This is a genomic window from Streptococcus sp. 27098_8_73, assembly GCF_041432495.1.
Lineage (GTDB): Bacteria > Bacillota > Bacilli > Lactobacillales > Streptococcaceae > Streptococcus.
Genome location: NZ_JAPVZT010000005.1, coordinates 115,343 through 167,397, shown reverse-complemented (window position 1 = coordinate 167,397; position 52,055 = coordinate 115,343). Strand labels below are relative to the sequence as shown.

Genomic DNA, 52,055 nt, shown 5'->3' with positions numbered 1-52,055 from the left:
AATGCAGTCGTGAACAAGGCCAATGTAGAGTTTGTAGGTAAGTGGGAATTCAAGGCGAATCCGACAAATGCTGAAACTTATACGCCTCAAGTAACGGAAGAAACTATCAAGGTTGGAGAAACACCAGACTTGACTGATAATGTGACGAACTTGCCAAGCCTTCCAGCTGGGACTAAGGTAGTCGATATCACGCCTGCGGGTCAAATAGATACCACAAAACCAGGTACTTATAGCGGTACAGTCCGTGTTGACTATCCAGATGGTTCTTCTACTGAAGTTTCTGTACCAGTTAATGTTTTGCCTGCACCGGTAACTGAAACCTATAAAGTGACTTACCGCTTCGAAAGTGCTACGGCAGACAATAACTTGCCAACAGAAGTATTGAGCTTACTTCCACAAAGTGGAACATATACTACAAGTTCTTCTGTAGCGATTGCTTTTGTTCCAGAAGCACCGATGCCTGTAGAAGTGGCTGCTGCAAATGGTACTTGGAAATTCCTGGGCTACGAAAAAGTGGAAGAGGAAACAAGCTTGACCTTCGTAGGTAAATGGGCCTTTGAAGCCAAGCAAGCTCCTAGTCCGCAGCCGCAACCGGAACCAGCACCGCAACCGGAACCAGCACCGCAGCCGAAACCAGAACCTCAACCAGAACCAGCGCCACAACCGCAACCGGTTCCGAAACCACAGCCACAGCCAAGTCCTGTTCCACCAGTGACTCCAGAAGTGAAGCCGGTTCAAGAGACTGATTCAGCAGCTAAAGCTCAAACAGATCAGCTAGTGAAACCTGAAAGCAAACCTGTTCCAAATGATAAGCCAGCTGCTCCAACTCCAGCAGGAGATAAGGCTAAACAAGCGACCTTACCAAATACAGGTAGCACTTCTCCAGTTTCAATAGTGGGAGCAACGACCAGTGCTATTCTTGCGAGCCTAGGATTTATGATTCTTGGTCGCAAGCGCAAAGATGATGAGGCTTAAAAGGGTAGCTCTTTGTATAAACTTTGGCTAGCACTTAATCAAATCATTAAGAGTCTTCTAAGTAGCATTTTACTTAGAAGGCTCTTGTTTTTCTGGGATTTATGGATTAAGCTAAGATTGATTCACAAAAATTAGGATTTTTTGGTATAATAGAGTCAATAACAGGATAAAAGTAGGGAAAATATGACAAAAATTAAAATTGTGACAGACTCTTCGATTACGATTGAGCCTGAACTAGCAAAAGATTTGAATATTACAATAGTTCCTTTGACAGTCATGATTGATGGTGTAGTCTACTCGGATTCCAATTTGAAGGAGGGAGAATTCCTTCGGTTGATGAAGTCTAGTAAAAATCTGCCCAAGACCAGCCAGCCACCAGTTGGAGTATTTGCAGAGGTTTTCGAAGATTTATCAGCGGAAGATGTCCAAATTATCTCGATTCACATGTCTCATGCTTTATCTGGCACTGTAGAGGCAGCTCGTCAGGGTGCTACCTTAGCCAAGGCTGATGTAACAGTTGTCGATAGTTCTTTCACGGACCAAGCCATGAAGTTCCAAGTCGTTGAGGCTGCTAAGATGGCAAAAGCTGGAGCGACTTTGGAGGAGATTTTACAAAAACTTGAGGAAGTCAAAGCCAAGACGGAGCTATATATCGGCGTATCAACCTTAGAAAACTTGGTCAAAGGTGGTCGTATCGGCCGTGTGACTGGTCTGATTAGCTCGCTTTTAAATATTCGTGTCGTCATGCAGATGACAAATCATACCTTGACTCCTATTGTCAAAGGACGGGGCGCTAAAACCTTTAAGAAATGGCTGGATGATTTAAAAGAGTCTCTGAAAGAGAAGGAAATTGAAGAAATCGGCATTTCCTATGCGGGTGGACCAGAATTTGCCAATCAAATGAAGGAAGAGCTGCAGGAGTTTGTTGAAAAACCAATCCCTGTCTTAGAAACAGGTTCCATCATCCAAACGCACACTGGAGAAAATGCATGGGCCGTTCTAGTTCGCTATAAATAGAGTAAATTATTTGTAAAATGTCTGCTTAAGACTTGACCTAGACGCTTTTTTTAGATATGATAATATCTGTTAGGGTTATTAACCCAGAAAAAAATTGGAGGATTTGTTAAATGGCTAACAAACAAGATTTGATCGCAAAAGTGGCAGAAGCTACAGAATTGACTAAAAAAGATTCAGCAGCAGCAGTTGACGCTGTATTTGCAGCAGTTACAGAATACCTTTCAAAAGGTGAAAAAGTTCAATTGATCGGTTTTGGTAACTTTGAAGTTCGTGAGCGTGCAGCACGTAAAGGTCGCAACCCACAAACTGGTAAAGAAATCACAATCGCAGCTTCTAAAGTTCCAGCTTTCAAAGCAGGTAAAGCTCTTAAAGACGCTGTAAAATAAGACAAAAATCAAAAGCCTATTGTATCAGCTTCCTAGCTTTTACAGTAGGCTTTTTCTTATGTTTTGGCATAACATCAATCATTTTTCCTAAGCTTCTAGAAGATACAGTATTTGTTTGTTAGAGAAGGCAGCAAAAATCAGGATGCTCCTCCTGCTAAACTTAAAATATGATATAATGTAGCTAAGAAATGGGGGTAACTATGTATTTAAAAAAAGTAATAACCTTTTTAACCATGCTTGCAGCTGTCATGGCTTTGACAGCTTGCTATTATCCAAGGAAAAGAGTTCCTAGGTCTGAAGCCTCTTCTGTCCAAAAGGTAAAAATACCAAAGAAATCAGAATCGACGAAGGCTACAGGCTCTAGTCAGCAAGAAAAATCAAAGAGCAGTCAGACCTCATCATCTAGTGCTCCAGCTTCTGAGAGTAAGGCGACAAGTTCGCCAGATGAAGTAACGGATGGCTTGCCTCAAGATGCACAGTCTGCCAATAAAGACAAGATCTATGCAACAGGTAATGCCAAGGTGTATTATCGTTCTTTTGAGGGAGGATTTAGTGCTCAAACGCCTGATTTCAAAGGCTATACAGAGGAGCAAGTCAAAAAGGTGCTTGGCGAGCCAGAGGCCGTCATAAAGGATCCAAACTATATTAAAGACACTTTTAAAGCTCAGGAGTTAGAAAATATAAAAGAGCTCTATCAAGGTCAGCGTGTGACAGAAGAGCAGGCAAAAGCTTTCTATGTAACAGCAGCGGATATTGCACAGGCAGCTAGCTTGAACCAAGACTATCAATTGGAGAGTGACTATATTTTATATAGCTATAAGCAACATAAAATTAATCTGATTTTCTCTAAAGGAGAGTTGTATTATATGACTCCTAATCCTGATTATCTTTATTTTAAATAATCTTGGAAAATTCTTGCGCTAGTTTACTAGGCTTGCTATAATAGCTAAAATGAAATGAGAAGGAGCAAGGATGAAAGCTTATATAAATGTCAATCTGGTGACCTGTGACAGCGCATTTCATGTTTATCGGGAAGGCTTGTTGGTCGTGGAAGATGAACGCATTGCCTACTGTGGTCCCCATGACAAGGCTTGGTTAGAACAATGCAGCGAGCTAGTGGATTATGAGGGTGCTTGGATCATGCCAGGGCTGGTCAACTGCCATACGCACTCAGCCATGACCTTGCTGCGTGGGATTCGTGATGACAGCAATCTGCACGAATGGCTAGAGGACTATATTTGGCCAGCAGAAAGTCAGTTCACGGCGAATCTAACGACCAAGGCTGTCCAACTGGCTCTGGCTGAAATGCTCCAGTCGGGAACAACGACTTTTAACGATATGTATAATCCTCAAGGAGTGGATATTGACCGTATCTATGAGACCGTGCGGCAGTCTGGTATGCGCTGCTATTTCTCACCAACCCTCTTTAGCTCAGCAGCTGAAACAGCAGCAGAGACTCTGGCACGTACTCGGGCCATTGTTGAGGAAATCCTCGCTTATGAAGATGAAGATTTTCAGGTCATGGTGGCGCCGCATTCGCCCTATGCCTGTGACGAAGATCTACTCAAGGGCAGTCTTGAGCTAGCTCGTGAGCTGGATTTGAAGCTTCATATCCATGTGGCAGAGACTCAGGAAGAAAATAAAATCATCCTGGAGCGCTATGGTAAACGGCCTTTGGCTTTCTTGAAAGAGCTTGGCTACTTGGAGCAGCCAGCCATTTTTGCTCACGGAGTTGAGCTCAATCCGTCAGAGATTGCTGATTTAGCGGCTTCACCAGTCAGCATCGCCCACAATCCTATCAGCAACCTCAAGCTGGCTTCTGGTGTAGCTCCGGTGACGGATTTATTAGCCGCTGGGGTGACCGTTGGCTTAGCGACGGACTCTGTCGCTTCTAATAATAATCTGGATATGTTTGAAGAAGGTCGGACAGCAGCCCTCCTTCAGAAAATGCGAGCAGGTGATGCAACCCAGTTTACGATCGAGCAGGCCTTGAAAGCTTTGACCATTGAAGGAGCAAAGGCGTTGGGCTTGGAGGACAAAATCGGCAGTCTGGAAGCGGGCAAGCAAGCCGATTTCATTGTCATTCAGCCTAAGGGACGACTTCATCTCTATCCTTTGGAAAATATGCTGTCGCACCTAGTATACGCAGTCAAAGGCAGCGATGTTCAGGATGTCTACATTGCAGGGCAGCAGGTGGTCCGAGATAGCAAAGTGCTGACCGTTGATCTAGAATCGTTCCGTTAAAAAGAAAAGCTGAGTTTGTCTCGGCTTTTATGTTGGTCAGGAGAGCTCTTGTCAATTTTTGCTGGCTAACATATTCTTTGTCAAAGAAAAACTCTGGGTCACCCCAGAGTTTGTGTTAGTTTTAAGCTTTCTTTGATTTAGAAATATAGAATAATTGTAGGACGATACCAAGGAGTGCCATACCAATAACGATATAGAAGGCCATTGAATAGTCTCCCTTGTTTGCTTGAGCAAGTCGAGCTCCTAACTGTGGTCCGGCAATAGCTGCAACACCATAGGCTGTGAACATCCAGCCATAGTTTGTGCCGACATTTGCCACGCCCCAATTTTCGGCAGTAATACCTGGGAAAGATCCAAGGAAGCCACCGAAGGACAGGGCGACAAGCATGACGCCTAAGATTGCAAGGATGCTTCCTTCTCCTTTAAAGAGAGCGGTCAGTGCTAAGCCACCAGCGACAGCGCCAAACATGGCGATTACAGTAGGGTAGCGGCCGATTTTGTCCGATACAGCTCCCCAGAAGATCCGTCCAAAAGTATTGGCAATAGAAACCAGCATAACGAATAGAGTTGCTTCTCCAACTAGTTTATATTGGTCAGAGATAGACGCTGCTGAACCGATAATCATCATACCACCAGTAGCACCTAAAATGTAGATGAGCCACAGCAACCAGAAGTTGCCTTCGCGTAGCATTTCTTTGTGAGTTTTGCCTGTCGGTGCAGAACTTCCTGCTACTGGAGCAGCTGCTGGAGCTTTTTCCATGACAAGAGAAGAGCAGCAGATAACGACAAGTAGGGCAATCCCCAGAACTTTAAATGTAGAATAAACGCCCATTGAAGCGATGAGAGTTTTGGCAAGTGGTCCGATGATTAGTGGTCCAAGTCCAAAGCCAGCTGCGGTTAAACCACCTGCGAGACCTTTTTTATCAGGGAACCATTTGGTAGCGACAGAAGTTGAAGCGCCATAGGCTGATCCGATACCGAGACCAAGGACAACCCCGTAGGTTAAGTAGAGTACAGGAAGAGAAGTTGCAAATCCTGTAGCAAACATACCAGCACCAAAGAGAATGCCTCCTAGAAAGACAAATTTCTTAGGGCCTAATGAATCGACTTTAGGTCCGAAAATAATCATGCCGATTGGCACCATTGCAAAAGAGATACTGAAGGCTAGAGAGGTTTGAGCTTGCACCCATCCTTGGCTAGCATTGGCTTCCAGTAGCGCTTTTTGAAAAACAGACCAGGCGTATCCAGCACCTAAAGAAAGGTTGGTTAAGATAGCTGCTGCTAAAATGAACCAGCGATTTGGTGTTTTTTTCATAATGATATCCTCATTTATATATTTTTTCTAAAAAGTGATAGAAAACCAGCCGTATCCAAATGTTCTTCGGCATCTTTTCTGCACAGCAGATAGAATAGCAGAAGTTTGGTTACAGAATTTCTTACGATAAAACCGATATATCAAAATTAAGCGCTTACATATTTGTTAACATCTCTATCATATCGTGCTTTGAGGCAAAAATCTACTTAATTAAAATGAATAGGTCTATTAGGCAGATTAATATTTTTCCTTATTTACAATCATTCTTAATAGAAAATCTATGTTTGTCATGATATAATGGAAATAAGCTAGAATGAATGTGGATGGAGTATAGAGAAGATGAATGAAGAATATGAAAAGAATTACCAGGAAGTAATTGAACATCTGAGGCTGAAAGGTGTTCGAATCACAGAGACGAGAAAGGCCGTGATTGCTTTTATCATCAGCAGTCATGACCATCCTAGTGCAGAGATGATTTACCAAGCGCTTTTGCCTGAATTTCCCAATATGAGCCTGGCGACTGTTTATAACAACTTAAAAGTGTTGATTGATGAAGGCTTTGTATCTGAGCTCAAGGTTCGTAACGACACGACGACTTATTATGATTTTATGGGGCATCAGCACCTCAATGTCATCTGTGAAAAATGTGGTCGGATTGCGGATATGGACTTGGATTTGCCAGACGTTCAGCAGGAAGCAGCAGAGCAGACTGGCTATCAAATCACTAAGAGTCAGATGGTCGTTTATGGCATTTGTCCCGAGTGCGCCCAGCAAGGACAAGTGGCTAGCTAGAAGTCTTGAGTGAGAATTGATTTTCTCAAAAGGTTTAGCAAGTGGAAAATTTCACAAATATCTCACTGAGACTAGATTTTTGAGAGAAAATTTTGTAAAATAGAATAGATAAACGGGGTAAACCCCGGAAAATAAAAGGAGAATCCATCTAATGGTAAAATTGGTTTTTGCTCGCCATGGTGAGTCTGAATGGAACAAAGCTAACCTTTTCACTGGTTGGGCTGATGTAGATCTTTCTGAAAAAGGTACACAACAAGCAATCGACGCTGGTAAATTGATCAAAGAAGCTGGTATCGAATTTGACCAAGCTTATACTTCAGTTTTGAAACGTGCGATCAAAACAACAAACTTGGCGCTTGAAGCTGCTGATCAACTCTGGGTTCCAGTTGAAAAATCATGGCGCTTGAACGAACGTCACTACGGTGGTTTGACTGGTAAAAACAAGGCTGAAGCAGCTGAGCAATTTGGTGATGAGCAAGTTCACATCTGGCGTCGTTCATACGATGTATTGCCTCCGGCAATGGACCGTGATGATGAGCACTCAGCTCACACTGACCGTCGTTACGCTTCACTTGACGACTCAGTAATCCCAGATGCTGAAAACTTGAAAGTGACTTTGGAACGTGCCCTTCCATTCTGGGAAGATAAAATCGCTCCAGCACTTAAAGATGGTAAAAATGTATTCGTAGGAGCTCACGGCAACTCTATCCGTGCCCTTGTAAAACACATCAAACAATTGTCAGATGACGAAATCATGGACGTGGAAATCCCTAACTTCCCACCATTGGTATTCGAATTCGACGAAAAATTGAACGTAGTTTCTGAATACTATCTTGGAAAATAATTGGTGATAAAGCTCTGCCTAGCAGGGCTTTTTATCATTATTGGAGAAAAATTCTTTTTCGATCCTTTTAGATTTCCATGCTTCATTGCTGGGGAAATGTGGTAAAATAAAAGATAGATTTTTACGAGGATGAGAGAAGAAATGTCTAAGAGAAAATTTGATAGCCATTCTATCACGGGCCGACTCTACCTTCTATTTGGTATAGTCGGGGTCTTATTTTTGGTGCTGATCGCTCGTCTGGGCTATATGCAGGTCGTCAATCAAGAATTTTATACAGATAAATTAGCTAAAGCAAGTAAAACGAAGATTAAATCGAGTTCGGTTCGTGGGCAGATCTATGACGCTTCAGGCAAGCCCTTGGTGGAAAATACAACCAAGCAAGTGGTGACCTTTACACGAGACAATAAACTGACAGCAGAAGAAATCCGTGAAACAGCACAAAAATTACTGCAGTATGTGTCCGTGTCTGACCTAAAGGTGACCGAACGTCAAGAGGTTGATTATTATTTGGCGGATAATAAAGTTTACCGAGAAGTGGTTGAAAAATTACCCAAGGAAGAAAAGTTTGATACGGATGGCAATCGTTTGCCTGAAGCCAAGATCTATGAGGCAGCGGCGGAGAGTATTGATCCAAGCCAGCTAGGCTATACAGATGAGGAAAAGAGGATTATCGCTCTATTTAGCCAGATGAATGCAGTGCCAAACTTTTCAACAGGGACGATTCAGACGGATGATTTGACGACGGAGCAGGTCGCTACGATTGCGTCCATCGGCAAAGAGCTTCCGGGTATTAGTATTTCAACTAGCTGGAATCGAAAAGTCTTGGAAACATCACTGGCTTCGATTGTTGGTCAAATTTCGACCGAAAAAACAGGTCTGCCAGCTGAGGAAGCAGACGACTATGTCAAGAAGGGCTATTCTCTGAATGACCGAGTGGGAATTTCTTATCTGGAAAAAGAGTATGAGTCTGTTTTGCAAGGAAAACGAGCGGAAAAAGAAATTCGGCTGGACAAAAATGGCAATATGGAGAGCGTCGAGACCATTTCCGAAGGCAGCAAAGGGAACAATTTGAAGCTGACTGTGGATCTGACTTTCCAGCAGGGAGTCGAGGATATTCTCAGAAATGCCTTTAATATGGAGTTAGCCAAAGGCAATGCTACCTATTCAGAAGGTGTCTATGCCGTGGCTATGGATCCCAATACGGGGTCAATCTTGGCCCTGGCTGGTGTCAAGCATGATCTGGAAACAGGCGAAATCTCGGCGGATGCGCTGGGTACCATTACAAATGTCTTTGTTCCTGGTTCTGTCGTCAAGGCGGCTACCTTAACCGCTGGTTGGCAGTACGGAGCCATTTCAGGAAATCAATCCTTGGTCGATCAGCCGATTCTTTTCGCGGGTTCTGCTCCCATCAATTCTTGGTTTACGGCCTATGGCTCACGCTCTATTACAGCGGTGGAGGCTCTGGAATATTCGTCTAATACCTATATGATTCAGGTAGCCCTAAATATGCTTGGGACTCCGTATAGCCCAAATATGGCCTTAGGAACCAACAATGTCGATGCTTCGATGAAAAAACTCCGTTCGACTTTTGCAGAATATGGTCTGGGGGCTGAAACAGGGATTGATTTACCGACAGAATCAACAGGCTACATTCCCAAAAACTTCACAGTCAGCAATTATATTACGGATGCTTTTGGTCAGTTTGATAACTACACACCACTTCAGTTGGCTCAATATGCGTCGACGGTAGCCAATAACGGCAAACGGGTAGCTCCGCATCTGGTTGAAGGCATTTACGCCAACAACGACCAAGGTGGACTGGGAGACTTGATTGAAAAGAAGGAAACAAAAGAATTAAATCAGGTCAATATTTCTGAGGAAAATATGGCTCTGATAAAACAAGGTTTCTATCAGGTGGTCAATGGATGGAGTGGCTTTACAACTGGACGGACGATTGCGCAGGGCGCTATGGTTTCGATCAGTGCCAAAACAGGTACTGCTGAAACCTTTGTCAACGGTGGTACATCTGCTATCAACACCAATGTTGTATCCTATGCACCAAGCGATAATCCTAAAATAGCTGTGGCCGTGGTATTTCCGCACAATACTGACCTTTCCTCAACGGTCAGCCACAGTATTACCCGTGATATTATCAACCTTTATAATCAACAGCACCCTATGAATTAGAAAGGAAAGGCAGTAGAATCAGATCAAGATTTTGCTGCTCAACGATTACTATTATGCTTTATCCAACTCCTATAGCTAAATTGATTGATAGCTTTTCCAAACTGCCGGGGATCGGCATCAAGACAGCTACTCGTCTGGCCTTTTATACCATCGGGATGAGTGACGATGATGTCAATGAATTTGCCAAAAATCTACTAGCTGCCAAGCGTGAGCTGACTTACTGCTCTATCTGTGGCAATCTGACGGACGATGATCCTTGTGCTATCTGTACGGATCAAACGCGCGATCAGACTGTGATTCTGATCGTTGAGGATAGCCGCGATGTGTCTGCTATGGAAAATATCCAAGAATACCACGGCCTTTATCATGTCCTTCACGGCCTCATCTCCCCCATGAACGGTGTAGGACCAGATGATATCAATCTCAAGAGTCTCCTGACTCGCTTGATGGACAGCCAAGTGATGGAAGTGATTGTGGCCACCAATGCAACGGCTGACGGAGAAGCAACTTCTATGTATATTTCTCGCGTGCTCAAGCCTGCGGGTATCAAGGTGACTCGATTGGCCCGTGGACTGGCTGTCGGCGCTGATATCGAATATGCAGACGAAGTGACCCTGCTCCGAGCGATTGAAAATCGGACAGAATTGTAAGATGAAAGAAAGATTTCCTGCTGAAAAACAGCTTTGGAAGTCTTTTTTCTATTCAAAAATGCGGTGAAATATGGTATACTGAAACAGTCTAAAAAGAAGATGGGGCAACCCAAAATGAACTTATAGCTAGAAATGTTAGGATAAGATAATGGTCAAACAAACCTTGATTTTACTATACGGTGGCCGCAGTGCTGAGCGAGAAGTTTCAGTCTTGTCGGCTGAGAGTGTCATGCGAGCTATCAACTATGACAAATTTTCTGTCAAGACTTATTTCATCACAAAAGCTGGCGATTTTATCAAAACGCAGGAATTTACAGAAAAGCCGTCTGCAGATGAAAAGCTCATGACCAATGCAACGGTTGATCTTTCACAGCAAGTCAAACCGAGTGATATTTATGAGGAAAATGCAGTTGTCTTTCCTGTCCTTCATGGACCGATGGGCGAGGATGGCTCTATTCAAGGCTTTCTTGAAGTGCTGCGCCTTCCTTATGTGGGCTGCAATATTTTGTCTTCCAGTGTTGCCATGGACAAAATCACCACCAAACGTATTCTGGAATCTGCTGGAATTCCGCAGGTGCCTTATGTAGCGGTGATTGAGGGTGAAAATCTGGAAGAAAAAATTGCCGAAATCGAAGAAAAATTGACTTATCCGATTTTTACCAAACCGTCTAATATGGGCTCTAGTGTCGGCATTTCCAAGTCTGAGAATCAAGAGGAGCTGCGGGCAGCATTGGATTTGGCTTTCAAGTACGACAACCGTGTTTTGGTTGAGCAGGGGGTCAATGCGCGTGAGATTGAGGTTGGTCTCTTAGGAAATTATGACGTTAAGAGCACCTTTCCGGGCGAAGTGGTCAAGGATGTGGCTTTCTACGACTATGAAGCCAAGTATATTGACAATAAGATTACCATGGATATTCCTGCAAAAATCTCGGACGAGGTAATTTCAATCATGCGTACGAATGCTGAGACAGCCTTTCGTGCCTTGGGCGGACAGGGATTGGCTCGCTGTGATTTCTTCTACACTGAAGAGGGGGACATTTTCCTCAATGAGCTCAATACCATGCCAGGCTTTACTCAATGGTCTATGTATCCCTTGCTTTGGGAAAATATGGGATTGCCTTATTCCGAGTTGATTGAGAAATTGGTAAATCTAGCTGAAGAGGCTTTTGCTAAGAGAGAAGCGCATCTTTTATAATTATGATATAATGGAGGGACTGAGATGACAGACTGAACTTTTAATATTTGGTCTGAGCTCACTCCCTTCTTTTTTGGGAAAAAGCGGAAAAATGAGTTAAAAATATGAAATTAGATTTATATGAATTAGCAGAAGTCTTAGCTGCGAAAAATGATGTCAGTCAGTTTGAAAATGTGACTTTTAGAAATGCTGAATTTGACAGCCGTTTGATTGAGACGGGGGATCTTTTTATCCCGCTCAAGGGCGCGCGTGACGGTCATGACTTTATCGCGACTGCCTTTGCTCAGGGAGCTGCAGCGACCTTGTCTGAGCATACAGTAGCAGACGGTCCTTATATCTTGGTCGATGATGTGCTCGCGGCCTTTCAAGGCTTGGCTCAATACTATCTGGAAAAGACAGGCGTAGATGTGCTCGCTGTGACGGGCTCCAATGGGAAGACCACAACTAAGGATATACTGGCTCAGCTACTGGCTACTGGCTACAAAACCTATAAAACTCAAGGCAACTATAATAATGAAATCGGTCTGCCCTACACGGTGCTCCACATGCCAGACGACACAGAAAAGCTAGTTTTGGAAATGGGACAGGATCATTTGGGAGATATCCATCTTCTGTCTGAAATTGCCAAGCCAAAGACTAGCATTGTAACCTTGATTGGCGAAGCTCACTTAGAATTTTTCGGAAGCCGTACGGAAATTGCTAAAGGAAAAATGCAAATTGCGGATGGCATGAAGAAAGGCGGTCTGCTCTTGGCTCCAGCTGATAAGATCGTTAATGATTTTCTGCCAGACCAGCAAAAAGTGGTTCGCTTTGGTCCCGATGCAGATATTTGTCTGACTCGTCTAGAAGAGCGCAAAGACAGCTTGACCTTTGAAGCGAATTTTCTGGAGCAGGCGATTGACCTACCTGTGACTGGCAAATACAATGCGACTAACGCTATGATAGCCTCTTACGTAGCCTTGCAGGAGGGTGTCAGTGAGTCGGCGATTCGTCAGGCCTTTGCCCAGCTGGAATTGACCCGCAATCGAACCGAGTGGAAGAAGGCGGCTAATGGAGCCGATATCCTGTCTGATGTCTACAATGCCAATCCAACAGCTATGCGCTTGATTCTTGAAACCTTCTCAGCGATTCCAGCTAGTCAGGGTGGCCGCAAGGCTGCAGTCTTGGCGGATATGAAAGAGCTGGGTGCTGACTCCAAGCTCATGCACGGAGCCATGATTACCAGTCTCAATCCAGAGATTATTACCGATCTTTTCCTCTATGGAGAGGATATGGAAGCCCTCTACGTCTATGCTCGGGAAATCTACCCACCAAATCGGGTACATTATTTTGTCAAAAATGCTGACAAGGATCAGTTTGAAGATTTGACCAAGACCGTTAAGACTTGGTTGCAATCATCCGACCAAATCTTGCTCAAGGGCAGTAATTCGATGAAGTTGGATAAACTAGTGGAGGCCTTGGAGCATGGGGACAAGTGATATAGCTTTAATTTTGCAACGACTGTTGGCTATAACGGATACAGGTTTGTCTTTTGCTGCCAGTGACTTTGATCGAGAACGCTATGCGGATATCAGAGACAATCTGAATCAGCTGCTCAGAGAGACCAGCCATCTGGAACCGGATGAGCTGTCTGACTTGCTCCGTCCGACAGATTTTTATGCGACTCCTTTGGTCGATGTCCGAGCTTTTATTGTTCAGCAGGGCAAGATTTGTCTAGTACGAGGACAGCAAGAGGATACATGGGCTCTGCCGGGTGGTTTCTGCGAAGTAGGCTTATCTCCCAAAGAGAATATAGTAAAAGAAATTCAGGAAGAAACTGGATTTCAAGCTAGCGTAGTACGCTTGCTGGCTGTCTTTGATAGCAATAAATTCCAGCCACAAAGTAAGCAGTATGTCAAACTTGTGTTTGAATGTCAGCTGAAAGAAGGAGATTTTCAGCCCAATTTAGAAATTGCCGAGATGAGTTTCTTTGCCCCACAGGATTTGCCTCTTTTATCCGAGAAAAGGATAACAAAAGAGCAGCTGCAGCTTCTCTGGGATATTTATCAGAATCAGCAAGAACAATATATAGACTAGATTGAAGTTGATGCTGACTGGATGCTTATATCCAGTAGACCAGATAATCTAGCTCAATCTGACTAGAGTTGTAATGGCCAGAAGTTATTACTCTAGAAAGTTGAAAAACTTTTTGAGAAAAATTAAGGACTTTGCTAGGAAGAGCAAGCCCAGTGTCCTTAAAAAATATTTATTAGGATGAAAATTTGAAAGATGAATTTACTAGATTTTTTTACTAGTCACAAAACAGAACCACCTGTGATGACACCTTTTGCTTACATTCTGCTCATGATGAGCCTAGTGTCCGTCATCTATGTTGCTAGTCGTTATTTTGAACAAAAGAAAGTGCAGACTTTTTTTAGAGTTGCCCAAATCGTGCAATTAGTCTCTTTGTATGGCTGGTACTTGGTTATTCAGGAGCCTTTGTCGGAGAGTCTCCCCTTGTATCATTGCCGAGTCGCTATGTTTGCTGTCTTGCTACTGCCAGATAAAGTAGCTTATAAGCAATATTTTGCCTTATTGGGAGTATTTGGACCGATTTGCGCTATTGTCTATCCGATTTTGGATCCCTATTCATTTCCGCATATAACCCTATTTTCGTTTTTCATCGGTCATTTGGCTTTGTTAGGCAATTCGATTATCTACCTGATGAAGCATTATGATAGACTTAATCTGTCCTATCGCCGTATCGTAGAAATTACCTTTGGCTTAGACTTCCTCATCTTGCTTGGAAATATTGCATTCGGGGGCAACTACGGTTTCTTAAAGGATCCGCCTCTGGTAGGAGATCATGGTATGCTTGGGAATTATATGATCGTGTCTGTGGTCTTAGCGACGGCCTTGCTTCTATTTTCTTACTTGTTCAAAGAAATGAAGGAAAGACAGGCAGAGCGATTGACCCAATAAAGATTGGAAGAGGAAATGATTTCTCTGGTAACTAGGAAAATTCTGCCTAGATTTTCAATCTGACTGCGAGTTTGAGCATACAGATTTTAGAAGTAGAAAGGAAACTGGATGCATCATTTTTTGACTACCAATCAAACTGAACCACCCTTTGTTTCAGCTTTGGCCTACTCTTTGATGATGGCATTGCTTTTGCTGTCCGTCTACGCATCGATAAAATACCATAAGAATTCTAGCTTTATCAAAAGCATGAAAATCCTTCAGTTGTGCCAACTGGCAATTCTTTATAGCTGGTATGTGGGTTTTCAGCTCCCTCTGGCAAATAGTCTGCCTTTGTACCATTGCCGTTTGGCCATGTTTGCGGTGGTCTTTCTGCCAGATAAATGGCCCAGCAAGCAGTATTTTGCTCTCCTAGGAGCCAGCGGGGCAGTCTTCGCCCTCGGCTATCCAGTCTTTGATCCTTATGATTTCCCGCATATTACCAGCTTCTCTTTCCTGATTGGTCACTATGCCCTCTTGGTTAATTCCCTAATTTATCTGATGAATCACTACGACAAGACCCAGCTCAAGAAATATATGATTGTCCTCTATACTTTTGTGCTCGATGCCTTTCTTGTCGCTGTCAATCAAGTGACGGGTGGGAATTACGGTTTGCTAAAAAGCCCGCCTTTTATCAGCCAGCACAATCTTTTAGTAAAATATTTAGCTGTGTCGATTATTTTGTCCGCAACTTTGCTTCTTTTTGATGAAATATTTAAGAAACGCTGGAAAAAGCAGCTAGAAATTGTTTAAAATGAAATTTTGTAGCTCCTGTCAAGTTTAGTTGGCAGGAGTTTTCTTAAATCTGATTTTAATCTTAATCATTGCAATTTTCTCTTTAGCAGTGTCATTGTCAGATTTTAAGATAAGTTAGCCAAATATAAAGAATAGGAGAGTGGGACAGAAATCGGTAATTCGTTAGAATTCGATTTCGTCGTCCCACCTCCGCACAGTTGAGTAGGGCTGTAAAAGCTGATGAAATCAGCGTAGTAGAGCCCACTCAACCACTGCGTCTTGCTCGACATTCCAAAGACAATTGAGAGGCTAGGACTTTTGTCCCAGCCTCTTTATCTTCTTCAGATAATTGAAAAAAAGCGCCAAATCCGCTATAATAGGTAGGTTGAAAGGATTAGAATATTCCAATGTAAAATAAAAAAATACTGACATTCACCATTATCCTAAAATGAAAGAAAGAGAAGAAGATGACTTTACAAGAAGAAATTAAGAAACGCCGCACCTTTGCCATTATTTCCCACCCAGACGCGGGGAAAACGACCATCACTGAGCAGCTGCTCTACTTTGGGGGCGAAATTCGTGAGGCTGGTACTGTAAAAGGTAAGAAAACAGGGAATTTTGCCAAGTCTGACTGGATGGATATCGAGAAACAACGTGGTATTTCGGTAACCTCATCTGTTATGCAATTTGACTACGATGGCAAACGAGTCAACATCCTTGACACACCAGGACACGAGGACTTCTCTGAAGATACCTATCGGACCTTGATGGCGGTGGATGCTGCGGTCATGGTCGTGGACTCTGCCAAGGGTATTGAGGCCCAAACCAAGAAATTGTTTGAGGTTGTGAAACACCGTGGAATCCCTGTCTTTACCTTTATGAACAAGCTGGACCGTGACGGTCGTGAGCCACTGGACCTCTTGCAAGAATTGGAAGAAGTCTTGGGTATCGCTAGCTACCCTATGAACTGGCCAATCGGGATGGGGAAAGCCTTTGAGGGCTTGTATGACCTCTATAATCAGCGTCTGGAACTCTATAAAGGAGATGAGCGTTTTGCCAGTCTAGAAGAAGGGGACAAACTTTTTGCCAGCAATCCTTTCTATGAGCAAGTTAAGGATGACATTGAGCTCCTGAAGGAAGCAGGAAATGAGTTCTCAGAGGAAGCTATTTTAGCTGGTGAGCTAACTCCAGTCTTCTTCGGTTCAGCCCTGACCAACTTTGGGGTACAGACCTTCCTCGAAACCTTCCTCAAGTTTGCGCCAGAGCCACATGGCCACAAGAAAACAGACGGAGAAATTGTGGATCCTTATGACAAGGATTTCTCAGGATTCGTCTTTAAAATCCAAGCCAACATGGATCCTCGTCACCGAGACCGTATCGCTTTTGTCCGTATCGTATCGGGTGAATTTGAGCGAGGCATGAGTGTCAACCTGCCTCGTACTGGTAAGACTGCCAAACTGTCGAATGTCACTCAGTTTATGGCTGAAAGTCGTGAGAATGTGACCAACGCCGTAGCAGGAGATATCATCGGAGTTTACGATACCGGTACTTATCAGGTTGGAGACACTTTGACGGTTGGAAAAAACAAGTTCGAATTTGAACCACTGCCAACCTTTACACCTGAAATTTTCATGAAAGTTTCTGCTAAGAACGTCATGAAACAAAAATCCTTCCACAAGGGAATCGAGCAATTGGTACAAGAGGGAGCCATTCAGCTTTATAAGAATTACCAAACAGGAGAGTATATGCTAGGCGCTGTCGGCCAACTCCAGTTTGAAGTCTTTAAGCACCGTATGGAAGGCGAGTACAATGCGGAAGTAGTCATGAGCCCAATGGGTAAAAAGACAGTTCGTTGGATCAAGCCGGAGGATTTAGATGAGCGCATGTCATCAAGCCGTAATATCTTAGCTAAAGACCGTTTCGACCAACCAGTCTTCCTCTTTGAAAATGACTTTGCTCTCCGCTGGTTTGCGGATAAATATCCAGATGTAGAGTTAGAAGAGAAGATGTGATTCAGTACTACCAATTGGAACTAAACTTCCTAATTGGTGGACGCTAGCCGCTATTTGGCGGACTAGCTAGCTGCCTTACACTTATGTTTAGAAAATAATATCGATTTGCTTGGTTATTGTCAGGACATAGGAGCTTTGGCTATGAGGCTAAGTGTGGGCATTATGTATGAGCTATTAGACAATCATTCTAGATCGCAGAAAGGAGTTCTATGTTTCTGGAAAGAAAACTGAAAGACCAATCTGTCTGGATCAACATTGACTCAGATGATGTTAAAAAGAATGGACAGATTTATCAGGATTATAATATCGATCTTGAAACCATTGAGTATGCGCTGGATAAAAACGAGCGGGCTCATATGGACTACAATCGTGAGAATGGGACAGTTCTTTTCATCTATAATGTGTTAAATTTAGCGACAGAGAAGGACTACTATGAGACTATTCCGATGACTTTCGTGGTACAGCAGGATCGTCTCATCACCATCAGCAATCAAGACAATGCCTATGTGGTCGATATCATGAAGGCCTATACGGAGAATCATGAGCCGGTGTCGGTCTATAAGTTTCTTTTTGCTAGTCTAGAGTTGATCTCCAATTCCTACTATCCGGTCATTGAGCAGATGGACAAGCGAAAGGATGAGCTTAACCGACTTTTGCGTCAGAAAACTACTAAAAAGCACTTGTTTGCTCTCTCCGATTTGGAAACTTCTATGGTCTATCTGGTGGCGGCATCCAAACAAAATAGTATACTTTTAGAGCACATCAAGAGCCATGCTGTTTATCGTGGCTTTGATGAACTAGAGACCGAGCAATTTGAAGATGCCATGATTGAGGCACGTCAGCTGGTTTCAATGACGGATTTGATTGCTCAGGTTCTTAGCCAGCTTTCGGGTTCCTACAATAACATCCTGAACAACAATTTAAATGATAATTTGACTGTCTTGACCATCATTTCGGTTCTTCTGGCAGTCCTAGCAGTCATCACTGGCTTCTTCGGTATGAATGTCCCCTTGCCTTTGTCAGATGATAAAAATGCTTGGCTTTATATTATCATCATTAGCTTTGTTCTCTGGACTCTTTTGACCAAGCTCCTCAACTGGGTGGTCAATAAAGAGCGATGAATAAAATACATTAAACGAATGAGGTTTTCGAGCCTCATTTTTTTGTGGTATTGGTTGGAGCGAGTTTCATATTTCACTTATGAAAAATAGAGAAGAAATTTGTCGTACACTAGGACAAAAGGATGAAAAACTACTTTCAAAGTAGTATAATAATCTTAGTATCATAATAGGAGGTTTCATATGCTTCATGTAGAAAAACTAGAAAAAAGTTTTGGGCAAAAGCAAGTGTTGTTCGGTATTGATTTTGAAGCCCAGCCGGGGCATATCCTTGGTTTGATTGGGAAAAACGGTGCTGGGAAAACAACGATTTTTCACAGTATTTTGCGCTTCCTAGACTATAGTGGAGAGATTCATTTCGAAGGGCAGGAAATCGAGCAGGAGACCTATAGCAGGATTGGCTACCTGCCTGAGGAAAGAAGTCTGATGCCTAAGCTGACGGTCTTTGAGCAAGTGCGCTATCTGGCAAATCTAAAGGGTGTGCCGACAGCTGTTGTCAAAGAAAAACTGCCCCAGTGGATGGAAAAGCTTCAGGTCAAGGGGAAATTAACCGACAAAATCAAGAGCTTGTCTAAGGGGAACCAGCAAAAGGTTCAGCTGATTATCACGCTCCTGCATGAGCCAGACTTGATTATTTTAGATGAGCCTTTCAGCGGTCTGGATCCTGTCAATACTGAAATCCTGAAAGAAGTCATTATTGAAGAGAAAAAGCGCGGAGCGACGATTATCTTCTCGGATCATGTCATGACAAATGTGGAAGAGCTGTGTGATGATGTCTTAATGATTCGTGACGGGCAAGTGGTTCTCAATGGGGATGTGCAGGCAGTCCGCAACCAATATGGCAAGACTCGTCTTTTCGTTTCAAGTGACTTGTCTCAGGCTGAATTAGAAGCTCTGCCCCATGTTGTCAAGGCGACGCAGACCAAGCAAGGTATCTGGAAATTGATTTTGGATGACGAAACAGCTGGTCTTGAATTGTTTGATCGATTGACTCAGGGAAGCTATGTGGCGACTTTTGACCAGCAGGCACCGACAATTGATGAAATTTTCAAATTAGAATCAGGGGTGGAAGTATGAAACAAATGTTAATCGTAATCAAAGAAACCTACCTGCGTCATGTCAAGTCTTGGAGTTTTGTCTTTATGGTCTTGTCTCCTTTTCTCTTTCTTGGGTTGAGTTTGGGAATTGGCTATCTGCAGGGAAGCTCTATGTCCTCCTCTAAAAAGGTGGCAGTGCTAACCCAGCTTGATTCTGTCAGAGAAGTATTAAGAGCTGAAGATCAGTTGAGCTTTCAGTACAAAGATGAAGCAGCAGCCAAGCAGGCTGTAAAAGATAAGAAAATCGCGGGCTATCTGACGGTTGAGGAAAAAGACGGACAGCTCTCTGCTACCTACTATGCAGAAACCAGCATGAACGCTGCAACGAAAATAGCTCTGTCCAATTCCCTCATCCAGGTCCAGCAGGCTTTAAACTTGGCTCAGGCTAATTTATCAGCTGAGCAGAGTCAGATTCTTGCGCGGACAGTCCAGTTTGAAGAAAAGATTGATGAAAACAAAGAAAGCAAGAAGATGGTTCAGACCTTTGCTGCAATAGGACTGGGCTTCCTGCTCTATATGATTCTGATTACTTATGCTAGCGTTACTGCCCAAGATGTGGCCAGTGAAAAAGGCACCAAAATCATGGAAGTTATCTTCTCCAGTATTAAGGCGACCGATTATTTCTATGCTCGTATGATTGGGATTTTTGCAGTGATTCTTAGCCATCTGGGCATTTATGTGCTTGGTGGACTAGCGGCCTTTCTCTTTGCGGACAGCATTCCTCTTGTATCCCAAGTCTTGAAGAGCAATCCAGCCATTCAGCAGTATATCGGAGAAGCTGTGTCTTTGAATACCCTAGCTTTTGTAGCAGTTAGTATCTTTATGTATGTTGTCTTGTCAGCCTTTCTTGGTTCAATGGTGGCACGAGCAGAAGATACAGGAAAAGTCCTTTCGCCCGTTATCATGCTGATTTTAGTCGGCTTTATGGGAGTTTCTTCGATAGGGGCTGCAGGAGACAATGTGATTTTGAAAGTTGGTTCTTATCTTCCGTTCATCTCGACCTTCTTCATGCCATTCCGATCTATCAATGGTTATGCGACCAGCTTGGAAGCTTGGATTTCTCTAGGAATTACAGTTGCTTTTGCGGTGATGATGACCGTTTTCATCGCGCGAATCTACTCCAGCCTTGTCCTGCAGACGGATGATTTGGGAGCTTGGAAGACCTTCAAACGTGCTTTAAAATATAAATAAATCACAACTTCACTGGAGTCATCTGGTGGAGTTTTCTTTTTGTATTTTAATTTAATATTTTGAATAATAGGGCTAGGTAAAAAGTGGAATTTATGGTAAAATAGTACAGATAAAACAAGGAGTGGAAAAATGGTAGAACCTAAATATAAGCGTATTTTGATTAAACTATCTGGAGAAGCTTTGGCTGGCGAAAAAGGTGTAGGGATCAACATCGCCACTGTTCAAAAAATGGCTGAAGAAATCAAGGAAGTCCATGAACTGGGCATTCAAATTGCCTTGGTTATCGGTGGTGGTAATCTTTGGCGAGGCGAGCCAGCAGCAGAAGCGGGTATGGATCGCGTTCAAGCGGACTATACTGGCATGTTGGGAACAGTCATGAATGCACTTGTAATGGCAGATTCCTTGCAGCAAGTGGGCGTTGACACCCGCGTTCAAACAGCAATTGCGATGCAGCAGGTGGCTGAGCCTTATATTCGTGGGCGTGCTCTTCGTCACCTAGAAAAAGGTCGGATTGTTATTTTCGGTGCTGGTATTGGTTCACCATATTTCTCAACAGATACGACTGCTGCTCTGCGGGCTGCGGAAATTGAGGCAGATGCTATCCTCATGGCTAAAAATGGTGTGGATGGGGTCTACAATGCCGATCCAAACAAGGATAAAACGGCTGTGAAGTTTGATGAATTGACCCACCGTGACGTTATTAACAAAGGCTTGCGCATCATGGACTCGACTGCTTCTACTCTTTCTATGGACAATGACATTGACCTAGTCGTCTTTAACATGAATGAACCTGGCAATATCAAACGAGTGGTCTTTGGCGAGCAAATTGGGACAACTGTCTCAAATAATTTATAAAAATCAGGAGAAAAGAAAATGGCAAATGCAATTGTAGAAAAAGCAAAAGAAAGAATGACCCACTCGCACCAAAGCTTGGCGCGTGAATTTGGTAGCATCCGTGCAGGCCGCGCTAATGCTAGCCTTTTGGATCGTATCCATGTGGAATACTATGGAGTAGAGACACCGCTTAACCAACTTTCTTCTATCACGATTCCAGAAGCGCGTGTTCTTTTGGTGACACCTTTTGACAAGTCTTCTATCAAGGATATCGAGCGTGCCATCAATGCCTCTGACTTAGGTATCACACCATCTAGCGACGGATCTGTCATTCGTTTGGTCATTCCAGCTCTGACAGAGGAAACTCGTCGTGAATTGGCTAAGGAAGTAAAAAAAGTCGGTGAAAATGCTAAGATTGCGATTCGTAACATCCGCCGCGACGCGATGGACGAAGCTAAGAAACAGGAAAAGGCTAAAGAAATCACTGAAGATGAATTGAAGGTTCTTGAAAAGGATATCCAAAAGGTCACTGATGATGCAGTGAAGCATATCGATGATATGACAGCGACTAAAGAAAAAGAACTTCTAGAAGTTTAATATTTTAGCAGAATCAAAACTCAGTTGGCCTTGGCTGACTGAGTTGTTTTAACATAAAAATCCTTGCGATTAGAAGAGGCAAGGTAGAAGTAGGACTATATGAACACAAATCTTGCTAGCTTCATCGTGGGGATTATCACGGATGAAAACGATCGTTTTTACTTTGTCCAGAAGGATGGACAAACTTATGCCCTTTCTAAAGAAGAGGGACCGCATGAGCTCGGTCAGTCTGTCAAGGGCTTTGCCTACAGCGATATGAAGCAGAAACTTCGCCTGACAACTCTTGAGGTCACAGCGACCCAAGAGCAGTTTGGCTGGGGAACAGTGACGGAGGTTCGCAAGGATCTGGGGGTCTTTGTCGATACGGGTCTGCCAGATAAGCAAATCGTGGTGTCACTGGATATTTTGCCAGAAATTAAGGAACTTTGGCCTAAGAAGGGCGACCGTCTCTATATTCGTCTGGATGTGGACAAGAAAGACCGCATCTGGGGACAGCTGGCCTATCAGGAGGATTTCCAGCGCTTGGCTCGTCCTGCCTACAATAATATGCAGAACCAAAATTGGCCGGCCATCGTTTATCGACTCAAGCTTTCTGGCACCTTTGTCTACTTGCCAGAGAATAATATGCTGGGCTTTATCCACCCGAGCGAGCGTTATGCAGAGCCACGTCTGGGGCAGGTCTTGGACGCACGGGTAATTGGCTTCCGTGAAGTAGACCGCACCCTTAACCTCTCCCTCAAGCCTCGCACCTTTGAAATGCTGGAAAACGATGCTCAGATGATCTTGACATATCTGGAGAGCAATGGCGGCTTCATGACTTTGAACGATAAATCTTCACCAGACGACATCAAGGCCACTTTTGGTATTTCCAAAGGCCAGTTTAAAAAAGCCCTGGGCGGTCTTATGAAAGCTGGTAAAATCAAGCAAGATCCGACTGGAACGGAGTTGATTTAAATGAGAAAATCTTTTTACAGTTGGCTGATGGCGGAGCGCAATCCTAAAAGTAATAAGCCCAAAGCAATTTTGGCGGACTTGGCTTTTCAGGACACGGCCTTTCCTAAGCACACGGATGATTTTGATGAGGTCAGTCGTTTTCTGGAGGAGCATGCAAATTTTTCCTTTAACTTGGGCGAGTTCGATGCTATTTGGGAAGAGTATCAGGCCCATTAAGTGGATAGTGGCTAGGGATAGTCATTTTCTGCTTGCTTTGATATAATAAAGATAATTCATTCAAAAAAATAAAATAGAGAGGTTCTTTGTTTGCAGGAACATTCAGTAGAATTGAAACTGGGCCATCCAGATGATGCCTTTCATCTTTTTGGTTCTAATGAACGCCATCTGCGCTTGATGGAGCAGGAATTGAAGGTCACCATTCATGCCCGAACCGAGATTGTGCAGATTTTGGGGACGGAGACTGCCTGTGAGGAGGCGCGCCAGGTTATTCAGGCTCTCTTGGTCTTGGTCAATCGTGGCATGACCATCGGTACACCCGATGTTGTGACAGCCATTACTATGGTCAAAAATGACGAGATTGATAAGTTTGTAGCTCTTTACGAAGAAGAGATTATCAAGGACAGCTATGGCAAGCCAATTCGGGTTAAGACATTGGGTCAGAAAATCTATGTGGACAGTGTTAAAAATCATGATATTGTCTTTGGGATTGGTCCAGCTGGGACAGGGAAGACCTTTCTGGCGGTGACCTTGGCCGTGACAGCTCTCAAACGTGGGCAGGTCAAACGCATCATCTTGACGCGACCAGCGGTAGAAGCTGGTGAGAGTTTGGGCTTTCTGCCTGGTGACCTTAAGGAAAAGGTGGATCCATATCTTCGTCCGGTCTATGATGCCTTGTATCAGATTTTGGGTAAGGACCAGACGACGCGCCTGATGGAGCGAGAAATCATTGAGATTGCACCCTTAGCCTATATGCGGGGGCGGACGCTGGATGATGCCTTTGTCATTCTGGATGAGGCTCAAAATACGACCATCATGCAGATGAAGATGTTTCTGACACGTCTGGGCTTCCAGTCTAAGATGATTGTCAACGGAGACATCAGTCAGATCGACCTGCCTCGCAATGTCAAATCTGGTCTCATCGACGCTCAGGAGAAGTTGAAAAACATTTCCCAGATTGATTTTGTGCATTTCTCAGCTAAGGATGTGGTTCGCCATCCAGTGGTAGCGCAGATTATCCGTGCCTATGAACCGCCAACTCCTACTCCTAAGAAAGAGGATCGTGAAATAGCTGAGGGCGAAAGTACTAGCTAGCCATAGATGATAAAAAAACGACTAACTTGATGAACATGTTAGTCGTTTTCTAGTGTCTGAAAATTATTTGGTTAAACCGTAGTCATAGTCATCATCTTGCATGGCTTCAACTTCACCAAGAAGGTAACCATTTCCGACTTGAGAGAAGAAGTCGTGGTTGGATGTTCCTGTTGAGATCCCGTTCATGACGATTGGGTTGACATCGTCTGCTGAATCTGGGAAGAGTGGATCTTGTCCTAGGTTCATGAGAGCCTTGTTGGCATTGTAACGAAGGAAGGTTTTGACTTCTTCGGTCCAACCAACACCGTCATAGAGGCTTTCCGTATAGCCTTCTTCGTTCTCGTAGAGGGTGTAGAGTAGGTCGTACATCCATTCTTTGAGTTTCTCTTGCTCTTCTTCAGGTAATTCATTGAAACCAAGTTGGAATTTGTAACCAATGTAAGTTCCGTGGACAGACTCGTCACGGATGATCAGTTTGATAATTTCAGCAACGTTGGCCAGTTTGTTGTTACCAAGATAGTAGAGGGGTGTAAAGAAACCAGAGTAGAAGAGGAAGGTTTCAAGGAAAACGCTGGCAACCTTCTTTTCTAGGGGGCTACCATTGAGGTAGATTTCATTGATAATTTCTGCTTTTCTTTGTAGGTATGGGTTTGTGTTGGTCCATTCAAAGATTTCTTCAATTTCAGCCTTGGTATTCAAGGTAGAAAAGATAGAAGAATAGGATTTTGCGTGGACGGATTCCATGAATTGGATATTGTTGAAGACGGCTTCTTCGTGGGCAGTACGGACGTCCTTGCGTAGGGCATCCACACCAGATTCAGATTGGAGGGTATCCAGCAATGTCAATCCTCCGAAGACCTTGCCGACCAAGTCTTTTTCCTTGTTGGACAATTTTCTCCAGTCATCCAGGTCATTAGACAAGGGAATCCGTGTATCGAGCCAGAATTGCTCCGTCAGCTTTTCCCAAGTTGATTTGTCGATGACATCTTCGATAGCATTCCAGTTTATGGCTTTATAGTATGTTTCCATGATAATCTCGCTTTAAACTTCTAATACTTGCTTATGTCGCGGATGGAATGATTTCCTTGGCGACATTGCGATAAGTGTTTTTTATACTTTATTTTGTTGAATTTAAATGGTGTAATTGTAAATTGTTACTTGCTAGATCACACAGCTTTCACATTGGTTAGCGCCTACTTCACCGCCATCATCAGTGAAGGTGCGGACGTAGTAGATGGACTTGATTCCCTTGTTGAAGGCGTAGTTACGCAGGATAGAAAGGTCGCGGGTTGTTTGCTTGCTTTCTTTTTTCCACTCGTAGAGGCCTTTAGGAATATCGCTGCGCATAAAGAGAGTCAGTGAAAGTCCTTGGTCCACGTGCTCAGTTGCGGCTGCATAGACATCAATAACCTTACGCATATCCATGTCATAGGCGCTGGTGTAGTAAGGAATAGTCTCAGTTGACAAGCCTGCCGCAGGATAGTAAATCTTACCGATTTTCTTTTCTTGACGTTCTTCGATCCGCTGAGTGATTGGATGGATTGAAGCAGAAACATCGTTGATGTAGCTGATAGAACCATTTGGTGCAACAGCTAGGCGGTTTTGGTGGTAGAGACCGTCCGCTTTTACCTTGTCACGAAGTTCTGTCCAGTCAGCAGCGGTTGGGATAAAGATATCTTTGAAAAGTTCTTTGACACGGTCAGACTTAGGTACAAATTCACCCGTCAGGTATTTGTCAAAGTAAGTGCCGTTGGCATAGTCAGATTTTTCAAAGTTGTGGAAGGTCACACCGCGCTCGCGAGCGATATTGTTAGACTCAACCAAGGTCCAGTAGTTCATGAGCATAAAGTAGATGCTGGTGAACTCCACAGCTTCCGCAGATCCATAATCAATCAGTTGTTGCGCCAAATAGCTGTGCAATCCCATAGCTCCCAGACCAAAGGTATGGGCTAAACTATTACCGTGGTCAATTGAAGGAACTGCTGTGATGTGTGAGCTGTCTGTAACAAAGGTCAAAGCACGTGTCATAGTCCGGATGGATTTTCCGAAGTCAGGCGAAGTCATCATGTTGACGACGTTAGTAGAACCCAAGTTACATGATACATCTGTCCCTAAGTGGAGATACTCTTGTGCATCATTCAAGAGGCTAGGCTCCTGAACTTGCAGGATCTCTGAGCAAAGGTTGCTCATGATGATTTTACCGTCAATTGGATTTGAACGATTAGCTGTATCGATGTTTACGACATAAGGATAGCCAGATTCTTGTTGGAGTTTAGAAATTTCTGTTTCCAAATCACGGGTCTTGATCTTAGTCTTGGTGATCTTAGGATTGGCAACTAGCTCATCGTATTTCTCTGTGATATCGATATAGGCAAATGGTACACCGTATTCACGTTCGATTGAGTAAGGGCTGAAGAGATACATATCTTCATTCTTGCGCGCCAATTCATAGAACTTATCTGGAATGACAACACCGAGTGAGAGGGTTTTAACCCGAACTTTTTCATCAGCATTTTCTTTTTTAGTAGAAAGGAAAGCGATGATATCTGGGTGGAAGACATTGAGGTAAACAACTCCAGCTCCCTGACGTTGGCCCAGCTGGTTAGAATAGGAGAAACTGTCCTCAAAGAGTTTCATAACAGGTACAACGCCAGATGCAGCTCCTTCATAACCTTTTATAGGTGCTCCAGCTTCCCGCAGATTGCTGAGGGAAATACCGACCCCACCTCCGATACGAGACAATTGCAGAGCAGAGTTAATGGAACGGCCGATTGAGTTCATGTCATCTGTTACTTGGATGAGGAAGCAGGAAACCAATTCGCCACGACGAGCCCGGCCAGCGTTGAGGAAGCTTGGTGTAGCCGGTTGATAGCGCTGGTGGATGATTTCATTTGCAATATCCTTGGCAATGGCTTCATCTCCGTTGGCAAAGTAGAGGGCATTAAAGAGCACCCGATCTTCCATGCTTTCCAGATAGTATTCACCATCATTTGTCTTCAGTGCATACTGGTTATAGAATTTATAGGCAGCCATGAAAGATTTGAACTTGAAATCTTGAGCATGGATAAAAGCAGACAACTCTTCAATATATTCAGGAGAATAGAGTTGGATAAATTCTTTTTCCAAGTAGTTTTCTTCGATTAAATATTGAATTTTTTCAGTAATAGAAGCAAACTTCATCGTGTTTGGTTCAACATTTTCTTTAAAGAAGGCTTCCAAGGCTTCTTTGTCTTTGTGAAGCATGATTTGCCCATTGACTGGACGGTTGATTTCGTTATTTAGACGGAAGTAAGTCACATCTTCTAAGTGTTTGAGTCCCATAATTTTCCTTTTTCTAAAATGTCTTTTGCTTTTACAAAATAAACGGCTCCTACGAATGATAGGAGCGGCAACAAAGCTCTAAATACTGGCGAGATTATGATAATTTTTTAAGTTTACCAGGCTGGAAACCAGAAAATGCTTCAGTTGGCGTTTGAATAACAGGCGCTGCATTGAAACCGAGGCTTTTAACATGGTCGATGTATTCTGGTTGCTCATCAAGGTTGATTTCACGATATTCCACATTGTTGGTATCAAGAAAACGCTTGGTCATCTTGCATTGAACACAATCGTTTTTAGAGTAAATAGTTACCATTAGATGATTCCTCTATACTTTCATTTTCTTAAATTTTAATCTGAAACTAGTATATCTAAAAGCGAATTCGATGTCAACAGTTTTGAACTAAATATTGTATGACATTTTCTTATAGCAACTATAGAGATACAATATATAGTGTATAAAACATCGAAACAAAGAGAAATAACCACAAGAAGTAACAGCGCTTACTGTACTTTAAGCGAAGCTAGACCAAGAAGAATTCATTATAAGGAAGAAAGCCTAGAGACTATTTTGGAAAGAGAGGGAGTTGATGATTGAATCTACTATTTTAAAACAGAATTCATTTTCAAAGTCTAACGAAATATTTTGTAAGCGGGCTATAAAATTCTTGAAAAAGATTTCAAAAAGTGATATAATACCAACTTGTAAGGGTTATCACTTTAACTCAAAAAGAATTATTTTAAAGGAGAGTCTAACTATGGCTTCTAAAGATTTCCACATTGTGGCAGAAACAGGTATTCACGCGCGTCCAGCAACATTGTTGGTACAAACAGCTAGCAAATTTGCTTCAGATATCACTCTTGAGTACAAAGGTAAATCAGTAAACCTTAAATCAATCATGGGTGTTATGAGTCTTGGTGTTGGCCAAGGTGCTGACGTTACAATCTCAGCTGAAGGTGCAGACGCGGATGATGCTATCGCTGCTATCTCAGAAACAATGGAAAAAGAAGGATTGGCATAAGAAAATGACAGAAATGCTTAAAGGAATTGCGGCATCTGATGGTGTTGCTGTTGCTAAGGCATATCTATTAGTTCAACCGGATTTGTCATTTGAGACTGTTTCAGTCGATGATACGAATGCAGAAGAGGCTCGTTTGGATGCAGCTCTTGAAGCTTCACAGAACGAGCTTTCTGTTATCCGTGAGAAAGCAGTAGATAGCCTTGGTGAAGAAGCAGCTCAAGTATTTGACGCTCACTTAATGGTACTCGCTGACCCTGAAATGGTTGGTCAAATCAAAGAAACGATCCGTACTAAGAAAGTAAATGCGGAAGCTGGTCTGAAAGAAGTTACAGACATGTTTATCGCTATTTTTGAAGGTATGGAAGACAATCCATACATGCAAGAACGTGCGGCAGATATTCGTGACGTAACGAAGCGTGTTTTGGCAAACCTTTTGGGCAAGAAATTACCAAATCCAGCTTCTATCAATGAAGAATCAGTTGTCATTGCACATGACTTGACTCCTTCTGATACAGCTCAATTAGACAAGAAATTTGTTAAGGCGTTTGTAACCAATATCGGTGGACGAACAAGCCACTCTGCGATTATGGCGCGTACGCTTGAAATCGCAGCGGTATTGGGAACTAATAATATCACTGAACTCGTTAAAGACGGCGATATCATCGCAGCTAATGGTATCACTGGTGAAGTAATCATTAACCCAACTGAAGAGCAAGCAGCAGAATTCAAAGCAGATGGTGAAGCTTATGCGAAGCAAAAAGCTGAATGGGCTCTCTTGAAAGATGCTCAAACAGTGACTGCCGATGGCAAACACTTTGAACTCGCTGCTAACATTGGTACACCAAAAGACGTTGAAGGTGTCAATGCAAATGGTGCTGAAGCCGTAGGTCTTTACCGTACAGAATTCCTTTACATGGATTCACAAGACTTCCCAACAGAAGATGAGCAGTACGAAGCATACAAGGCTGTACTTGAAGGAATGAATGGTAAACCAGTGGTTGTCCGTACCATGGACATCGGTGGAGATAAGGAACTTCCTTACTTCGATATGCCGCATGAAATGAACCCATTCCTTGGTTTCCGTGCATTGCGTATCTCTATCTCTGAAACTGGTGACGCTATGTTCCGTACACAAATCCGCGCCCTCTTGCGTGCTTCTGTACATGGACAATTGCGCATCATGTTTCCAATGGTTGCTCTTTTGACAGAATTCCGCAAGGCTAAAGCAGTTTACGAAGAAGAAAAAGCGAAATTGCAAGCGGAAGGAGTTGCTGTAGCGGATAATATCCAAGTAGGTATCATGATTGAAATTCCAGCGGCAGCAATGTTAGCGGATCAATTTGCCAAAGAAGTTGACTTTTTCTCTATCGGTACTAACGACTTGATCCAATACACAATGGCTGCTGACCGTATGAACGAACAAGTTTCATACCTCTACCAACCATACAACCCATCTATCCTTCGCTTGATCAACAACGTTATCAAGGCAGCTCACGCTGAAGGCAAGTGGGCAGGTATGTGTGGAGAAATGGCCGGTGACCAAACAGCTGTGCCACTCCTTGTCGGTATGGGCTTGGATGAGTTCTCTATGAGTGCCACTTCTGTCCTTCGGACTCGTAGCCTCATGAAGAAATTGGATACGAAGAAGATGGAAGAACTTGCACAACGCGCATTGACTGAATGTGCAACGATGGAAGAAGTTCTTGAACTTGAAAAAGAATATCTTGACTTCGATTAATCTGAAAATTAAGATCAGGAAATTTTCCTGGTCTTTTTTAGTTTTTTCAGCGTCATAGTAGACCTAGTGTAGAAAGTGAGACTCGATGAAAAATCGAGAAATATGGAGAGTTCATATAAACAAAAGAAAATGATTTGTGAAATTTGTGAAAAATTTCTTTAAATTTATAAAATTTAGTTGAAATTTTCAGAAAATTTGATAAAATGATACTTAATAACATTTTGGAGGGGACACGTGACACAATATAAGAACTATATAAATGGAGAGTGGAGAGCTTCTGAAAATGAAATCACCATCTCATCTCCTATCAATAATGAGATTTTAGGAACTGTGCCTGCCATGAGTCAGGCAGAGGTTGATGATGCGATGGCGAGCGCTCGTGCGGCTTTGCCAGCTTGGCGCGCTCTTTCAGCAGTCGAACGTGCAGCTTATCTGCATAAGGCCGCGGATATTTTGGAGCGCGATCAGGAAAAGATTGGCGAAATTCTTGCAAAAGAAGTTGCCAAGGGTATCAAAGCGGCGATTGGAGAAGTTGTTCGGACAGCAGACTTGATTCGCTATGCGGCCGAAGAGGGAATTCGTATTCATGGCCAGGTTATGGAAGGTGGCGGCTTTGAGGCTGCCAGCAAGAGAAAATTGGCTGTGGTTCGTCGTGAGCCTGTAGGAGTTGTCTTGGCTATCGCGCCATTTAACTACCCAGTCAACCTGTCTGGTTCTAAGATTGCTCCTGCCCTTATCGGTGGAAATGTCGTGATCTTTAAGCCACCTACACAAGGTTCAATTTCTGGTCTGCTCTTGGCTCAGGCTTTTGCTGAGGCTGGTCTGCCTGCTGGTGTTTTCAATACCATCACAGGACGTGGTTCAGAAATTGGGGATTACATCATTGAGCATAAGGAAGTAAACTACATTAACTTTACTGGTTCGACTCCAATCGGAGAACGCATCGGTAAGTTGGCTGGCATGCGTCCAATTATGTTAGAATTGGGTGGTAAGGATGCTGCAGTCGTGCTGGAAGATGCTGACTTGGAACATGCAGCTAAGCAGATTGTTGGCGGGGCATACAGTTATTCCGGTCAGCGCTGTACGGCTATTAAACGTGTCATTGTCATGGAGAGCGTGGCAGATAAATTAGCGGCGCTGATTAAGGCAGAGGTAGAGAAACTGACGGTTGGGGATCCCTTTGATAATGCGGATATCACACCAGTCATTGATAACGCATCAGCAGATTTCATCTGGGGCTTGATTGAAGATGCTCAAGAAAAGGGAGCGTCAGCCTTGATAGAAATCAAACGTGAAGCAAATCTCATCTGGCCTGCCTTGTTTGACCATGTGACACTGGATATGAAATTAGCTTGGGAAGAGCCATTTGGTCCTGTTCTTCCGATTATTCGTGTGACTTCCGTTGAAGAGGCTATTCAGATCTGTAATCAGTCAGAATTTGGTCTTCAATCTTCAGTCTTTACAAATGATTTCCCGAAAGCATTTGAAATTGCTGAGAAACTGGAAGTGGGTACTGTACACATCAATAATAAGACCCAACGTGGTCCAGATAACTTCCCATTCCTTGGTGTTAAGGGATCTGGAGCCGGAGTGCAAGGGATTCGTTACAGTATCGAAGCGATGACACAAGTGAAATCCATCGTGTTTGATGTGAAATAATGAGAAAGGCGGCTTTGTGCGGCCTTTTTTCTTACCTTTATGAACTTGTAATTCTAACAAGTGTTCGAACAATATAAAAATAAGCAAGCCTTTATATTTTTGATTACTTATCATTTTAAAATGTAAATTTACATATTGGTCTATACAAATTTTAACCGTTTTATCTCTAATTTTATATCAAATATTTCAGGTAAAATCCTGTAGAATCAGTATTTCATGAGATCTTCTTCAACGATCTATTGATATAGCAACTCATTATTTTGAAGAAATTGGGCTTTTGAAATTTTTGAGATAGTTTTTGGAAATTTACTTGAAAAATATAAGAAAATGGGGTAAAATAGAAACATAGAAAACGCTTACAAATAGAAAGGTGACTAAATGGACAAAAAAGAAGCATTAAGAACCTTTACAACAGGTGAAAACTTTCATTTGCAGCATTATTTGGGAGTGCATCAGGATGTGGTGAATGGCAAGGCTGGCTACACTTTTAGAGTTTGGGCTCCAAATGCGCAGAATGTGCATCTGATTGGAGATTTCACCAATTGGTATGGAGAGCAGATTCCTATGACTCGCAATGAAGGCGGTGTCTGGGAAGTCTTCACGGATTTGCCTAAGGAAGGAGATATTTACAAGTACAATATCAAACGCAGTAGTGGTCAGGAAATCTTGAAAATTGATCCGCTGGCTATCTATTTGGAAGAGCGCCCAGGTACGGGAGCTATTGTTCGGACTATTCCAGAGAAGAAGTGGCAAGATGGACTTTGGCTGGCTCGGAGAAAGCGTTGGGGCTTTTTCTCAAGACCGGTCAATATCTATGAAGTACACGCTGGCTCTTGGAAACGCAATCCTGACGGCAGTCCATATTCTATGGCTCAGCTTAAGGAGGAGTTGATTCCTTATCTGGTCGAAATGAACTATACACACGTTGAGTTCATGCCGCTCATGGCCCATCCTTTGGGACTCAGCTGGGGCTACCAGCTCATGGGTTACTTTGCCTTTGAACATACTTATGGAACGCCAGAGGAATTTCAGGACTTTGTCGAAGAATGTCACTTGAATAATATTGGTGTCATTGTGGACTGGGTTCCAGGTCACTTTACCATCAATGACGATGCCTTGGCCTACTATGATGGAACACCAACCTTTGAGTATCAGGATCATGACCGAGCTCACAACTATGGCTGGGGTGCCTTGAATTTTGACTTGGGAAAAAATGAAGTGCAATCTTTCTTGATTTCTAGTATCAAGTTCTGGATTGATTTCTACCATCTAGATGGGGTTCGTGTGGATGCGGTTAGCAACATGCTCTATCTAGACTACGATAGTGGTCCTTGGCAGCCAAACAAGGACGGCGGTAATCGTAACTATGAAGGCTACTATTTCTTGCAGCGCTTGAATACGGTCATCAAGCTAGCTCATCCTGATGTCATGATGATTGCTGAAGAGAGCTCGTCCGAAACCAAGATTACAGGCATGAGAGAGATGGGCGGTTTGGGCTTTGACTTCAAGTGGAATATGGGCTGGATGAACGATATTCTCCGTTTCTATGAAGAAGACCCGATTTATCGCAAGTACGATTTTAATCTGGTGACCTTCAGCTTTATGTATGCTTTTTCTGAAAACTTCCTCTTGCCTTTCTCTCACGACGAAGTCGTTCATGGTAAGAAGAGCATGATGCATAAGATGTGGGGTGACCGCTATAATCAATTTGCTGGTCTACGCAACCTCTTGACCTATCAAATCTGCCATCCAGGCAAGAAACTGCTCTTTATGGGTTCAGAATTTGGTCAATTCCTAGAGTGGAAGTCAGAAGAGCAGCTGGAATGGTCAAATCTGGACGATCAGATGAACAAGCAGATGCAAACCTTCACTTCTGCCCTCAATGCCTTTTATCGAGATAATCGTCCGCTTTGGGAGATTGATCTTAGCTACGATGGCATCGAAATCATCGATGCCGACAATACCGATCAGAGTGTCCTTTCCTTTATCCGTAAGACGGAAAAAGGAGATATGTTAGTCTGTGTATTCAATATGGTGCCAGTAGAGCGCAAAAACTTTACCATTGGTGTGCCAGTGGCAGCCGTTTATGAAGAAGTATGGAATACTGAATTAGAGAAATGGGGAGGTGTTTGGAAAGAACACAACGAAACAGTTCAGTCTCAAGAGGGACTATGGAAAGATTATCCGCAGACCTTGACCTTTACGCTACCAGCTTTGGGAGCAAGTATTTGGAAAATCAAGCGTCGTGTGAATGTTCGTAAAAATGCTAAAAAAGATTCCACAAAGGAGTAGGATATGAAGAATGAAATGCTAGCTTTGATCCTTGCCGGTGGGCAAGGAACTCGTCTTGGAAAGCTCACACAAAGTATTGCAAAACCAGCAGTACAGTTTGGTGGTCGTTATCGTATTATTGATTTTGCGCTGTCAAACTGTGCTAACTCTGGGATCAACAATGTCGGTGTGATTACCCAGTACCAACCACTTGCTTTGAACAGTCACATCGGGAACGGTTCAAGCTGGGGCTTGGATGGTATCAACACAGGTGTATCCATTCTTCAGCCTTACTCTGCCAGTGAAGGAAATCGTTGGTTTGAGGGAACTAGCCACGCTATTTTCCAAAATATTGACTATATTGACAGTATCAATCCTGAATATGTCTTAATCCTATCTGGAGATCATATCTACAAGATGGACTATGATGATATGCTCCAATCCCATAAGGATAACAGCGCTAGTTTGACGGTTGCAGTCTTGGATGTGCCTCTCAAGGAGGCCAGCCGTTTTGGTATTATGAATACCGATGCTAATAATCGGATCGTTGAATTTGAAGAAAAACCAGAAAATCCTAAATCAACCAAGGCTTCTATGGGAATCTATATCTTTGACTGGCAACGTCTCCGCAATATGCTGATTGCTGCTGAAAAGAGCAATGTCGATATGTCCGACTTTGGTAAGAATGTTATTCCTAACTATCTTGAATCTGGCGAAAGCGTTTATGCTTATGAATTTAACGGCTACTGGAAAGACGTTGGTACGATTGAGTCACTTTGGGAAGCTAACATGGAATACATTAGCCCAGAAAATGCTTTAGACAGTCGTGATCGTCAGTGGAAAATTTACTCACGCAACTTGATTTCACCACCAAACTACCTTGGTGCAAATGCTCATGTTGAAGATTCTTTGGTAGTTGACGGCTGTTTCGTAGATGGAACTGTTAAGCACTCTATTCTTTCAACAGGCGCTCAAGTTCGTGAGGGTGCAGAAGTCACTGATTCTGTCATTATGAGTGGCGCTATTATTGGTCAGGGAGCTAAGATTAAACGTGCGATCATTGGTGAGGGTGCTGTTATTTCTGATGGTGTGGAGATTGACGGGACAGATGAAGTGCAAGTAGTCGGATATAATGAAAAAGTGGGGGTACCAACAGATGAAGATTGATAAATATTCAGCGATTTTAGGAAATACGGTCGGTTTCCACGACATGTCAACCTTAACAGAACATCGTCCAGTTGCCAGTTTGCCATTTGGTGGGAAATACCGCTTGATTGACTTCCCACTCTCTAGCCTTGCTAATGCTGGTGTTCGTAGTGTCTTTGGTATCTTCCAACAAGACAATATCAGCTCTGTCTTTGACCATATTCGTTCAGGTCGTGAGTGGGGCTTGTCTACACTTTTGAGCCACTACTATCTAGGCATTTACAATACTCGTGTAGAAAGCAGCACAGTTGGTAAGGAATATTATGAACAGTTACTGACTTATCTGAAGCGTTCAGGCTCTAACCAAACTGTAGCCCTAAACTGTGATGTGTTAATCAACATTGACCTTAATCAAGTCTTCCACTTGCATAACACAACCCAGCAACCGATGACAGTGGTTTACAAGAAATTGCCATCTAAAGATATTTCAGATGTGAATGCAGTTCTGCAAGTCAGTGAAACGGACCATGTCCTAGGACACAAGCTGCATAGTGATAGAGACGAGGGCGAGCTCTTCAATATGTCTACAGATATTTTTGTAGTAGATACGCCTTGGTTGATTGAAAAATTGGAAGAAGAAGCCCAAAAAGAATTCCCACAAAAACTGCGCTATGTTCTTCGGGACTTGGCAGCTGAAGTTGGAGCTTTTGCTTACGAGTACACAGGCTATCTAGCAAATATCCACTCTGTTGGTTCCTACTATAAAGCTAACATTGACATGCTTGATCGGCAGAAATTCTACTCCCTCTTCTCACCAAATCAAAAGATTTATACAAAGGTGAAAAACGAAGAGCCGACTTACTATGCAACAGGATCGAAGGTAAATCGCTCTCAGTTTGCCTCAGGTAGTATTGTAGAAGGTGAAGTTGTAAATTCTGTTATTTCGCGGAATACAAGAATTTTAGCGGGTAGCAGTGTCAAAGACAGTCTCCTCTTCCCACGCGTTGTCGTTGGAAAAAATGCAGTGGTAGAATATGCAATTGTGGACAAGGGCGTTGAGATTGCTGAAGGAGTTGTCGTTCGAGGGACAGCTGAACATCCAGTTGTACTGAAGAAAGGTCAAAAAGTTACAGAGGACATCGTTTCATGAAAATTTTATTTGTAGCAGCAGAAGGGGCACCTTTTTCCAAGACGGGTGGTTTGGGGGACGTTATCGGCGCCCTCCCCAAATCCTTGGTCAAAGCTGGTCATGAAGTTGGAGTCATTCTGCCCTATTATGATATGACGGATGCTAAATTTGGTGATCAAGTTGAAGATCTCTTCTCCTTTGAAGTCAGTGTCGGTTGGCGTCGGGAATATGTCGGTGTCAAAAAGATTGAGTTGGAAGGTGTCAACTTCTACTTTATCGATAATCAGCATTATTTCTTCCGTGGGCATGTCTATGGCGATTTTGATGACGGCGAGCGTTTTGCCTACTTCCAATTAGCAGCAATCGAACTGATGGAGCGCATTGACTTTATTCCAGATGTTCTCCATGCGCACGACTACCATACGGCCATGATTCCTTTCTTGGTCAAGGAAAAATACCGCTGGATTCAGGCCTATAACAACATCAAGACAGTACTGACTATTCACAATTTAGAGTTTCAGGGACAATTTCCGGATAGCATGCTTTGGGAACTCTTTGGTGTCGGCTATGAACGTTATGCAGACGGAACTCTCCGTTGGAATGACTGCCTCAACTGGATGAAAGCGGGCATTCTCTATGCGGATCGCGTGACGACTGTTTCACCGAGCTATGCCAACGAAATTCGGACAGCTGAGTTTGGCTGCGGTCTGGATCAGATTCTTCGGATGGAGTCAGGCAAGCTGGTCGGTATTGTCAATGGTATTGATACAGATATCTACAATCCAGAAACAGATAAATTGCTGGCTTATCACTTTAATAAAGATGATTTGACTGGGAAATTGGAAAACAAACGAGCGCTTCAAGCAAAAGTAGGCTTGCCGGTTCGGGATGATGTTCCTGTCGTTGGTATCGTCTCTCGTTTGACACGTCAAAAAGGTTTTGATTTGGTGGTGGAAGAGCTTCATAATTTGCTTCAGGAAGATGTGCAAATTGTGCTACTTGGAACAGGCGACCCTGCATTTGAACGGGCCTTCGCTTGGTTTGGTCAGGCTTATCCTGAAAAATTGTCCGCTAATATCCTTTTTGATGTTACTTTGGCTCAGGAAATCTATGCGGCTAGTGATATTTTCCTTATGCCGAGCCGCTTTGAACCTTGCGGTCTGTCGCAGATGATGTCCATGCGTTACGGTACACTGCCACTGGTTCACGAGGTTGGTGGCCTGCGAGATACGGTTGAACCTTTCAACGTCTATGATGGGCAGGGAACAGGCTTTAGCTTCAATAACTTCTCTGGTTATTGGCTAACATGGACTTTCAAAGAAGCCCTCAATCTTTACTGGCATGACCGAGAAGCTTGGCGCAGTCTGCAAATACAGGCGATGGAAAGAGATTTCTCTTGGGATACAGCCAGTCGAGCATACAGTGATTTATATGAGTCACTACTCTAGTATGTTGCATTAGAACAGCAATCCTCTCTTGTTTCTGACAAGAGAGGATTTGTCGGGTAAGTGGTCTTTCTCATGTTGACATCTTATCCAGACGGATGCTTTTCCCTAAAAGAAAGGAAGTTAATTCGTAAAAATGGAATTAAATAAAGAACAGTTTATCCGAGATTTCAAGGATACTTTGCACGAACGACAGCTGATTAAGATTGCGGATGCTACAGCAGCCGAGCTTTTTCAAGCCCTCGCTAGTACCATTCGTAAATATATCACGCCACTGTGGCTGGAGCGCCGCAATAAACTCGTGGAACAGCAGCAAAAAACAGCCTATTATTTCTCAATTGAGTTTCTGCCGGGACGTATGCTGGAAACCAACCTGCTCAATTTAGGTATTCTTGATACGGTCAAGGAAAGTTTTGCTGAGCTCGGAGTTGACTTTGAAGATGTAAAAAATGCTGAGCACGATATGGCTTTGGGAAATGGGGGACTTGGTCGTTTGGCAGCAGCCTTCATGGACTCGCTAGCTACAACGGGTTATCCAGGATTTGGCAATGGGATTCGCTATCGCTACGGTCTTTTCAAGCAGAGAATCGTGAATGGCTATCAGGTGGAAATTCCAGATGATTGGTTTGGCAGTCTAGGCAATGTCTGGGAAACCCGTAAGGATCACGGCATTGTGGATGTTAAAATCTTTGGTAATGTCTACTTGCGTGCCAATGAAGAAGGCCGCATTGTACCGGTTTATGAGAATTCTAAAACTTTGCGTGCTGTGCCTTATGACGTGCTTCAGATTGGCTTTGGCAATGACAATATCAACAATCTCCGTTTATGGGATGTTGAAATCCCAGAAGAATACGAACTGGACTATCCAACTATTGAAGCCCGTCGCCGGGTGCAGGACATCACTGCCATTCTCTATCCAGACGATTCTAGTTACGAAGGAAAAGAACTGCGTCTGATTCAGGAATACTTTATGACCAGTGCGGGTCTGCAGACTATTATCAAGTCTTATCTCAAGCAAGGTCGTCCGCTCAAGGATATTCATGAGAAGGTTTCCGTCCATATCAACGATACCCACCCAGCAGTCGCACCAGCTGAGTTTATGCGCCTTTTGCTGGATGATTATGGTCTCGAGTGGGCAGATGCTTGGAATGCGACGGTCAAGACCATGAGCTACACTAACCACACCATTTTGTCAGAAGCCTTGGAAAAATGGGATGCGGAGCTCTTCAAAAATGTCTTGCCGCGGGTTTATCAAATCATCCTAGAAATCGACAACCGCTATGTAGCTGAAATGGCTGGACGTGGCCTTGATCCGAAGGTCATCGAAAACACTCGGATTGTCAAGGACAATCAAGTCCACATGGCCCACTTGGCTATCATCGGTGGGCATTCAATCAATGGTGTTGCCAAACTCCACACCGAACTGCTCAAAGAAGACACCTTGCGTGATTTTTACAGCATTTATCCAGAGAAGTTTAATAACAAGACCAATGGGATTATCCAGCGCCGCTGGCTGCAGATTGCGGACCAGCCTCTGTCATCTGAGATTGATAAGTTGATTGGTAAGGGCTGGAGAAGTGATATCCATGAGCTGCGCAAGCTTTTGGAATTCAAGGACAATCAGCAAGTGCTGGGCGATTTCTACCGAGTGAAGCAAGAAGCCAAGGCTCGTCTGGCTGACTTCATCAAGGAATCAACAGGAGTAGAAGTTTCTACAGAAGCTATCTTTGATGTCCAGGTGAAACGCCTCCACGCTTATAAGCGTCAGCTGCTCAACCTGCTTCATATCATCAAGCTCTACTGGGACCTCAAGGACAATCCTGATAAGGACATGGTACCGCGCGTCTTTATCTTCGGTGCCAAGGCTGCTCCAGGCTATCACTTTGCCAAGTCTGTTATCAAGCTGATCAATGAAGTAGCCAATCTGGTCAACAAGGATGAAAGCCTGCAAGGCAAACTCAAGGTTGTCTTCCTAGAAAACTACCGTGTCAGCCTAGCTGAGCTCATCATTCCTGCGGCAGATGTATCAGAGCAGATTTCTCTGGCTTCCAAGGAAGCTTCTGGTACTTCCAATATGAAGTTTATGATGACAGGTGCCATTACCCTGGCTACACTGGACGGAGCCAATATCGAAATCAAGGACGAGGTCGGTGACGACAATATTGTCATCTTTGGGATGGACAAGGACCAAGTTTACGAGCACTATGCCCGCCACGATTACTACTCACGCGGTGTCTATGAAAGCAATCCAGATATTCGCCGAGTGGTCGATACCTTTGTCAACGGCACCATTCCAAACGTCCGTGAAGAAGGCTCTGAGATCTACGAAGCCCTTATCACCCACAATGACGAATACTTCCTCTTGGAAGACTTCCACTCCTATGTAGAAGCTCAAGAGAAGATTGATGCCCTCTATCGTGACAAAGAAAAATGGGCCCGCATGAGTTTGATTAACATCGCTACATCCGACAAGTTTACTTCAGATGATACCATTGAGCAATATGCCAAGGAAATCTGGAACTTGGAGAAATAAACCTCTTCGGAAAATATGAACACTAAGAGATTGGGGCCTGGTTCTCAGTCTCTTTTGCTATCCATCTACCATCCTGTCTAGAAATATGCTATAGTAGAGAAAGTATGAGAATTCAACTTTTTAAAAAAGCAGGGTAAGCAAGTATGAGAGACTATGAGATTTTTTATCAACAATTAACAGCTTCCTTTCGCAGTCGTCCTAGGATAGTGAAAGGAATGGCCTATTTTAATAGGGGGATGACTGTTTTTATGCCTCTGGTGTATGGTCTGATTCTGGTTTGTGCCTTTCTGACGGAAGGTTGGAAAGGGCTGCTTGCTTTTTTTCTCCTGCCAGCTATCGGATTTGGTCTCTTGTCAGCGATTCGTAAACAGCTGAATCAAGCACGTCCTTACGAAAAATGGGCTATTCAACCCTTGCTGGTCAAGGATACATCGGGCAAGTCCATGCCTAGCCGCCATGTCTTTTCGGCTACAGTGATTTCCATGTGCCTGCTCTACTTTTTCTGGTTGCCGGGGCTTATCTGCCTCTTGCTTTCAGCGGGGTTGGCTACAGTGCGCGTGATTGGCGGAGTGCACTATCCAAAGGATGTGGTGATAGGATACCTTTGCGGCATTTGCTGGGGAGCTTTAATCTTTTTATTATAAATGTCTGGCGAGAGCCAGATTTTTCTTTGTAAAGTAAATTGAGGAGTAGACAAAGTGCCCGAGTCTATATTATAATGTAAGCAGTACCAAACTTTTATCATCAAGGATTGCCAGATTTTGGATGATGAAAAATATGTAAGGAGACTATTATGTCAGAACCGTTATTTCTAGAGTCTGTGATGCAGGAGAAGATTTGGGGTGGCACCAAGCTGCACGATGTTTTTGGCTATGAGATTCCCAGCGACCATGTGGGCGAGTATTGGGCAATTTCGGCTCATCCGAACGGTGTCTCAACCGTCAAGAATGGACGTTTTGCCGGTCAGAAGCTAGATGCGCTCTATGCCGAGCACCGTGAGCTCTTTGGCAATCGCCCGGAGCCTGTCTTTCCACTTTTGACAAAGATTTTGGATGCCAATGACTGGCTTAGCGTACAGGTCCATCCAGATGATGCCTATGGACTAGAGCACGAAGGAGAGCTTGGCAAGACTGAATGCTGGTATGTTATCGCTGCAGACGAAGGGGCAGAGATTATCTACGGTCACAATGCCAAGAGTAAGGAAGAGCTGCGTCAGCAGATTGAGAGCAAGGACTGGGATCATCTTTTGACCAAAATTCTAGTCAAGGCTGGTGACTTTTTCTATGTGCCAAGTGGTACCATGCATGCTATTGGCTCAGGGATTCTGATTTTGGAAACTCAGCAGTCCAGTGACACGACCTACCGTGTCTATGACTTTGATCGTAAGGACGATGCTGGCAATCTGCGTGAGCTGCATTTGGAGCAATCGATTGATGTTTTGACTATCGGCGAGCCTGCTAATAGCCGTCCCGTTACCATTCAGGCAGACGATTTGACCTCTACTCTTTTGGTGGCCAATGACTTCTTTGCTGTTTACAAGTGGGACATTGCTGGTTCTGTTGAATTTAAAAAGACAGTAGATTACAGCTTGTTCAGTGTCTTGGAAGGTGCTGGCGAGTTGACAGTGGATGGGCTAGTGTATCCTATCAAAAAAGGATCTCATTTCATCCTACCGAGCGATGTCACAGAGTGGACCTTGTCTGGCGACTTGCAACTGATTGTCAGCCATCCATAGTGAAAAAATACATAGACCGAGTGACCATCTCGGTCTATTTTTCTTTATTTTTGTAGAATGGACAGAGAAAACAGGACTTTAACTTCAATCAGTGAAAAAGTCCGATAAATGAGGCATTTCATCATGGTTGCTTGAAGAATTTTTTTTTGAAAAATGGTACAATGAAAAGGAATATCCAAAGGAGTCGAATATGGAACACAAAGAAAAAGATTTTAGTTTGTCCTGGTTTTTTAGATGGTTCTTGGATAATAAGGCCATTACCGTATTTTTGGTGACCTTGCTCATCGGTTTGAACATTTTTATTCTTAGCAAAATTAGCTTTATTTTTACACCAGTGATTGAGTTTATTGGTGTCATCATGTTGCCAGTGATTTTAGCTGGGCTGCTTTACTATCTGCTCAATCCCATTGTCGACTGGATGGAAAAGCGCAAGATTAACCGTGTGGCTGGGATTACAATTGTCTTTGTCTTGATTGGTGTTTTGATTGTGTGGGGCTTGGCGGTTGCTATTCCTAACTTGCAGCATCAGGTAGTGAGTTTTTCAAAAAATGTTCCCGCTTATCTCAAGCAAGCCAATAAAATGATTGATGATGTTTTGACCAATCATATTTCAGACGATTTGAAGCCACAAATCGAGCAAGTTACGAATAAGCTTTCGACTCAGATCACTTCATGGGCTAGTAATTTTTCATCTAAGGCAGTCAATTGGGCCAGCAATTTGATTAGTACGGCTTCGCAAATCATTGTGGCTATCATCATCATGCCTTTTATTCTTTTCTATTTATTGCGAGACGGGAAGAATCTCAAAGGCTATGTGGTTCAGTTCTTGCCAACGAAATTCCGCGAGTCATTTGGTCAGGTCATGACAGATGTGAATACCCAGTTGGCCAATTATGTTCGTGGTCAGGTGACCGTAGCGATTATTGTGGCCTTTATGTTTATGATTCTTTTCAAGATTATCGGCTTGCGTTACGGTGTGACTCTAGCCGTTGTGGCAGGAGTTTTGAACTTGGTGCCTTATCTGGGAAGCTTCCTTGCTATGTTGCCAGCCTTGGTTCTGGGCTTGATTGCTGGTCCGATCATGCTGTTGAAAGTCATTATCGTCTTTATCGTGGAGCAGACTATTGAGGGGCGCTTCGTGTCTCCTCTGATTTTGGGAAGCCAATTAAGCATCCATCCGATTACGATTTTGTTTGTTTTGCTGACTTCAGGAACCATGTTTGGTATCTGGGGTGTCTTGCTGGGAATTCCAGCTTATGCGTCAGCCAAGGTTGCTATCACAGCGCTCTTTAAGTGGTACAAGAAGGTCAGCGGTTTGTATGAAGAAAGTGTTCAAGAATTAGGAGAAGGCAGTGAGTAAGAGTGAACAAATGTTAACAGCCCTGCAAAATCAAGATTTAGCACAGGCTGAGAAGTATTTTGAAGAGGCCCTGAGCCAAGATTCCAATCAAGAGTTATTAGAATTAGCCGATTACTTAGAAAGTATCGGCTTTTTCCCTCAAGCCAAACGAATTTATGAAAAATTGGCTCCGCTTTTCCCCGAGTCCTATATCAGTCTGGCAACGATCGCTGCTGACGATGGTGACTTAGAAGAGGCTTTTGCCTATTTAGAGGAAATTGACTCAGATAGTGAATGGTATGTGGCAGCTCTCTTGGCCAAGGCTGACCTCTATCAGCTAGAGGGATTGCCAGATGTGGCACGGGAGAAATTGCTGGAAGCTGCCAAACTGTCGGACGAACCTTTGGTGACTTTTGGTTTAGCAGAAATTGAGTTTGAATTGGAAAATTTTGCCCAGGCCATCAAGGAATATGCCCAGCTAGATAATCGCTCTATCTACGAGCAGACAGGCGTGTCCACCTACCAGCGTATTGGCCTTTGCTATGCCAGTCTGGGGAAAATCGAAGCAGCCATTGAATTTTTGGAAAAAGCTGTTGAGCTGGAGTACGACGAAGAGACGGTCTATGAATTAGCAGCTATCTTGTATGAGCAAGAGGAGTACCAAAAAGCTAATTTGTACTTCAAGCAGCTGGATACGATTTCGCCAGATTTTGAAGGCTATGAGTATGCCTATGCGCAGTCTCTCCATGCGGAGCATAAGACGGAGGAAGCTTTGGCAATTGCAGAGCAAGGTTTGACCAAGAATCCTTTCGAAACCCGCCTCTTGCTTCTTGCTTCGCAACTATCTTACGAACTGCATGATGTGGAAAAATCTGAAAACTACCTGCTAGCAGCTCAGGAAAATGCAGATGACTTAGAGGAAATTGCTCTACGCCTGACCAATCTCTATCTGGAGCAGGAACGCTACGATGAGGTCTTAGGTTTTGAGGATCAGGATGTAGACAATGTCTTGACTCGCTGGAATCTGGCGCGGGCTTATCAGGCCTTGGAAAATCTGGAGAAAGCTGGGGAGCTGTATCAGGAACTGGCACTTGACTTGCAGGAAAACCCTGAATTTCTGGAAGAATATGTTTATCTCTTGCGTGAATTAGGACGTGTGGAAGAAGCCAAAATACAGTCTGGCAAATATCTGCGTTTGGTTCCAGATGATACTGCTATGGCAGATCTATACGAAAGTTTGTAAAGTATTCTTGGAAAATCTCTTGCCTTGCTAGCTTTGGGGCATATTCGCAAGAAGATTTTCTTACGGACACAATAGTTTGATTAAAGAAGGAGTGGAGATAATGTCCCAATTGAAACGAATCCAAGAAATGGAAGAGCATTTGAATAAATACGCTCAGACGCTGGCTGCAGCTCAATCAGCTTTGGCTGAGCTGGAGGCCAGCCAGAAGAATTATATCCAGCTCCGAGATTATTACACCAGCCAAGTTTTCTTTGACGATTTGGAGTTTTCCAATCAACCAGACTTTCCTGAGGATGTGGCCTGTGGCGTTTTGAGCGAAGATGCTGTTTATGACCTCATGGGAGAGCACTTTGAAACAGCGCTGCAGCTGCTAGACCTATCCAGTGCCATGTTGAAAGAAAGGTAATGGCCTAGGATGAAATAAAATAGCTTCTGTTGAAAAGCAAGAGCATGGATAACGTCAACGAAAGGATCGGAATGTGGAAAATCTAAAACAAAGGCCGACCAACCGTTGACATTATTAAAGGAACACAAGATTTGCAGAAAGGCGGCAAGCATGCGCGACAACCATCTTCATACCTATTTTTCCTATGATTCTGAGGCGGATTTTTCTGACTATCTGGACCATTACGAGGGCGAGATTGTCACTACCGAGCACTATGACCTGTCCAATCCCTACCCTTACCAAGCTACCTCGCCCCATGATGATGTGCCTGACTATGCGGCCTATTCGGCAAAAATTGCAGAGCTGAACCAGCAATATGGCAACCGCATCAAAAAGGGGATTGAAATTGGTTACTATGCTCCGCGTAAGGCCGATATTTTAGCTTTCCTAGCCGATAAGGAATACGACATCAAGCTCCTATCTGTTCACCACAATGGTAGTTTTGACTATCTGGAAGAGCCGGTCTTGCAGCTGGACAAGATGGAGTTAATTCCCCGCTACCTGAGAGAGCTAGAAGAGGCAATCGAGGCTGTTCCGGCGGATGTCCTAGCCCACTTTGACTATGGCTTTCGGAAATTTGAGCTTACCGTAGAGGAGTTAAAAACTTTTGAGCCTCAGCTGCGACAGCTTTTTCAAAAGATGATTGATCATGATCTGGCCTTTGAACTCAACTGCAAGTCCATGTATTTATACGGTCATGAAGACCACTATATCTACGCTCTTGGTCTTGTCAAGGAGCTTGGTGGTCAGCGCTTTTCAGTTGGCTCCGATGGCCACAAGCTGGAGCATTTTCGACTTAAGTTTGACCGAGTGGCTCAAATCCTCGCTGATGCCGGTATTGAGGAAAGTCAGTTGATTTAGGGTATCGGAATTACATTTTGATTGTCCATTAAACGATTTTTTTGAAATTCGACCAGAATATGATATACTTAATTATCTTAGAAAATACAGAAGTTTGTTGATATAGGAGAAAAAATGGCAGAGCCAGTGAAATTATTTCAGTATAATACCCTAGGAGCCTTGATGGCTGGACTTTATGGTGGGAGCATGACGATTGGGGAGCTCCTGAAATACGGCGATTTGGGGATTGGTACACTGGATTCCATTGATGGGGAGTTGATTGTTCTTGATGGTAAGGCCTATCAGGCTAAGGGATCTGGCAATGTGCCTGAAGTTGTAGAAGTTTCAGATGATGTAACAGTGCCCTACGCTGCAGTTGTTCCCCACCAAGCGGAGGTCATTTTCCGCCAACGCTTCGAAATGACAGATGAAGAGCTGGAAAAGCGAATTGAATCCTATTACGATGGGGAAAATCTATTTCGCTCCATCAAGATTCATGGAGAATTTTCCCACATGCATGTGCGAATGATTCCAAAATCGACTTCAGAGAAGAAGTTTGCTGAAGTAGCCGTAAGTCAGCCTGAGTACCATGCTGATAATGTCTCCGGCACCATTGTTGGCTTTTGGACACCCGAAATTTTCCACGGTGTCAGTGTAGCCGGCTATCATCTTCACTTTATTTCAGACGACCATACCTTTGGTGGTCACGTTATGGACTTTGTTATCAAGGAAGGGATTGTGGAGCTAGGTGCTGTCGATCAGTTGGATCAACGTTTTCCAGTTCAAGACCGTAAGTTCCTCTTTGCAAAATTCAATGTCGATGAAGTAAGATCGGACATGGACAAGGTTGAGTAGTCAATTACTGTGACAATTGTCTACTTCTGATAAAAAAAGAGGCTAGGACTCTGCTGTCCCAACCTCTGAAAGATAACTAGATTTTTAAATTCAGTAAGTTTGAGGAGCCGAGGCTCCTCTTTTATTGTTCAATATCCGCCAAATCGATATTTTAGAAACGGATTAGTTTACATTTTCATGCTTTTAATCTTTTCTTCATCTGGTGTGACGCGCAGCGTTTTCTGGCCCGTATAGGTGACAAATCCCGGCTTGCCACCAGTTGGCTTGTTGAGTTTTCTGACTTCAATCATGTCCACTTGGACCAGATTGGAGAGTCTGGCTTTGGAGAAGTAGGCTGCTAGCTCGGCAGCATCTGTCTTAACTTCATCGCTAGGCTGAAGATTGCCTGTGATGACCACATGGCTACCCGGAATATCCTTGGCGTGGAACCAAAGCTCGTCCTTCTTAGCCATCTTAAACGTCAGTTCGTCATTTTGTAGGTTGTTACGCCCAACGAGGATAATGGTTTGACCGTCAGTTGCCAAATATTTCTCCGGTTTCTGCCTTTTCTGGATTTTCTCTCTTTGGCGTCGGCGGATAAAGCCAGTCTGGATTAGTTCCTCCCGAATTTCTGCAATCTCAGTCAGGCTGGCCTGAGCAAGGGCAGTTTCCACGCTCTCTAGGTAGAGAATCGTAGCCCGAGTCTCCTCAATCAAGCTGGTCAGATGTTTGACGGCTTCCTTGAGCTTCTGGTAACGTTTGAAATAGCGCTGGGCATTTTGGTTGGGGGTTAGGGCCTTGTCAAGCGAGATGATAATCTTCTCACCTGTGTAGTAATTATCCAGCTCTACCTGATCTTGGTCGTTGGGCACCTGATGGAGAAAGGTGGTCAAGAGTTCCCCTTTTTGGCGGAATTCTTCTGCATTATTCGTTGCTAGGAGCTCTTCCTCTTGCTTGCCCAACTTTTTCCGGTTCTTTTCCAACTCGTTTTCTACTCGGCGAATCAGTTCGCTGGCTTGCTGGTTGACTCGATCGCGCTCCGCCTTGTCCTTATAAAAAGTGTCTAAAAGCTCGGATAGCGTGGACATTTGGGCCTTGCTGTCAGAAAATAGCAGAGCAGAGAAGGATTTTTCGGTCAGGCTTGGCTGAGTCGGACTGGCAAAGAAGGCTCGGAAAGTTTTGAGCTTGTCAGCGGTCAGACGACCACTGAGTTCAGTAGCCGTATCCCGACCCAAGCCCTGAAAAATCTGCTGCAGGCGTTTGGGCTCTAAGTCTTCAGTATGTAAGATTTCAAAGAGCTTTTCATCACCCACAGTGAAAGGATTGAGACTACCTGTTTGAGGCGGTGCGACATAGGTTGAGCCCGGCAGGATTGTTCGATAGCTATTTTGTGAAAATCCGACGTGTTTGATGGCTTCAATAATCTTGCCGCTAGCCTTATCCAAGAGGATAATGTTACTGTGTTTGCCCATGATTTCGATGACCAGAGTCACAGCCACGCTATCACCGATTTCGTTCTTATTGGAGACGCTGATTTCCAAAATTCGGTCATTCTCCACTTGCTGAATCGCTTCAATGACAGCGCCCTGCAGGTATTTACGCATCACCATGATAAAGGTATTGGGAACAGCTGGATTTTCAAACGTAGTCTCTGTCAGCTGGACGCGTCCAAAGACCGAGTGGGCTGACAGGAGCAATTTGTGACTTTTTCGATTGCTGCGAATCTGCAAGACCAGCTCCTGTTCAAAAGGTTGATTAATCTTTTGGATGCGGCCGCCCAGCAGTTCGCGGCGGAGCTCCTCTGTCATGTGGTGTAAAAAAAATCCGTCGAAAGACATGTTTTTCTCCTTGAAAGTTGCTACAGAAAATTATAACAAAAAACCAAGCTAAAAGCTTCTAAAGTCTCATCAAAAAGAAATTTATTTTTTGTCAATGATTATCGCTATAAACAAAAACCGAACATTTTATAAAAAATTTCAAAAAGGTCTTGACATCTTTTCAGGAAAAATTTACAATATAGGAAATTAGAAAAGTAGTAGATGCATTTGTTTTTAGCGAGCTTGTGGTTGGTGGAAACGAGCAGCAAATCTTTGCGAAATTGGGCTAATTGATAAAATGAATTTGAAACAATAAGAATTCGGTGCGCACACCTTACAGTGCAGCTTGTTTGATGACAAGACAGAGATATGGGGAATATTAGTTATTTTTCCATAATTGAGGTGGCACCGCGATTTACGCCCTCACACAGAATACCTGTGTGAGGTTTTTTGTTGCTTATTATAAAAAATAAGGAGAATTGCCCATGTTTAAACGATGGCGTCCCTAGGGATTGAATAGAAAAAATGAAATAAAGAAATGGAGAAAGAACATGAAAAATAAACGTTTAATGACTATTTTAGGCCTCTTGGCTATTTTGGTAATCGGTGGGATGGCTTATTCTAACTTGAGTGGAAAGAGCAACGGATCTAAGACTGGCGACGATAGTAAGACAGTCAAGGTTGGTGTCTTGCAGTATGTCAGCCACCCTTCGCTTGATTTGATTTACAAGGGAATTCAAGATGGTCTAGCTGAGGAAGGCTACAAGGGCGATAAGATCAAGATTGACTTTATGAATGCTGAAGGCGATCAGAGCAAAGTCTCTACCATGAGTAAGCAGCTGGTGTCCAATGACAATGATGTGCTGATTGGGATTGCTACTCCATCTGCGCAAGGACTAGCTGCGGCTACCAAGGACAAACCTATCGTCATGGGAGCTATCACAGATCCAGTCGGAGCAAATCTAGTGAAAAATCTGAAAAAGCCAGGTGGTAATATCACAGGTGTTTCTGACCACAATCCAGCTAAGCAACAACTAGAGTTGATTAAAAAATTGACGCCAAATGTGAAAACAATCGGTGCCCTCTATTCTAGCAGTGAAGACAACTCTAAAGCTCAGGTAGAAGAGTTCAAAAAATTGGCTGAAGAAGCAGGATTCAAGGTAGAGGAATATTCTGTTCCTTCAACAAATGAAATTGCTTCAACTATGAATGTCATGACTGGCAAGGTTGATGCTATCTGGATTCCAATTGACAATACCATTGCTTCAGCTTTTGCGACAGTTGTGTCCAGCAATAAAGAAGCTAAGAAACCGATTTATCCAAGTGCGACGGCCATGGTAGAAGAAGGAGGTCTTGCCTCTGTCGTTGTAGACCAGTATGACCTAGGTGTTGCGACTGGTAAAATGGCTGCTAAAGTTCTTAAAGGTGCCAAACCTGCTGATACTGCAGTAGATATTTTTGATAAAGGTAAATCTGTTATCAATACTAAAAATGCCAAAGAACTGGGCATTACTATCCCAGAAGATGCCCTCAAAGAAGCGGGACAAGTGATTAAATAGAAAGAAAGGAAGTCTGTTGCTCAACGGACTTCTTTTTCTTCTTGTAAATTCTATAACTGAGCTTGCGAAATGTTTAGAAATCTGTTAGAATGAATTATAATTGAATAGCAATCCGCAAGACCAGTAACCTAGGGAAAGTTTGACAGGGAGGGGAGCCAGCGACTGAGAGCTCTCTAGATGAAAGCTAGGCGAATTCACTTGCTTTAGGATTGGTAATTAAGGTCTGGCTTGCCAGATAAAAAACGGATGGTACCGCGTGTCAACGCTCCGCTTCGGTGTGAGTGAGACCGCGGTTTTTATTTTTGGAGGAACTATGTCAACAATTGAAGAACGATTGCAGAGTCTGCGTGAGGAAACTTTAGCCCAATTGCAGACCATTACTCTGGAAAATGCTAAGGATATGCAGGAGCTGAAAGTATCTGTCCTAGGGAAAAAAGGAAGTCTGACTGAGATTCTCAAAGGGATGAAGGATGTTTCTGCTGAGATGCGCCCTATTATCGGGAAGCACGTCAATGAAGCACGAGATGTGCTGAATGCGGCCTTTGAAGAAGCAGCTCAAATCTTGGAAGAGCAGAAAGTCGCAGCCCAGCTGGCCAATGATGCCTTGGATGTGACCCTGCCTGGCCGTAAGATTCCAGCTGGAAATCGCCATATTTTGACCCAAACGAGTGAAGAAATCGAAGATATCTTTATCGGTATGGGCTATCAGGTTGTGGATGGTTTCGAGGTTGAGTCAGACTACTACAACTTTGAGCGCATGAACCTACCTAAAGACCACCCTGCGCGGGATATGCAGGATACTTTCTACATCACAGAAGAGATCCTCTTGCGTACGCACACATCTCCTGTCCAAGCTCGTGCCATGGATGCCCATGACTTTAGCCAAGGGCCACTCAAGATGATCTCTCCAGGACGTGTTTTCCGTCGCGATACAGACGATGCGACTCACTCTCACCAGTTTCACCAGATTGAAGGTCTGGTCGTAGGGGAAAATATCTCTATGGCTGATTTGCAGGGAACTTTGCAGTTGATTATTCAAAAAATGTTTGGTGCGGATCGTAAGATTCGTCTACGTCCATCTTACTTCCCATTCACAGAGCCATCCGTCGAAGTGGATGTATCTTGCTTTAAGTGCGGTGGTGCCGGCTGTAATGTCTGCAAGAAGACTGGCTGGATCGAAATCATGGGAGCTGGAATGGTGCACCCAAGTGTCTTGGAAATGAGTGGCATCGATTCAGAGAAATATTCTGGCTTTGCCTTTGGACTTGGTCAAGAGCGGGTGGCTATGCTTCGCTACGGTATCAATGATATTCGTGGCTTTTACCAAGGCGATGTGCGCTTTTCAGAGCAATTTAAGTAAGATGGAAGTAGAATAGACTTGATTTGAACAATTCCACCACGACAAGTCTGATTAGCAATATTTGCGAGCTTGAAATGCGTAGAAAAGGTGTTCGGCAGTTTAGTTGTTTATAAGGCCATTTTAGCTGGGAATCTTACTCTCAGCCGCTTCTGAGAAAGGAGTGCCCTATGT

The 52,055-nt window shown here is 43.6% G+C and carries 46 protein-coding genes (1 of these 46 cut by a window edge); 41 read left to right on the top strand and 5 right to left on the bottom strand.

Translation table 11 applies throughout. The features are described from left to right. The 5 genes from O3651_RS05260 to O3651_RS05240 all read left to right on the top strand — a co-directional run. Positions 1-975 (top strand): Rib/alpha-like domain-containing protein (locus O3651_RS05260; RefSeq protein WP_371609789.1); only part of this gene is annotated, 975 nt, incomplete at its 5' end. A gap of 183 nt (positions 976-1,158) precedes the next feature. After that, on the top strand, positions 1,159-1,992 hold the full coding sequence (locus tag O3651_RS05255; protein ID WP_371609788.1) for a DegV family protein: 834 nt from the start codon (positions 1,159-1,161) through the stop codon (positions 1,990-1,992). Positions 1,993-2,102: 110 nt separating this feature from the next. Then, positions 2,103-2,378 (top strand): HU family DNA-binding protein, encoded by a 276-nt coding sequence (locus O3651_RS05250; protein WP_005589527.1) that lies wholly within the window; start codon positions 2,103-2,105, stop codon positions 2,376-2,378. A 200-nt stretch (positions 2,379-2,578) separates the two neighbouring features. Continuing rightward, complete coding sequence (locus tag O3651_RS05245) at positions 2,579-3,280, top strand: DUF4947 domain-containing protein (RefSeq protein ID WP_371609787.1); 702 nt, start codon at positions 2,579-2,581, stop codon at positions 3,278-3,280. Positions 3,281-3,350: 70 nt separating this feature from the next. Further along, the gene (locus tag O3651_RS05240; RefSeq protein WP_371609786.1) at positions 3,351-4,622 is read left to right on the top strand and encodes a TRZ/ATZ family protein; all 1,272 of its coding nucleotides are present in this window, start codon (positions 3,351-3,353) and stop codon (positions 4,620-4,622) included. Between the two features lie 121 nt (positions 4,623-4,743). Here the strand turns inward: O3651_RS05240 and O3651_RS05235 are convergent, their stop codons facing one another. Next, the gene (locus O3651_RS05235) at positions 4,744-5,937 is read right to left on the bottom strand and encodes an OFA family MFS transporter (protein ID WP_371609785.1); all 1,194 of its coding nucleotides are present in this window, start codon (positions 5,935-5,937) and stop codon (positions 4,744-4,746) included. 339 nt (positions 5,938-6,276) lie between these two features. Between O3651_RS05235 and O3651_RS05230 the strand changes: the two genes are divergently transcribed. The 18 genes from O3651_RS05230 to O3651_RS05145 all read left to right on the top strand — a co-directional run bounded on the left by O3651_RS05230 (position 6,277) and on the right by O3651_RS05145 (position 24,451). Beyond that, positions 6,277-6,729, top strand: a complete 453-nt coding sequence (locus O3651_RS05230; protein WP_285875025.1) for a peroxide-responsive transcriptional repressor PerR — start codon at positions 6,277-6,279, stop codon at positions 6,727-6,729. 151 nt (positions 6,730-6,880) lie between these two features. Next, the gene (locus O3651_RS05225; RefSeq protein WP_006596758.1) at positions 6,881-7,573 is read left to right on the top strand and encodes a phosphoglycerate mutase; all 693 of its coding nucleotides are present in this window, start codon (positions 6,881-6,883) and stop codon (positions 7,571-7,573) included. Between the two features lie 129 nt (positions 7,574-7,702). Then, the gene (pbp2b, locus tag O3651_RS05220) at positions 7,703-9,760 is read left to right on the top strand and encodes a penicillin-binding protein PBP2B (RefSeq protein ID WP_371609784.1); all 2,058 of its coding nucleotides are present in this window, start codon (positions 7,703-7,705) and stop codon (positions 9,758-9,760) included. A gap of 53 nt (positions 9,761-9,813) precedes the next feature. After that, positions 9,814-10,410 carry a recombination mediator RecR gene (recR, locus tag O3651_RS05215; RefSeq protein WP_005589561.1) on the top strand — a complete coding sequence of 199 codons (597 nt, stop codon included), beginning with the start codon at positions 9,814-9,816 and terminating at the stop codon, positions 10,408-10,410. A gap of 148 nt (positions 10,411-10,558) precedes the next feature. Beyond that, on the top strand, positions 10,559-11,605 hold the full coding sequence (locus O3651_RS05210; protein ID WP_371609783.1) for a D-alanine--D-alanine ligase: 1,047 nt from the start codon (positions 10,559-10,561) through the stop codon (positions 11,603-11,605). A 104-nt stretch (positions 11,606-11,709) separates the two neighbouring features. Continuing rightward, positions 11,710-13,083: a UDP-N-acetylmuramoyl-tripeptide--D-alanyl-D-alanine ligase gene (gene murF / locus O3651_RS05205; RefSeq protein WP_371609782.1), complete on the top strand. Its 1,374-nt coding sequence runs from the start codon at positions 11,710-11,712 to the stop codon at positions 13,081-13,083. Next, complete coding sequence (locus O3651_RS05200; protein ID WP_371609781.1) at positions 13,070-13,681, top strand: NUDIX hydrolase N-terminal domain-containing protein; 612 nt, start codon at positions 13,070-13,072, stop codon at positions 13,679-13,681. Before murF ends, O3651_RS05200 begins: the two co-directional genes overlap by 14 nt. A gap of 192 nt (positions 13,682-13,873) precedes the next feature. Next, positions 13,874-14,566 carry a TIGR02206 family membrane protein gene (locus O3651_RS05195; RefSeq protein ID WP_125388045.1) on the top strand — a complete coding sequence of 231 codons (693 nt, stop codon included), beginning with the start codon at positions 13,874-13,876 and terminating at the stop codon, positions 14,564-14,566. Positions 14,567-14,674: 108 nt separating this feature from the next. Then, a complete protein-coding gene (locus tag O3651_RS05190; RefSeq protein ID WP_125388046.1) occupies positions 14,675-15,355 on the top strand; it encodes a TIGR02206 family membrane protein in 681 nt (226 codons plus the stop codon). Positions 15,356-15,804: 449 nt separating this feature from the next. Beyond that, entirely contained in the window at positions 15,805-17,349 is a 1,545-nt protein-coding gene (locus O3651_RS05185; protein ID WP_048764804.1) for a peptide chain release factor 3, read from the top strand. A 209-nt stretch (positions 17,350-17,558) separates the two neighbouring features. Then, positions 17,559-18,470 (top strand): magnesium transporter CorA family protein, encoded by a 912-nt coding sequence (locus O3651_RS05180; protein WP_061910918.1) that lies wholly within the window; start codon positions 17,559-17,561, stop codon positions 18,468-18,470. A 180-nt stretch (positions 18,471-18,650) separates the two neighbouring features. Beyond that, positions 18,651-19,544, top strand: coding sequence for an ABC transporter ATP-binding protein (locus tag O3651_RS05175; RefSeq protein ID WP_371609780.1), 894 nt, complete (start codon positions 18,651-18,653; stop codon positions 19,542-19,544). Beyond that, on the top strand, positions 19,541-20,755 hold the full coding sequence (locus tag O3651_RS05170) for an ABC transporter permease (protein ID WP_371609779.1): 1,215 nt from the start codon (positions 19,541-19,543) through the stop codon (positions 20,753-20,755). Before O3651_RS05175 ends, O3651_RS05170 begins: the two co-directional genes overlap by 4 nt. 129 nt (positions 20,756-20,884) lie before the next feature. Further along, entirely contained in the window at positions 20,885-21,610 is a 726-nt protein-coding gene (pyrH, locus tag O3651_RS05165) for a UMP kinase (RefSeq protein ID WP_005589574.1), read from the top strand. An 18-nt stretch (positions 21,611-21,628) separates the two neighbouring features. After that, positions 21,629-22,186 (top strand): ribosome recycling factor, encoded by a 558-nt coding sequence (frr, locus tag O3651_RS05160; protein WP_005589576.1) that lies wholly within the window; start codon positions 21,629-21,631, stop codon positions 22,184-22,186. A gap of 99 nt (positions 22,187-22,285) precedes the next feature. Then, positions 22,286-23,140, top strand: a complete 855-nt coding sequence (gene cvfB / locus O3651_RS05155) for an RNA-binding virulence regulatory protein CvfB (protein ID WP_371609778.1) — start codon at positions 22,286-22,288, stop codon at positions 23,138-23,140. Continuing rightward, entirely contained in the window at positions 23,141-23,356 is a 216-nt protein-coding gene (locus O3651_RS05150) for a YozE family protein (RefSeq protein ID WP_371609777.1), read from the top strand. It abuts the gene before it with no gap. A 90-nt stretch (positions 23,357-23,446) separates the two neighbouring features. After that, positions 23,447-24,451 (top strand): PhoH family protein, encoded by a 1,005-nt coding sequence (locus O3651_RS05145; RefSeq protein WP_371609776.1) that lies wholly within the window; start codon positions 23,447-23,449, stop codon positions 24,449-24,451. A 63-nt stretch (positions 24,452-24,514) separates the two neighbouring features. On the opposite strand, the gene nrdF is transcribed toward O3651_RS05145, so the two are convergent. The 3 genes from nrdF to nrdH form a co-directional block, all read right to left on the bottom strand. Beyond that, a complete protein-coding gene (gene nrdF, locus O3651_RS05140) occupies positions 24,515-25,480 on the bottom strand; it encodes a class 1b ribonucleoside-diphosphate reductase subunit beta (RefSeq protein ID WP_371609775.1) in 966 nt (321 codons plus the stop codon). A gap of 132 nt (positions 25,481-25,612) precedes the next feature. Next, positions 25,613-27,772: a class 1b ribonucleoside-diphosphate reductase subunit alpha gene (gene nrdE / locus O3651_RS05135; RefSeq protein ID WP_371609774.1), complete on the bottom strand. Its 2,160-nt coding sequence runs from the start codon at positions 27,770-27,772 to the stop codon at positions 25,613-25,615. Between the two features lie 94 nt (positions 27,773-27,866). Further along, a complete protein-coding gene (gene nrdH / locus O3651_RS05130; RefSeq protein WP_005589588.1) occupies positions 27,867-28,085 on the bottom strand; it encodes a glutaredoxin-like protein NrdH in 219 nt (72 codons plus the stop codon). A 442-nt stretch (positions 28,086-28,527) separates the two neighbouring features. Here nrdH and O3651_RS05125 point away from each other — a divergent pair, with 442 nt between their 5' ends. The 15 genes from O3651_RS05125 to budA all read left to right on the top strand — a co-directional run bounded on the left by O3651_RS05125 (position 28,528) and on the right by budA (position 47,169). Further along, positions 28,528-28,791 carry a phosphocarrier protein HPr gene (locus O3651_RS05125; protein ID WP_005589589.1) on the top strand — a complete coding sequence of 88 codons (264 nt, stop codon included), beginning with the start codon at positions 28,528-28,530 and terminating at the stop codon, positions 28,789-28,791. A gap of 4 nt (positions 28,792-28,795) precedes the next feature. Next, a complete protein-coding gene (gene ptsP, locus O3651_RS05120) occupies positions 28,796-30,529 on the top strand; it encodes a phosphoenolpyruvate--protein phosphotransferase (protein ID WP_313962956.1) in 1,734 nt (577 codons plus the stop codon). Between the two features lie 234 nt (positions 30,530-30,763). Beyond that, positions 30,764-32,188: an NADP-dependent glyceraldehyde-3-phosphate dehydrogenase gene (locus O3651_RS05115; RefSeq protein WP_371609773.1), complete on the top strand. Its 1,425-nt coding sequence runs from the start codon at positions 30,764-30,766 to the stop codon at positions 32,186-32,188. Positions 32,189-32,566: 378 nt separating this feature from the next. Then, positions 32,567-34,480, top strand: coding sequence for a 1,4-alpha-glucan branching protein GlgB (gene glgB, locus O3651_RS05110; protein ID WP_371609772.1), 1,914 nt, complete (start codon positions 32,567-32,569; stop codon positions 34,478-34,480). Between the two features lie 3 nt (positions 34,481-34,483). Beyond that, on the top strand, positions 34,484-35,626 hold the full coding sequence (locus O3651_RS05105; protein WP_045496498.1) for a glucose-1-phosphate adenylyltransferase: 1,143 nt from the start codon (positions 34,484-34,486) through the stop codon (positions 35,624-35,626). After that, positions 35,616-36,755 (top strand): glucose-1-phosphate adenylyltransferase subunit GlgD, encoded by a 1,140-nt coding sequence (gene glgD / locus O3651_RS05100; RefSeq protein ID WP_371609790.1) that lies wholly within the window; start codon positions 35,616-35,618, stop codon positions 36,753-36,755. Before O3651_RS05105 ends, glgD begins: the two co-directional genes overlap by 11 nt. Next, on the top strand, positions 36,752-38,182 hold the full coding sequence (glgA, locus tag O3651_RS05095; RefSeq protein WP_371609771.1) for a glycogen synthase GlgA: 1,431 nt from the start codon (positions 36,752-36,754) through the stop codon (positions 38,180-38,182). The genes glgD and glgA overlap by 4 nt, the downstream gene beginning before the upstream one ends. A 133-nt stretch (positions 38,183-38,315) precedes the next feature. Beyond that, positions 38,316-40,712 (top strand): glycogen/starch/alpha-glucan phosphorylase, encoded by a 2,397-nt coding sequence (locus tag O3651_RS05090; protein ID WP_371609770.1) that lies wholly within the window; start codon positions 38,316-38,318, stop codon positions 40,710-40,712. 143 nt (positions 40,713-40,855) lie between these two features. Next, a complete protein-coding gene (locus O3651_RS05085) occupies positions 40,856-41,356 on the top strand; it encodes a phosphatase PAP2 family protein (protein WP_148887994.1) in 501 nt (166 codons plus the stop codon). Positions 41,357-41,505: 149 nt separating this feature from the next. Then, the gene (manA, locus tag O3651_RS05080) at positions 41,506-42,447 is read left to right on the top strand and encodes a mannose-6-phosphate isomerase, class I (RefSeq protein ID WP_371609769.1); all 942 of its coding nucleotides are present in this window, start codon (positions 41,506-41,508) and stop codon (positions 42,445-42,447) included. A gap of 190 nt (positions 42,448-42,637) precedes the next feature. Then, the gene (locus O3651_RS05075; RefSeq protein WP_039975113.1) at positions 42,638-43,807 is read left to right on the top strand and encodes an AI-2E family transporter; all 1,170 of its coding nucleotides are present in this window, start codon (positions 42,638-42,640) and stop codon (positions 43,805-43,807) included. Continuing rightward, entirely contained in the window at positions 43,800-45,029 is a 1,230-nt protein-coding gene (locus tag O3651_RS05070; RefSeq protein WP_371609768.1) for a tetratricopeptide repeat protein, read from the top strand. The genes O3651_RS05075 and O3651_RS05070 overlap by 8 nt, the downstream gene beginning before the upstream one ends. A gap of 100 nt (positions 45,030-45,129) precedes the next feature. After that, on the top strand, positions 45,130-45,435 hold the full coding sequence (locus tag O3651_RS05065; protein ID WP_061910880.1) for a DUF4298 domain-containing protein: 306 nt from the start codon (positions 45,130-45,132) through the stop codon (positions 45,433-45,435). A gap of 150 nt (positions 45,436-45,585) precedes the next feature. Next, positions 45,586-46,335: a hypothetical protein gene (locus O3651_RS05060; RefSeq protein WP_371609767.1), complete on the top strand. Its 750-nt coding sequence runs from the start codon at positions 45,586-45,588 to the stop codon at positions 46,333-46,335. A gap of 114 nt (positions 46,336-46,449) precedes the next feature. After that, positions 46,450-47,169: an acetolactate decarboxylase gene (gene budA, locus O3651_RS05055; RefSeq protein ID WP_061910878.1), complete on the top strand. Its 720-nt coding sequence runs from the start codon at positions 46,450-46,452 to the stop codon at positions 47,167-47,169. A gap of 167 nt (positions 47,170-47,336) precedes the next feature. Here the strand turns inward: budA and fbpA are convergent, their stop codons facing one another. Then, positions 47,337-48,986 (bottom strand): Rqc2 family fibronectin-binding protein FbpA, encoded by a 1,650-nt coding sequence (gene fbpA, locus O3651_RS05050; protein ID WP_371609766.1) that lies wholly within the window; start codon positions 48,984-48,986, stop codon positions 47,337-47,339. Positions 48,987-49,516: 530 nt separating this feature from the next. Between fbpA and trpX the strand changes: the two genes are divergently transcribed. From trpX to O3651_RS05035, 3 genes are all read left to right on the top strand, one after another. After that, positions 49,517-50,524 (top strand): tryptophan ABC transporter substrate-binding protein, encoded by a 1,008-nt coding sequence (trpX, locus tag O3651_RS05045; protein ID WP_371609765.1) that lies wholly within the window; start codon positions 49,517-49,519, stop codon positions 50,522-50,524. A 313-nt stretch (positions 50,525-50,837) separates the two neighbouring features. After that, positions 50,838-51,884 (top strand): phenylalanine--tRNA ligase subunit alpha, encoded by a 1,047-nt coding sequence (gene pheS / locus O3651_RS05040; RefSeq protein WP_005589611.1) that lies wholly within the window; start codon positions 50,838-50,840, stop codon positions 51,882-51,884. Positions 51,885-52,051: 167 nt separating this feature from the next. Beyond that, positions 52,052-52,055: the 5' portion of a GNAT family N-acetyltransferase gene (locus tag O3651_RS05035; RefSeq protein WP_371609764.1), read on the top strand. The gene runs 509 nt beyond the window's last position; the window shows 4 of its 513 coding nt (coding positions 1-4); it begins with the start codon at positions 52,052-52,054; the stop codon falls past the right edge of the window.

Bases quoted from the DNA above. Each gene is read 5' to 3' on its own strand.
- O3651_RS05255 (WP_371609788.1), top strand. From the start codon at position 1,159: ATGACAAAAATTAAAATTGTGACAGACTCTTCGATTACGATTGAGCCT.
- O3651_RS05250 (WP_005589527.1), top strand. From the start codon at position 2,103: ATGGCTAACAAACAAGATTTGATCGCAAAAGTGGCAGAAGCTACAGAA.
- O3651_RS05245 (WP_371609787.1), top strand. From the start codon at position 2,579: ATGTATTTAAAAAAAGTAATAACCTTTTTAACCATGCTTGCAGCTGTC.
- O3651_RS05240 (WP_371609786.1), top strand. From the start codon at position 3,351: ATGAAAGCTTATATAAATGTCAATCTGGTGACCTGTGACAGCGCATTT.
- O3651_RS05235 (WP_371609785.1), bottom strand. From the start codon at position 5,937: ATGAAAAAAACACCAAATCGCTGGTTCATTTTAGCAGCAGCTATCTTA.
- O3651_RS05230 (WP_285875025.1), top strand. From the start codon at position 6,277: ATGAATGAAGAATATGAAAAGAATTACCAGGAAGTAATTGAACATCTG.
- O3651_RS05225 (WP_006596758.1), top strand. From the start codon at position 6,881: ATGGTAAAATTGGTTTTTGCTCGCCATGGTGAGTCTGAATGGAACAAA.
- pbp2b (WP_371609784.1), top strand. From the start codon at position 7,703: ATGAGAGAAGAAATGTCTAAGAGAAAATTTGATAGCCATTCTATCACG.
- recR (WP_005589561.1), top strand. From the start codon at position 9,814: ATGCTTTATCCAACTCCTATAGCTAAATTGATTGATAGCTTTTCCAAA.
- O3651_RS05210 (WP_371609783.1), top strand. From the start codon at position 10,559: ATGGTCAAACAAACCTTGATTTTACTATACGGTGGCCGCAGTGCTGAG.
- murF (WP_371609782.1), top strand. From the start codon at position 11,710: ATGAAATTAGATTTATATGAATTAGCAGAAGTCTTAGCTGCGAAAAAT.
- O3651_RS05200 (WP_371609781.1), top strand. From the start codon at position 13,070: ATGGGGACAAGTGATATAGCTTTAATTTTGCAACGACTGTTGGCTATA.
- O3651_RS05195 (WP_125388045.1), top strand. From the start codon at position 13,874: ATGAATTTACTAGATTTTTTTACTAGTCACAAAACAGAACCACCTGTG.
- O3651_RS05190 (WP_125388046.1), top strand. From the start codon at position 14,675: ATGCATCATTTTTTGACTACCAATCAAACTGAACCACCCTTTGTTTCA.
- O3651_RS05185 (WP_048764804.1), top strand. From the start codon at position 15,805: ATGACTTTACAAGAAGAAATTAAGAAACGCCGCACCTTTGCCATTATT.
- O3651_RS05180 (WP_061910918.1), top strand. From the start codon at position 17,559: ATGTTTCTGGAAAGAAAACTGAAAGACCAATCTGTCTGGATCAACATT.
- O3651_RS05175 (WP_371609780.1), top strand. From the start codon at position 18,651: ATGCTTCATGTAGAAAAACTAGAAAAAAGTTTTGGGCAAAAGCAAGTG.
- O3651_RS05170 (WP_371609779.1), top strand. From the start codon at position 19,541: ATGAAACAAATGTTAATCGTAATCAAAGAAACCTACCTGCGTCATGTC.
- pyrH (WP_005589574.1), top strand. From the start codon at position 20,885: ATGGTAGAACCTAAATATAAGCGTATTTTGATTAAACTATCTGGAGAA.
- frr (WP_005589576.1), top strand. From the start codon at position 21,629: ATGGCAAATGCAATTGTAGAAAAAGCAAAAGAAAGAATGACCCACTCG.
- cvfB (WP_371609778.1), top strand. From the start codon at position 22,286: ATGAACACAAATCTTGCTAGCTTCATCGTGGGGATTATCACGGATGAA.
- O3651_RS05150 (WP_371609777.1), top strand. From the start codon at position 23,141: ATGAGAAAATCTTTTTACAGTTGGCTGATGGCGGAGCGCAATCCTAAA.
- nrdF (WP_371609775.1), bottom strand. From the start codon at position 25,480: ATGGAAACATACTATAAAGCCATAAACTGGAATGCTATCGAAGATGTC.
- nrdE (WP_371609774.1), bottom strand. From the start codon at position 27,772: ATGGGACTCAAACACTTAGAAGATGTGACTTACTTCCGTCTAAATAAC.
- nrdH (WP_005589588.1), bottom strand. From the start codon at position 28,085: ATGGTAACTATTTACTCTAAAAACGATTGTGTTCAATGCAAGATGACC.
- O3651_RS05125 (WP_005589589.1), top strand. From the start codon at position 28,528: ATGGCTTCTAAAGATTTCCACATTGTGGCAGAAACAGGTATTCACGCG.
- ptsP (WP_313962956.1), top strand. From the start codon at position 28,796: ATGACAGAAATGCTTAAAGGAATTGCGGCATCTGATGGTGTTGCTGTT.
- glgB (WP_371609772.1), top strand. From the start codon at position 32,567: ATGGACAAAAAAGAAGCATTAAGAACCTTTACAACAGGTGAAAACTTT.
- O3651_RS05105 (WP_045496498.1), top strand. From the start codon at position 34,484: ATGAAGAATGAAATGCTAGCTTTGATCCTTGCCGGTGGGCAAGGAACT.
- glgD (WP_371609790.1), top strand. From the start codon at position 35,616: ATGAAGATTGATAAATATTCAGCGATTTTAGGAAATACGGTCGGTTTC.
- glgA (WP_371609771.1), top strand. From the start codon at position 36,752: ATGAAAATTTTATTTGTAGCAGCAGAAGGGGCACCTTTTTCCAAGACG.
- O3651_RS05090 (WP_371609770.1), top strand. From the start codon at position 38,316: ATGGAATTAAATAAAGAACAGTTTATCCGAGATTTCAAGGATACTTTG.
- O3651_RS05085 (WP_148887994.1), top strand. From the start codon at position 40,856: ATGAGAGACTATGAGATTTTTTATCAACAATTAACAGCTTCCTTTCGC.
- manA (WP_371609769.1), top strand. From the start codon at position 41,506: ATGTCAGAACCGTTATTTCTAGAGTCTGTGATGCAGGAGAAGATTTGG.
- O3651_RS05075 (WP_039975113.1), top strand. From the start codon at position 42,638: ATGGAACACAAAGAAAAAGATTTTAGTTTGTCCTGGTTTTTTAGATGG.
- O3651_RS05065 (WP_061910880.1), top strand. From the start codon at position 45,130: ATGTCCCAATTGAAACGAATCCAAGAAATGGAAGAGCATTTGAATAAA.
- O3651_RS05060 (WP_371609767.1), top strand. From the start codon at position 45,586: ATGCGCGACAACCATCTTCATACCTATTTTTCCTATGATTCTGAGGCG.
- budA (WP_061910878.1), top strand. From the start codon at position 46,450: ATGGCAGAGCCAGTGAAATTATTTCAGTATAATACCCTAGGAGCCTTG.
- fbpA (WP_371609766.1), bottom strand. From the start codon at position 48,986: ATGTCTTTCGACGGATTTTTTTTACACCACATGACAGAGGAGCTCCGC.
- trpX (WP_371609765.1), top strand. From the start codon at position 49,517: ATGAAAAATAAACGTTTAATGACTATTTTAGGCCTCTTGGCTATTTTG.
- pheS (WP_005589611.1), top strand. From the start codon at position 50,838: ATGTCAACAATTGAAGAACGATTGCAGAGTCTGCGTGAGGAAACTTTA.